This is a genomic window from Silvimonas sp., from assembly GCF_031291215.1.
Taxonomy (GTDB): domain Bacteria; phylum Pseudomonadota; class Gammaproteobacteria; order Burkholderiales; family Chitinibacteraceae; genus Silvimonas; species Silvimonas soli.
In genome coordinates this window covers 224,661-281,475 of the sequence record NZ_JARLJK010000144.1, presented here as the reverse complement: position 1 = coordinate 281,475, position 56,815 = coordinate 224,661, and the positions used below count along the sequence as shown (strand labels likewise).

Below are 56,815 nucleotides of genomic sequence, written 5' to 3'. Positions count from 1 at the left end.
TTCGCCCTTGCTGGCACCGGCCACCAAGCCAGCGATATCCACAAACTCCACAATCGCCGGAACGATCTTTTGCGGGTTGATGATGTCCGCCAGCTGCTGCAGGCGTGCATCCGGCACTTCGACGATACCGACGTTCGGCTCAATGGTGCAGAACGGGTAATTGGCCGCTTCGATCCCGGCTTTGGTCAGGGCGTTGAAGAGTGTGGATTTGCCGACGTTGGGCAAGCCCACAATGCCGCATTTGAGACTCATTGGATGATCCTTATTTTCAATTGGTGGACAACAGAAACGAGATGCATCCGGTGTTCTGTGTCGAGATATTCAGCGATGGCATATCCCAGGCAAGACGGCGCGGGATGTAGTTCCGGTGTATATCTACCGGAAACAGGCCAGAATTAGCCTCGATTGTACCACTGCATGGGCCGCCGCTCTGCTTGGCGACGGGCATCCCGCAAAATCACCAGGAACCGACACGAGGCGATACTTGTCGTTTGTTCATGAGGCCCACGGCGGTGTTTGTCTGACAGCCGAAACGGTCTTGCCCGGATAGTAGACGGCTGGTGCGTGGCGCACGCTGCTCGCACGGTGATCGGAGAACATGAATGTTATGGCAGAAACTGCTGGGGCTCTGGCACCTGGCGCAACGCGTCGTCTCCAAGACCATTGACGGCTTTTTTGACGATGAGCTGATGACGCGCGCGGCAGCGTTGGCGTTTTACTCAGCCTTGTCGTTCGCCCCGCTGCTGGTCTTGCTACTGTGGGTGGTGGCATCGCTCTCGCCGGATTATCAGACCCAATTGATTGATGGCTTGAATCGCATGGTTGGCCCGAAAGCCGCAGATGCCGTCCAGCTGGTAATTCGCAATGCCTCCAGCCGCCCCAGCGTGGGTAATCTGGCCGGGATCATCGGACTGACGATTACCCTGATTGCCGCTTCGGCGGTGTTTGCACAACTGCAAGGTGCAATCAATCGCGTGTGGGGTTTGCGCTCGCGGCCGGGTCAAGCGGTGATCGGGTGGCTGCGCTCACGCATGAACGCCGTGGGTCTGTTGTTGGCGGTAGCGTTTTTGCTGGTGATTTCTTTTTCGGCCAGTACGCTGATCGGCTTGTTTGTGCCCGGCCACACCGTGGCGTGGCAGGTGGTGGAGGCGAGTGTTTCGACCACTATTTTCGTGTTCGTGTTTGCCGCCATCTTCAAGGTCTTGCCCGATGCCATCATCGCCTGGCGCGATGCGCTGGCAGGTGCCGTGTTGACCGATCTGTTGTTCATCCTCGGCAAAATCGGCATCAGTCTTTACATACAAAACAGCGATGTCGGCGGTGCTTATGGACCAGCGGGCAGCGTGGTGGTGCTGCTGGTATGGGTCTATTACTCGGCCTTGATTCTGTTACTGGGTGCGGAGTTGACCGAAGCCGTGGCCGAAGCGCGCGGCGCCCCAATCCGGCCCACGGCTCATGCGGTGCGCATCCTCGTTAGAACCCAGGAAGATACGCCCGCATAAGCTTTCATCGCCCAGACTTAGTCTTTCTTGATTTTGACCGGGCGGCTCCAGCCCGGAATGGTCACTTGCCGTGCGCGGGCAATGGTCAACTCACCTTCCGGCGCATTCTTGCTGATCACCGAGCCAGCGCCGGTGGTTGCGCGATTGCCAATTGTCACAGGCGCAACCAGACAGTTGTTGGAGCCGATACGGACTTCGTCCCCGATCACCGTCACGAACTTGTTCACACCGTCGTAATTGCAGGTGATGGTACCCGCGCCCACATTCGTATCGCGGCCAATTTGAGCATCGCCAATATAAGACAGGTGGTTCACCTTCGAGCCAGTGCCGATCTGTGCGTTCTTGACCTCAACAAAGTTGCCGATATGCACGCCTTCGGCCAGCTTGGCACCCGGACGCAGTCGGGCATACGGGCCAATGAGCGAGCCTGCGCCCACTTCTGCGTTTTCCAGATGGCTGAACGGGTGAATCACCGCACCATCGGCAATCTGCACATTACGCAGTACGCAATTGGCGCCAATCTGCACGCCATCGCCCAATGTGACCGAGCCTTCAAATATGCAATTCACATCCACAAACACGTCTTTGCCATGCTTCAGTTCGCCGCGGATATCAATACGCGCCGGGTCAGCCAGCGTTACCCCGGCCACTAGCAATGCATGGGCCAGATTGGCTTGATGAATGCGCTCCAATTGCGCCAGCTGAACTTTGTTGTTGATGCCTTCGGCTTCCCAGGCATCGGCCGGTTGTGTCGTCACTACCGGTACGCCATCACGCACGGCCAAAGCGATCAAATCGGTCGCGTAGTACTCGCCCTGAGCATTGTCGTTCTTCAGTTCAGACAGCCACTGCGCCAGACGCCCCGTCGGCAGCGCCAGGATGCCGGTGTTGATTTCGCGAATCGCCGCTTGTTCGGGCGATGCGTCTTTTTGCTCGACGATGGCTTGAACTTCACCCGCCGCATTACGCACGATGCGGCCGTAACCAGTCGGGTTAACCAGCGTCACCGTCAGAATGCCCAGCTTGCCATCGGCACTGGCTGCCAGCAGGGCTTGCAATGTTTCAACGCGGGTGAGCGGAACGTCGCCGTACAGCATCAGCGTGATATCACTGCTCAGATGGGGCAAAGCCTGCGCCAACGCATGACCAGTGCCCAGTTGGTGCGCTTGATGAGCCCAAGCCAGATCAGCATCGACGCTCAATGCTGCCTGCACCTGATCACCACCGTGGCCATACACGACCACCGTTTTTGCGGGCTGCAGCGCGCGCGCCGTGTCCAGTACATGCCCCACCAGCGGTTTGCCGGCAATTCGGTGCAAAACCTTGGGCAGGGACGAGTACATGCGTTTGCCTTGGCCGGCAGCGAGGATTACAACATCAAGACGGGACATGGGTTTATCCTGGAAAACAATAGCCGCCATTTTACCGGTCAGCTGCAGCTGTGACATAGGAAACGCCGCAATTATCGACTCAAGCGCGCTGATCCGCTGGTAAATGCACTCACCACTCGTTCAATCGGCCATGCCAAAACTGCAAAACTACGGAAATAAAAAAAGCAGCCCGCAGGCTGCTTTTTCCGGATCGCACAATGGCGCGTCTTAGTGACCGCGTTTCTTGAGCTTCTCCACGACTGAGAGCATTGCCACCGCTTCCACCAGTTCGGCCTGCGCCATAGCGAAGTCCATCTGGGTCTTGCGGTTTTTAATTCCCTCTTCAGCCTTGGCCTTGGCTTCACGCGCCTTGGCTTCATCGATATCCGCACCACGGATGGCTGTATCAGCCAGCACAGTGATCGAATGCGGTTGCACTTCAAGCAGGCCGCCAGACACGTACAGGATGACATCCGGTTCGTGAGTGTTGGCCAGCTTGATGCGAATCGCACCTGGACGAATACGAGTCAGGAGAGGCGCATGGCGCGGGTAAATACCGACTTCGCCGCCTTCTGCCGGTGCTGTGAAAAATTCAGCAACACCAGAGAAAATCAGCGATTCGGCGCTTACCACGTCAACATGTATGGTCATCGCCATAGCCTACTCCCTTATTGCAAGGTCTTGGCTTTTTCGATCGCTTCCTCGATACCGCCAACCATGTAGAAGGCTTGTTCGGGGAGGTGGTCGTAATCACCGTTGAGAATGCCCTTGAAGCCCTTCAGGGTTTCCTTCAGTGGCACGTACTTGCCTGGTGAACCAGTAAAGACTTCGGCCACATGGAACGGCTGTGACAGGAAACGCTGGATTTTACGGGCACGAGCCACGGACAGCTTATCGTCCGGCGACAATTCATCCATACCCAGAATTGCGATGATGTCTTGCAATTCTTTGTACTTTTGCAAAGTCTGCTGCACGCCACGCGCCACGCTGTAGTGCTCGTCGCCAACAACTTGCGGGTCGAGCTGACGCGAAGTGGAGTCAAGCGGATCGACCGCAGGGTAGATACCCAGCGAAGCGATGTCACGCGACAACACAACGGTTGCGTCCAAGTGGGCGAAGGTGGTTGCAGGCGACGGATCGGTCAAGTCATCCGCTGGCACGTAAACGGCCTGGATGGAGGTGATCGAGCCAGCCTTGGTCGAGGTAATCCGTTCTTGCAGAGCACCCATTTCTTCTGCCAGCGTAGGCTGATAGCCCACAGCAGAAGGCATACGGCCCAGCAACGCGGAAACTTCAGTACCAGCCAGCGTGTAGCGGTAGATGTTGTCCACGAAGAACAGGATGTCACGACCTTCGTCACGGAAGTTTTCCGCAATGGTCAGACCAGTCAACGCTACGCGCAGGCGGTTGCCCGGCGGTTCGTTCATCTGGCCGTACACCATCGCCACTTTGTCCAGGACGTTGGAGTCTTTCATTTCGTGGTAGAAGTCGTTCCCTTCACGGGTACGTTCGCCCACACCGGCAAACACGGACAGACCCGAGTGTGCCTTGGCGATGTTGTTGATCAATTCCATCATGTTGACGGTCTTGCCCACACCAGCGCCGCCGAACAGACCAACCTTACCACCCTTGGCAAACGGGCAAATCAAGTCAATAACCTTGATACCGGTTTCCAGCAGATCGATAGACTGGTTCAGTTCGTCGAATTTCGGGGCGAGTTGGTGAATGGCGCGGCGGGCTTCGGTTTCAACCGGGCCTGCATCGTCAATCGGGTTACCCAACACGTCCATGATACGGCCCAGAGTAGCCTGACCCACCGGAACCGAAATCGGAGCGTGGGTGTTGGATACCAGAAGACCGCGCTTCAGACCATCGGTCGTACCCATGGCGATCGCACGCACAACGCCGTCGCCCAACTGTTGCTGGACTTCCAGCGTCAGTTCAGGTTCGGCCAGTTTGAGCGCGTCATACACCTTGGGCAGGTTGTCGCGCGGGAATTCCACGTCCACAACCGGACCAATGATTTGCACAATTTTGCCTTGGCTCATCGTAGGTTCCTAATAGCTTGCATCAATCGGTTAGCCGCCTGCATCAGACTGCTGCCGCACCAGAGACGATTTCCGAGAGTTCCTTGGTAATCGCAGCTTGACGCGTCTTGTTGTACAGCAGTTGCAGGTTGCCGATCACCTTGTCGGCGTTATCGGTTGCAGCCTTCATGGCCACCATGCGCGCAGCCATCTCGGATGAAATGTTTTCCGCCACGGCTTGATAAATCAACGCTTCCACGTAGCGATTCATCAGTTCGTCAATGACGGTCTTTGCATCCGGCTCGTACAGGTATTCCCAGTTGTAGCCGTGTTCCGGTTGCCCAAAGGCATCACCGGAAAGGGGCAACAGCTGTTCTACCGTCGGCTCTTGCTTCATGGTGTTGACGAATTTGGTATACACCAGCTGGACTTCGTCTACTTCGCCCGCGATAAACGCATCCACCATCACCTTGACCGGTCCGATCAAGGATTCGAGGTGAGGCGTATCGCCCAGAGCTACTGCAGAAGAAATCACCTTGGCGCCGTTGCGGGTCATAAAGCTGAAACCCTTGTTACCAATTGCGGTAACAGCAACTTCGACGCCTTGCTGGTGCAGTTCTTTCATCTTGGTGACGGACTGGCGCAGTACGTTGGTATTCAAACCACCGCACAGGCCTTTGTCCGACGTAACCACGATCAGGCCAACCCGTTTAACGCTTTCGCGCTTCTGGAGGTATGGATGCGGGTAGTCCACAAATGCTTGCGAAAGGTGAGCCGCTACGTTGCGGATCTTTTCGCCGTAAGGACGGGCCGAACGCATGCGTTCTTGCGCCTTGCGCATTTTGGATGTCGCGACCATTTCCATAGCGCGGGTGATCTTCTGCGTGTTTTTCACGCTTTTGATCTTCGTACGGATTTCTTTACCGCCTGCCATGATCCAGTTCCTTTTTCAGTACCGAATCAGTACGCGCTGCTGGCTTTGAACGCGGCCACGGCTTTCACCACTGTGGCTTCGTCTTCATCCGACAAGGCGCCCTTGGCATCAACGCGGGCCAGCAAATCAGCGTGGTTCGCTTTCAGATCAGCCAGGAAGGCCGATTCGAATGCGAGTGCGCGATTAACTGGAACATCGTCGTAGCTGCCCTTGGCAATCAGCAACAAGGTCACGGCCAGTTCGCCAACCTTGAGCGGGCTGTATTGAGCCTGCTTCATCAGTTCGGTCACCATCTTGCCGCGCTCAAGCTGCTTGCGGGTCGCTTCGTCCAGGTCGGAAGCAAACTGCGCGAACGCAGCCAGTTCACGATACTGAGCCAGCGCCAGACGTACACCACCGCCGAGCTTCTTGATCACCTTGGTCTGCGCTGCACCGCCAACGCGGGACACCGAGATACCGGCGTTCATCGCAGGACGGATACCGGCGTTGAACAAGTCGGTTTCCAGGAAGATCTGGCCATCGGTAATCGAAATCACGTTGGTCGGCACGAATGCAGACACGTCACCCGCTTGGGTTTCGATAATAGGCAGCGCAGTCAGCGAACCAGTCTTGCCCTTCACTTCGCCGCCGGTGAGTTTTTCAACTTCAACTGCATTGATACGCGAAGCGCGTTCGAGCAGACGGGAGTGCAGATAGAACACATCGCCCGGGTATGCTTCGCGGCCCGGAGGACGGCGCAGCAACAGGGAGATTTGACGGTAAGCAACGGCTTGCTTGGACAAGTCATCGTATACGATCAGGGCATCTTCGCCGCGATCGCGGAAGTACTCACCCATTGCGCAACCGGAGTAAGCAGCAATGTATTGCAGCGCAGCGGATTCAGATGCAGCGGCAGCCACCACAATGGTGTGAGCCAGCGCGCCGTGTTCTTCCAGCTTGCGCACTACGTTGGCAATCGACGAAGCCTTCTGGCCAATCGCAACGTAGATACATGTAACGCCAGTACCCTTCTGGTTGATGATCGCGTCCAGAGCAACGGCAGTCTTGCCGGTCTGACGGTCACCAATGATCAGCTCACGCTGGCCACGACCGATCGGCACCATGGTGTCGATGGCTTTCAGGCCAGTTTGCAGCGGCTGGTCAACCGATTGACGCGCAATAACGCCCGGCGCGATCTTTTCGATCGGGCTGGACAGCTTGGCGTTGATCGGGCCTTTGCCATCGATAGGTTGACCCAGCGAGTTGACCACACGGCCAACCAGTTCCGGACCTACCGGGACTTCAAGAATACGACCGGTACACTTGACTTCATCGCCTTCGGAGATGTGGGTGTATTCACCCATCACCACGGCACCAACGGAGTCACGCTCCAGGTTCAGTGCCAGACCGAAAGTGTTGCCCGGGAATTCCAGCATTTCGCCTTGCATTACATCGGACAAGCCGTGAACGCGGACGATACCGTCGGTGACCGACACAACCGTGCCGACGGTCGCAGTTTGTGCGCCTTCGGACAGGTTCTGGATCCGGGCCTTAATCAGTTCACTGATTTCAGACGGATTGAGTTGCATTAAAAATCTCCTAACTCTTCAGGCTCGTCGCCAGTTCAGAGAGCTTGCCGGCTATGGATGCGTCGATCACAACATCACCTACCGTCACTTTTACGCCGCCGATCAATTCGGGGTTGGTAGAGGTTGTAGCCGCCACCTTGCGTTTGAAGTGTTGGGCAAGCGAAGTCTTGAGTTCTTCGACCTGAGCGGCATTGAGCGGGAAAGCCGATTCGATTTGCGCTTCCACTTCGCCAGCTTCGGCAGCCTTGTACGACTCATACAAGTCGCGGATGGCGGGAAGCACAGTGAAACGGCCGTTTTCGATAATCAGCGTGACGAAGTTTTTCACTTCATCGCTCACGCCTGCGCCCAGCAGCTCGACCAGCAATTGCTGAACCTGAGCAGCGGAATATCTTGGGTCGGACGCGACTGTTTGCGCCAGCTTGTCATCGGCGATAACGCCGAGCTTTGCCAACACTTCGGACCATTGGTCCAGCTTGCCGCTTTCTTTACCAAGACGGAACACAGCCTCGGCGTACGGCCTTGCGACGGTGATGAGTTCTGCCATGACTGATTACAGTTCCGCTTTGATCGAATCCAACAGCGCGGCATGTTTGCCGGCGTCGATTTCGTGCTTCAGGATCTTGGTTGCACCTTCAAGGGCGAGGCTCGCCACTTGTTGACGCAACACACCCTTGGCCTGTTCGACTTGCTGTGTGATTTCGGCTTGGGCGCCCGCCAGCAGGCGATCGCTTTCCACCTTGGCCTTGTCTTTCGCCTCGTCGACGATTTGGTTGGCGCGTTTTTCAGCCTGGGCAATCAGCTCTGTAGCTTGTTGCTTGGCTTCACGCAGCTTTTCAGCAGAAGCTTTTTCGGCATTGGCCAGATCTTGCTTGGCACGATCTGCTGCCGACAAACCTTCAGCAATGCGCTGCGCGCGCTTTTCCATCATCCCGGTCAGCGGAGGCCACACGATTTTCATCGTGAACCACACCAGCAAGGCAAAAGTGATTACCTGGCCAATGAGGGAAGTATTGAATTCCACGTTGTAGCCCTCCAGTTTTTCGCGGTGACGTGACTAATTAACCAGCGAGTGCGGAGAGGAACGGGTTGGAGAAGGTGTACAGCAGAGCAACACCGACGCCGATCATGGAGATCGCATCCAGCAGACCGGCGATAATGAACAGCTTGGTTTGCAGAACCGGGATCATTTCCGGTTGGCGAGCCGAGGACTCGAGGAATTTGCCGCCCAGGATGGCGAAACCGATAGCGGTACCGAGTGCAGCCAGACCAATCATCAGTGCGGCAGCGATTGCAGTTGCGCTTTGAACGCTAGCGATTACTTCGGGTGCAGCCATTTTGTTGTATCTCCTGAAAAGGAAGTTGACAAGATAAGGGGGTAACTCGAACCGGGCAGCGCAATGCTACCCGGCGCGATACTTTAAAACCGCAGCGCCCAAACCGGACGCCAGCCGGCTTAGTGGTCTTCCACCGCCATCGACAGATAAACGATGGTGAGAACCATGAATACGTATGCTTGCAGCGTTACAACCAGCACGTGGAAGATAGCCCACGGTGTGCCCAGCACCCAGTTGATCCACCAAGGCAGCAGTGCGATCAGGATGAACAACAGTTCACCGGCGTACATGTTGCCGAACAACCGCAGTGCCAGCGAAATCGGCTTGGCGATCAGTTCAATCAACTGGAACAGGAAGTTGGGGATCAGCAGACAAACCTTGCCGACGGTACCTTCAGCATGGAACGGTGCGGTGAACAGTTCCTTGATCCAGCCGCCCAGACCCTTGGCCTTGATGGAGAAACCAATGATGTACAACAGCACAGAGATCGACATGGCGAATGTCTGGTTTACGTCGGCGGTAGGTACCACGCGCAGGTAAACATGGTGAGGATCAGCACCAAAGAAGGTGACGCCAATCCATTGCGCGATCATGGGGAACAGGTCAACCGGGAAGAAGTCCATGGCGTTCATCAGGAACACCCAGCAGAAAATAGTCAGCGCCAGTGGGCCGATGACCTTGCTCTTGCCATGGAAGGTATCTTTGATATGGGTGTCGACCATCTCGACGATCAGCTCGACAAAGTTTTGCAACTTGCCAGGCACACCGTCAGTTGCCTTGCGGGCAACCAGACCAAAAACGCCGACGAAGATGAAACCAAGAACCAGCGCCACCCAGAATGTATCCAGGTGGAAATTGGCCATTGTTCCTTCGGTGTGCAGACGGTTGTGCGTCAGATGGTGAAGGATATATTCGGTTGAGGTCTGTTCAGCCATGATTATTTCTTGTCTTTAAATTTGATCAAAAGCCCGAACCAGAAGGCCGAGGCCGCTGCAGCGTATCCGAAGATAAGCGCTGGCCAGACCACCTTCCGGTGAAAGACGAAAATCGCCCCAAAGGCCACCAGGGTAAACGCCATTTTTAGTGCTTCGCCCAGAAAGTGCAGTTTCATCAGCACTTCTGGCGGCCCATAAGGCAACTGGTAAGCCGTTTTAGCGTAAATGAGGGAACCCAAAACTGCGACAGTGCCACCCATGACACTTGCAATTCCTGCTTGCGAACCCCATAAAATAAAAACGAGCACCGCGACCGCTAGAGTAATCCAGGCCTTAAGCCGGATGATGCCCCGGATCTGTGCTTTGTTAACCATTTTGTTACGCCAGGCAAATATCCGGCGATTATACGGATGACGCTTGTTGCGCGTCAATTTTACACATTGAAGTTACTGGGTTTTTGACCCATGCCGGGTTTTCGGGCGCTCATCTCGCAAGAATTGCACCAATATTGTGCGTTAGCCTTGCAGGTCTGGTCAGGCCGGCGGAAAGTCCGTTTTGCAACTATTTCAATAGCGCCAGCAAACGGTCCAGGTCATCCAGACTAGTGTAGTCGATCATCAACTTGCCGTTGCCGCGTTTGCCATGCTTGATGGCAACCGTTGAGCCAAGACGGGATGAAACTTCTTCTTCCAGCCGGGTGATATCCGGATCAGCTTTCTTTTCTTCACGTGCCGGCACTTCTTGCAATAGACGCTGCACCAGCGCTTCAGTTTCACGCACCGACAAGCCTTTGAGTGCTACCGTGCGCGCCGTGTCGATTTGCTTAAGCGTTGGCAGCGCCAGCAATGCGCGCGCGTGGCCCATGTCGAACTGACCGGCCGCCAGCAAGTCGCGTACCGGTTCCGCCAGATTCAGCAAACGCAGCAGATTGGTTACGGTCACACGGGATTTACCCACCGCATGGGCAACGGCTTCATGCGTCATGCCAAACTCATCAATCAGCCGCGACAAGCCTTGGGCTTCTTCCAGCGCATTGAGGTCTTCGCGCTGGATATTTTCGATCAGCGCCATCGCCGCCACGGCTTCGTCCGGTACTTCGCGGACCAGCGCAGCAATTTCAGTCAGGCCCGCCAGTTGGCAAGCGCGCCAACGGCGTTCACCGGCGATGATCTCGTAACGATCTTCCGGGCCACCCGCAATCGGGCGCACCAGCACCGGCTGCATCAGGCCTTGCGAACGAATCGACTCGGCCAGTTCTTGCAACGCGGCTTCGTCCATCTGCGTACGCGGCTGATATTTGCCCGGTTGGAGACTGGTAACGGGCAATTGTTGAAGCGATTCGTTGGCCGCCTCATCGCCCATCAATGCGTCCAGGCCACGACCCAGGCCTTTGAATTTTTTGTTCATGTTCGGGTGATTCCGGCGAATGGGATTGGCATCAGCGATTGCATCTGCAATTTAAACAACCGGCTGTGCAGCATCGACCGGATTATGCCGTGCCAGCAACTCTTCGGCGAGTTGCAAATAGGCTTGCGCGCCTTTGGAGGTTTTGTCATAGGACAGAATCGGGCGGCCATAACTGGGCGCTTCTGCCAGACGTACGTTGCGTGGAATCACGGTGTGGTAAAGCTTGGAAGTGAAGTGCTTGACCAGTTGATCCGACACTTGCTGGGCGAGCGTGGAGCGCGGATCAAACATCGTCCGCAGCAAACCTTCGATCTCGATGCGGCGATTCAAACCTTGCTTCACCCGGCGCAAGGTGTTGACCAGGTCCGACAGACCTTCCAGCGCGTAGTACTCGCACTGCATGGGAATCATCACTGCGTCAGCAGCGACCAGGCCGTTCAGCGTCAGCAGGTTCAGCGCAGGCGGGCAATCCAGAATCACAAAATCGTAATTACCGGAAATACCGCCCAGCGCGGTTTTCAGGCGGGACTCGCGAGCTTGTGCCTCGACCAGTTCAACTTCGGCACCGGCCAGATCGCGATTGGCCGGCAACAGATCAAAACCACCGTTTTCGGATTTGACCAGTACATCGTTGATTTGCGCTTCGCCAATCAGCAGGTTGTAGACCGTGGCGTCGACCTTGCCCTTGTCGATGCCCGAACCCATCGTGGCATTGGCTTGCGGGTCCAGGTCGACCAGCATGACGCGTTTACCCAGATGGACCAGGCTGGCGGCCAGATTCACCGCCGTCGTGGTTTTACCCACTCCGCCTTTCTGGTTTGCGATCGCAAGCACACGCGTCATCAGACTTCACACCTCTTTGATTAGAACCAGACAGCGCTCGGCTTCGAGGCCGGGCACTTTCAATTGAGCAACCTCGGTCACCACGAGGTCTTTGGGCAACAGCGCAATTTCCTCATAAGGATACACGCCTTTGAGAGCGGCCCAGTAACCACCGCTCGCCAACAGGTGGCGCGTCAGTTTGACGAACTCGCCCAATTCAGCGAATGCGCGCGAGGTAATGACCTGGAAAGGCGCTTCCGGGTGATAGGCCTCGACCCGGTCGCTGACAATGGTAACGTTGGGCAATTGCAGCTCAAGCAGCGCCTGGCGCAAGAAGGTGGTTTTCTTGTGATTGGAATCGAGCAACACCAGTTGCCAATCCGGGCGGGCAATCGCCAGCGGAATGCCGGGGGTACCAAAGCCGGAACCCACATCCAGGATGCGGGCATTTTGCCCGGCGGGGAAAGCGGCCAGCGGCGCCAGCGAATCGAGCAAATGGTGCGGCACCATGCGCTCAGGCTCACGAATCGCCGTCAGGCTATAGGTTTTGTTCCATTTTTCCAGCAAGCCGACATAGTCGAGCAGTTTCTGTTTTTGCGCGTCGTCCAGCTGGATACCCAGCGTGGCCAGACCGGCGTTGAGCACGTCGTTCATGAGTGGTTTTCTTTTGTTTTCTGTCTAGGTTAGAAGTGGTCAGACTCAGGCAGCTTTGCCCGCAGTTTCAACCAACTGCTTTTTCTTTAAATGAACCAACAACAAAGCAACGGCGGCGGGCGTAATTCCGGAAATCCGCCCGGCCTGGCCCAGTGTTTCCGGGCGATGCTTGTTGAGCTTTTGCTGGGCTTCAATCGACAGACCCACCACCTGGGTGTAATCCAGTCCTTCCGGCAAACGGAAGTCATCCAGCGTATCGCGCTTGGCCACTTCATATTGTTGTCGTTCGATATAACCCTGGTACTTAACCTGGATTTCGACTTGTTCGGCCACCAGCGGATCAGTCACCGGTGCCTCGCCCTCTTTCGGTTGTGCCGCAGTCAGGGTCAACAGCGAAGCATACGTAACTTCCGGCCGACGCAGCAGATCAACCAGGGTGTATTCGCGCTCAATCGCCTTACCCAGAACCCGTTCGGATTCCGCCGCATCCAGAATGCGCGGATTCACCCACGTCGATTTCAGGCGGGCAAGTTCGGCTTCCACCGCATCGCGTTTGCGCGAGAACAGATCCCATTGCTCATCGCCCACCAGGCCGAGCTGGCGGCCGGTTTCGGTCAGACGCAGATCGGCATTGTCTTCACGCAATTGCAGGCGGTATTCAGCGCGGCTAGTGAACATACGGTACGGCTCAGTCACGCCTTGGGTGACAAGATCATCCACCAGCACGCCCAGATAAGCCTGGTCACGGCCTGGCAGCCATGCCTCCTGTTCGCGGACAAACAGCGCGGCGTTCAAGCCAGCAAACAGACCTTGTGCCGCCGCTTCTTCATAGCCGGTGGTGCCATTGATCTGGCCCGCAAAAAACAGACCGGTTATGGCTTTGGTCTCAAACGACGCTTTCAGGCCGCGCGGATCAAAATAGTCATATTCAATGGCGTAACCCGGACGCATGATGCGGGCGTTTTCCAGGCCCTTGATCGAACGCACGGCGGAAAGCTGGATATCAAATGGCAGGCTGGTCGAGATACCGTTCGGATAGAACTCGTTGGTATCCAGACCTTCCGGTTCCAGGAAAATCTGGTGGCTGTCTTTGTCGGCAAAGCGATTGATCTTGTCTTCAATCGACGGGCAATACCGCGGACCAACGCCTTCAATCTTGCCGGTGAACATCGGGCTGCGATCAAAACCGGAGCGGATGATGTCGTGCGTCTGCAGATTGGTATGCGCCACCCAGCACGGCAACTGATGCGGATGCATGCCCACGTTGCCGCGGACCGAGAACACCGGCTCGGGTGTATCGCCTGGCTGTTCTTCCAGCACGGAGAAATCAATGGTGCGGCCATCGATACGCGGCGGGGTGCCGGTTTTCAGACGACCAACTGGCAAATCCAGTTCACGTAAACGATGCGACAACGTGACCGATGCCGGATCACCAGCGCGGCCGCCGGTGTGGTTTTCCATACCGACATGGATCTTGCCGCCGAGGAAGGTCCCGGCCGTCAGCACGACGGCAGATGCCTCGAAACGGATACCGATCTGCGTCACCACGCCGGTAACGCGATCGCCATCCAGCGTCAGGTCATCCACCGCTTGCTGGAACAAATCCAGATTGGGCTGGTTTTCCAGCATGTGGCGGATGGCGGCCTTGTAACGCACGCGATCTGCCTGGGCGCGAGTAGCACGCACGGCCGGGCCTTTGGACGAATTGAGCGTGCGAAACTGAATGCCGCCCATATCGGTAGCCAGCGCCATGGCGCCGCCCAAGGCATCAACCTCACGCACCAGATGCCCTTTGCCAATGCCGCCAATCGACGGATTGCAGCTCATCTGGCCGAGGGTTTCAATATTGTGGGTCAGCAGCAGTGTCTTCTGCCCCATGCGCGCAGCCGCAAGCGCGGCTTCTGTGCCGGCATGGCCGCCGCCAACCACGATGACGTCATAACGAGTGGGATAAAGCATGGGGTCTGTGCTACCGCTTTGATTGCATAAGGGGCAATATTCTACGGCAAAACAGGCACTTGCGCCACGTGAGGTGCGCCCGCAGGGGAATCAGAACAGAGCGGGGTGAAAAGGCGGGCCAACTTGCACTGATGACCCTGCTTTTCACCCCGTTTTCAGGCAGGTATTACAGCACGCCGTAGGTATGGGCGGCTTCCAGCGCAGCGCCCACGATGCCGGCATCGTTTTGCAGCGTTGCAGCGGTCACTTCGAAGCGAATGCCGGTCATTTCCGGGATGAACTTCTCGTGCTTCTTGCTGATCCCGCCGCCGATAATCACCAGGTCTGGCGACAGCAGCAAATCAAGATGCTTGAGGTAGCCATTCAGGCGCGGATTGAAGTCTTTCCATTTCAGATCAAGATCATCCTTGACCTTGCCCGAACAATATTTCTCGGCAATGGTGTCTTTCGGGAAAATCAGGTGGCCAAACTCGGTATTGGTAATGAGCTTGCCGTCCACAATCAGCGCCGTGCCAATGCCGGTACCCAAGGTAATGACCAGCACCTTGCCAGCACGACCTTTGGCGGCACCGAAAGTCTGTTCTGCCAGACCGGCAGCGTCCGCATCGTTGAGCAGCTTGAGCGGTTGGCCCACGCCGTCAGCCAGGATTTGCTCTGCCGGGGCATTCAGCCAGGTCTGATCGACGTTGGCGGCAGACAGCGTGACGCCATTGCGCACAATCGCCGGGAAGGTACAGCCAATCGGGCCTTTCCACTGAAAATGCTCAACCATCTGCTTGACCACAGCAGCGACCGCTTCAGGTGTAGAGGGCTGGGGTGTATCAAAACGGGCGCGTTCGGCGGCCAGTTCGCCGGTTTCAACATTGACTGGGGCACCTTTAATGCCGGTACCGCCGATATCAATCCCCAAAACGATTTTGGGCCCCTGAGCTGCGTTGGCCATGATGACTCCGTTGCGTTGCTGCACTGAATAGAAAATTAGATGTCTCGGATTACGATCCGGACCTTACCTGCAAACCCGCCTGGCGGGTGCAAATCGATCTCAAAAATCATCCGGGAATTTAACTGTTGTGCAATCAAAGTCAAGCCAGGCAATAACCCTAGCCCGGACAACAGCTGTGTCATGTGGATAAAACGCGACGGCTTACCTGCCCGCCTGCAGCTCGTTTAACCGCTTTTTGTCTTCTTCAGCATGCTGGCGAATGGTAACGATACTGGCCTGTTTAACCCGGGTATCGTCATCGATATCGTTGATTTCTTTCTGAGTCGCCAAGACCTCACCCAGCATGTCGGCGGGCGGAGTTCTGCCGCGTTTCTGGATAGTTGCAACCTGAGTATTGAGCCGGTCCAGCTTGGCCTGACCGCTCTGGCGCCGCAGTGTGTTGGTTTGCAAGCTGGCTTGCACCGACTCGATCTGCCGGTCGCGCAAGATATCAATATCTTTGGGGCTGGAGAACGACTGCAACAAGGCGCGATCGCGCCGTTGTTGATCCAGTTGCTGGGCTTTTTCAGTTTGCAGCCGGGCTTTTTCTTCTGGCGTCAGTTGCGGCGCGGGTTCCTTGCGCACCATGCCTTGGGTATCCAGCACCGATACGCCCTTTTTGGCGCCCGCCACTGGCGGCTTGTCGCTGTATTGCACCTGACCGTTATCATCCACCCAACGATACAACGCGGCATGAACCTGAGCGGCGACCAGCAACAATGCCAGCACGACCGGCAAACCTGAATACTTCATCATTACCCTCAAAATATCCGGAATTGCCGGTCGGCGTTTTCGCTCAGTCCCGACGAATCCCGTATTGCTCGCGGTAGGCCGCCGCTTTTTTCAAGTTATCGGCCATGCCCGCAGTGTTTTCCAGATAGCTCATCAGGTCATCCAGCGTGGCAATTGGAATCACCGGAATGCCATATTGCTGCTCAACTTCTTGTACTGCAGACAACTCGCCTGTACCACGTTCCATCCGGTCAAGCGCAATCAACACACCGGCCGGCTCGGCGCCGTGTGCCCGGATCATCGCCACGGATTCGCGGACAGACGTACCCGCAGAGATCACGTCATCGATAATCAAGACGCGCCCTTTGAGCGGCGCCCCGACCAGCACGCCACCTTCGCCGTGATCTTTTGCTTCTTTACGATTGTAAGCAAAAGGGGTGTTCCGCCCGGCTTGTGCCAGTGCAACTGCGGTAGTTGCAGCCAGCACAATCCCCTTGTACGCCGGGCCGAACAACACGTCGAACTCGATACCGGCAGCAGCCGCTGCCTTTGCATAAAACTGAGCCAGTTGACCCAGCGCCGCGCCGTTGTAGAACAATCCGGCGTTAAAGAAGTACGGCGAGGGGCGTCCGGCTTTGGTGATAAACTCGCCAAAACACAGCACATTCTGTGCCACGGCAAATTCGATGAAATCCTGGCGGAAATCGGACATAGTGAAACTGCCTCCTGATAACGATAGAAAGCCCGCTGCGACTTAATCGAAGCGACTTTCAAGAATTGTGATGGGGCCATGATGGGGCCAAGGCAGCCAGCGTCGGTTTATGCCATCGTACTGCCGCTTTTCGTAACCCCGGTGACAAAAAACAGCATATTATGCCCGCCCCGTGCCGGCTCATGCGATTTGAAATCACTGAAAATCCAGATGAGGGACTCGCTTTGCGCATCATTTCTGCCAATCTGAACGGCATTCGCTCCGCCGCCAATAAAGGTTTCTTCGACTGGCTTCCCACCCAGAAAGCTGACGTGATCGGGTTGCAAGAGCTGAAAGCGCAAGATGCCGATTTGACCGATCTCATGCGTAATCCGGATGGCATGCATGGTTATTTTCATTGCGCCGAAAAGAAGGGCTATAGCGGCGTAGGCCTGTATTGCCGTCGCAAGCCGGACAACGTGGTCATCGGGCTGGGTATTGAGGATATTGACTCCGAAGGTCGTTATATCCAGGCGGACTTTGGCAATCTGTCGGTGGTCTCGGTCTATCTGCCGTCGGGTTCGAGTGGTGAAGAACGCCAGACCGTCAAATTTGCCTTCATGGAACGCTTCTGGCACCACCTGGCTGCGCTGGCGCAAAACGGACGCGACATTGTGCTGATTGGTGACTGGAATATCGCCCACCGCGAGCTTGATCTGAAAAACTGGAAAGGCAATCTGAAGAATTCAGGTTTTCTGCCAGAAGAACGGGCATGGATCGGCAAACTGTTTGCCGAGCAAGGTTGGGTCGATGCCTGGCGCACGCTCTATCCGGAACTGCCGGGTTACACCTGGTGGTCCAATCGCGGGCAGGCTTATGCCAAAGATGTGGGTTGGCGCATCGACTACCATATTGTTTCGCCATCGCTCTCGGGCAAGCTCAATTCGGCCAGCATCTACAAAGACATCAAATTTTCTGACCATGCGCCGTTGCTGGTCGATTATGACTATCCGTTGTAATGAGCAATGCGTTCAAAACAACAGGTTGCCAGTATGAGTGATGATATTTCCCCTCGCGCCAAGGCCATCCCTGCAGCAGTGGTCGGCGCGGGTTTTCTCGGTGTCGCGGCATGGGACTGGACCAGTCGGCATAGCTGTACCGACATCGCCAACGGGCTGTGCGAATTCTTTCTGCGCTTTGCCAACGCCTGGTTTGGCAATGGCAATGCCTGGCAAGCCTGGGCAGTGGGCGAAGGATTGATTGGCGTGATCTGCTTTGCCTACGCCATTGTGCAGTTGCGCAAAGGCTGATTCACCCGCAATTCGCCACATCGCCAATAAAAAAGCCAACCCTGACCGGTTGGCTTTTTTTTCGCTAGGCAGTCTGCGCGGGCTCGGTATTTTCCGGCACGGCCGTCGTCCACGGTGCGACCTTGAATAGCAGCAGCATGCCTGGAATCGCCAGCAGCGCGCAGACCAGGAAAAACTGCTGCCAGCCAAAATGCTCCACCAGCACGCCAGTAGCGGCGTTGAAGAACGTGCGCGGCACCGCGGCCAGACTGGTAAACAGCGCGTATTGCGTGGCCGTATAACGCGGATTGGTAGTGCGGGCGATAAAGGCAGTGAACGCCGCCGTACCGAGTCCGACACCCAGCGCCTCAAAACTGATGACCAACGCCAGCGCGTATTGGTTAGCGCCCATGCCGGCCAGCCAGGCAAACCCCAGAATCGACGTCAGCTGTACCACGCCAAATAACCACAACGCGCGATTGATGCCCAGTTTGATCATCCAGATGCCGCCCAACAACGCGCCGATGACACTGGGCCAGAGTCCGGCATTTTTGGCAATCAACCCGATCTGGCTTTTGGTAAAACCCAGATCAAGATAAAACGGCGTCGCCAGCGCGGTGGCCATGCTGTCGCCGAGTTTGTAGAAAAAGATAAATGCGAGGATCAGCAGCGCGCTTTGCCAGCCATGTCGTGTCATGAACTCATGAAATGGCTCAACCACGGCTTCACGCAAAGTGGCGGGCGCCCGCGCCAGAGCGGGTTCTTCGACGCAAAGCGTGAGAATGATGCCGGGCAACATGAACAAAGCCGTCACCATGAATACCTGTGACCAGCTCAAATGGTCCGCCAGAATTAGGGACAACGCGCCCGGGATCAGCCCGGCAATGCGGTAGGCGTTAACGAACACCGAGTTACCCAGGCCCAGTTCAACTTCACTGAGGATTTCCCGGCGGTAGGCATCGAGCACGATATCCTGGCTGGCACTGAAAAACGCCACGATGCACGCCAATGCCGCAATCGACCAGATGTCCGTAAGCGGGTTAAACACGCCCACACCGGCAATCACCAGCAGCAGCACGACCTGGGTGGCCAACATCCAGCCACGCCGCCGCCCCAGATGCGGCAGGGAAAAGCGGTCCATTAACGGCGACCAGATGAATTTCCAGGTGTAGGGGATCTGAATCAGCGCAAAGAAACCAATCGCCTTGAGATCGACATGCTCGCTTTTGAGCCACGCCGGGACCAGATTGATGAGGATATAGAGCGGCAAGCCCGAACTGAAACCGGAAAACAGGCAAATCGCCATGCGGCGAGTGAACAGCAGTTGTTTCCAGTCGGGAGCAGTCATGCGCAGTTGCGGGGGCGATGGTTAGGGGTGCGATACCTTACCGCAACCCTCCCCTGGACGCACGCGACATCACAATGTCGGCTCAGACTCTGGCGGCCAGCACGCCACCTTTACTTTTGATAAACAGCTTGAGCTTGTCGCTATAACCCGGTTGCACGGCGTCAACTACCGAAGGATGCGCCAACAAAGCTGTACTCCAGGCATGGACTTTGGGTGCGGCATCAAACCAGCCGGACTCGCCCAGACTTTCCAATACCGGGAAATACCGGAAAACCGGACCAAAAGCAGCGTCAACCAGCGAGATTGATTCACCGGCAAAGAACGGACCGTTACTCACCGCGGCTTCAAGCCGGGCAATTTTGCCGAGGACATCTTTGCGGGCGTTTTCCAGACCCTCAGTATTGGCCGCAGTATAAAAACTCCACAACGAACCCAATGTCGCTGAAGAAAACTCCATCCACGCCCGATGCTGGGCTTTGGTGAGCGGATCCAGCGGATGCAGTTGCGGGCCGTAAACCTCGTCCAGGTATTCAGCGATCACTGACGATTCAAACAGCGTGGCGTCGTCAACTTGCAAAACCGGGACTTTACCGGTGGGCGAAAGCTGCAAAAACCATTCTGGTTTGTTGGCCAGATCGATATAGGTGCGCTCGAACGGGATTCCCTTTTCCAGCAGCGTAATCACGGCACGTTGCACAAAGGGGCAGAGATCAAAACTGATGAGATGCAAGCGGGGTTGCGACATATGGGGCTCCGGGAAGGAGCAACCTGCTCGGGTCAGGTTGCATCCGCTCTAGTTGGAGCCCACACCGGCACTATGCAAGATGGGATGCGGCAAAAAGAAGTAGATCAGTCATCCGTGGGCATGAGAAACCATAAGATCAGATACAGGATCAGCCCGGGGAAGCCCGCTACGCAGATCGACAGCAGAATAAACACAATGCGCAGTTTGTCGGCGCTGATGTCCATGTAATCGCCCATACCGCCGATTACTCCGGCGATCCAGCGATTGTTGCTGCTACGGCGCAAGCGTTTTTCTTCCATATTCCGGCTCTCCTGAAAATAAAAACAGGCGTGATATACACGCCCGTTCTGGCTTGGTCAGATTGGTGCGTTCAACGCACTTTACCTGATTCCCTATGGATTAACGGCCACCTTTCTTCAGGTATTCATCCATATCTGTCTTGTAGTTGTCGGACTTGGTGCCAAACACAGCCTGCACACCATTACCCACCATCATGATGCCTGCCGCGCCCATGGATTTGAGCTTGGCCTGGTCAACCTTGGTTGGGTCAGCCACTGCAATACGCAGACGGGTGATACATGCATCCAGACCCTTGATGTTTTCAGTGCCGCCAAACGCAGTCACCAACTGGCCAGCAAAAGCAAAGCGCGGATCAGATTGCGCCAGTGCTGCGCTCACCGAATCAGTAGTCGCGGTGGTTGCAGTTACCGTTGCGGCCGCAGCAGCTGCTGCGGAACCAGCTGCCACAACAGCAACAGGTTCGTCATCTTCACGACCCGGGGTCTTGAGGTTGAGCTTGGTGATCGCAAAACGGAATACAAAGTAGTAAATCGCTGCGTAGATCGGGCCAAGAATCAGCACGTACGCCCAGTGTTGCGCTGCCGGGTTATTGGCAAAGGCGTTGAACAGCAAGAAGTCGATGCCACCTTGCGAGAAGGTGAAGCCCATGTGCATGCCCAGCGTGTTAGCCACGAACTGGGTCGAAGCAGCCAGCACCGCGTGGATACCGTACAGCACCGGAGCCACAAACAGGAACGAGAACTCGATTGGTTCGGTAATACCGGTCAGGAACGAGGTCAGGGCAGCGGAGATCATGATACCGCCAACCATGGCGCGCTTTTCCGGCTTGGCAGTGTGCCAGATCGCAAAAGCAGCAGCTGGCAGACCGAACATCTTGAACAGGAATGCGCCCGACAAGATACCGGCGGTGGTGTCGCCCGCGAAGAAGCGGTTGATGTCACCGTGAACCACTTTGCCTGCAGCATCGGTAAAGCTGCCGATTTCAAAGAAGAACGGCACGTTCCAGATGTGATGCAGACCGAATGGAATCAGCAGACGTTCCACGAAACCATAAACGGTTGCGGCGGTACGCGGATCGCTGGCAGCAGCCCAGTGCGAGAACACGTCAATGCCGTGCTGGATCGGTGGCCAGATCACTGCCAGGATCGCGCCAACAAAAATGGCAGCGATACCGGTCACAATCGGCACAAAGCGTTTACCGGCGAAGAAGCCCAGATATTGAGGCAGCTGGATGCGGTAATAGCGGTTGAACAAGGACGCAGCGACCGCGCCGATGATAATGCCGCCGAACACACCGGTTTCCATGGACTTCATGCCAAGGACGGTGGCCGGAGCAACACCGGTCACTTCAGTCATAACGCCCATTGTGGCGATCATCACCACAAAGCCAACCACGGCAGCGATTGCTGCTACGCCGTCGTTTTCAGCCAGCCCCAAAGCCACACCTACGGCAAAGATGATCGGCAAGTTGCCGAAAATCGCGCCGCCACTTTGCGCCATGATGTGGTTAATAATCGTGGGGATAAACGTAAAGTTGGAACTACCAATACCAAGCAGCAAACCAGCGACGGGAAGAACCGCAACTGGCAGCATCAGTGCCTTGCCGATCTTTTGCAGAACGGCGAATGCCTGTTTGAACATGATGGCTTTCCTTGCCCTATGGGCGATTGCTGCGGTCATGACCAAATGGCCATGATCGGCTCTCGCCACTGTTTATAAACGTGCTTTTATATTCCAGCGGGCATTCTGCTCTTGGCGGCAGGCTGAACCAAATACGGCGTCCTCTGTACATATCGGGATTTAAGTGCCGTTTGTGCACTATTCACAACAGAAAACCGGCTGTTTCAAGCCTGTTCCCTGTTGTTAGGTGCAACTTACTGCAAAACCGAATTAATCGACCAGGCCAGACAACCGAGCGCGGACTTCAGCAACGGTGCCCATTTGCAGAACTTCAGCCGCCAGTTTCTGACAGTCAGCCTTGTTCAATTTACGCACCATGGCCTTGATGGAAGGGATCGACGGTACGCTCACCGACAATTCATCCACACCGATGCCCAGCAATACCGGCACGGCCAGCGGGTCGGAAGCAATACCACCGCATACGCCTACCCACTTGCCATGGGCGTGGGCGCCTTTGACGGTCATGGCGATCAGCCGCAGCACGCCTGGATGCAAAGCATCGGCCTGTTTGGCCAGCTTCGGATGACCACGGTCCATCGCCAACGTGTATTGGGTCAGGTCATTGGTACCTATGGAGAAGAAATCGACTTCGCGGGCAAAGATTTCGGACATCACGGCGGTGGAAGGTACTTCCACCATGATCCCGACTTTGACATCGGCGGTGACTGCCAGCGCGGCTTTTTCTTCGTTCACGATCTTGCGGGCCTCACGCACTTCTTCCAGCGAGGCAATCATCGGGAACATGATGTGCAATTTGGAGAACGGCGCGGCACGCAAAATGGCGCGCAATTGGGTACGGAACATTTCTGGCGCGGCCAGGCACAAACGGATACCGCGAACGCCGAGGAACGGGTTCTCTTCAACCGGCATGGGCAGATATGGCAAGGGCTTGTCGCCCCCCACGTCCAGCGTACGGATCACCAAAGTGCGCTCGGTACCAAGGGCTTTGGCGATATCGCTGTAAATCTGCGTTTGTTCTTCTTCGTTCGGCGCGTCGGTACGCTCCAGGTACAGGAACTCGGAACGCAACAGGCCAACGCCTTCTCCGCCGAGTTCAATCGAGTGTTGCGCTTCTTCCAGACCACCGATGTTGGCGACGACTTCAATATGCACGCCATCAGTAGTCACCGCTGGCAGGTTGGCGGACGCCAGTTCTTCGTCACGTTTTTTCGCCAGCGTAGCTTGACGATTGCGAATCTCGAGCACTTCGCTTTCAGACGGATTTTTACGCAGCGCACCTTTGCTGCCATCCAGAATAACGCTGGTACCGTTAGCCAGTTGCAATACGGCTTCTTCGATACCGCAAATCGCCGGAATATTCAGTGACCGCGCCAGAATTGCCACGTGGCTGGTGGCACCACCGCCCGTTGTAGCAAAGCCCAGCACCTTGTTACGATCCAGACTGGCCGTATCTGAAGGTGTAAGTTCTTCGGCGATAAGAATGGCGTTTTCTGGCACTTCCAACGCCGCTTCTTTCACACCCGTCAACAGACGCAACACCCGGCGACCGATATCGCGGATGTCGTTGGCACGCCCAGCCAGCAATTCGTTTTTCAGCTTGGCCAGTTTGTCGGCATAGACGGTAAATGCTTGTTTCCAGGCAAATGGTGCGCTCTTGCCATTGGAGATTGCGGAAAGAGCCAGATCCAGCAAGTCCGGGTCGGCCAGCAATTCCTGGTGAGCAGAGAAAATTTCTGCTTTGGACGCATCGCTGATCTCGGCCTTGAGCCCTTCCAGCTGCTGGCGCGCTTCTTTCAGCGCATCTTCCAGACGACGACGTTCCAGTTGCGGATTGTCACCAGCCTCGCGGACCTCAATGACTTCCTGGCGGACCTGGAAGATCTGACCGACAGCCAGACCTGGCGAAGCCGACACGCCCAATAACACGTTCGGATCATCGGAATGCGCTTTGGGAGCAGGGCGCGGTACGGCAACTGGCTTGGGTGCAGCAGTTGGCGCGCCGGCGGAGCCACAGTCTTCGCCCGAACCCGAACGAATCAACTCGCTCAGTGCTTTGAGCGCTTCAGCAGCATCAACGCCAGTGGCCTTGATGCGGATTTCATCATTGTTCTGGACTTCCAGACCCATGATGCTGACCACGGATTTGGCGTTTGCTTCTTCCGTACCGCGCACCAGTTTGATATCGGATTTGAAAGTCTTGGCGGCATTGGCCAGCACAGCAGCCGGACGGGCATGCAAACCGGTCGGGTTTGGTACGCGGATCAAATCGGTTTCGTTCGCACTAGCAGGCGCAGTAGTGGCGGTTGCCGGAGCAGTGCCGGCAAAGGTGACCGTCAAAGCCACTGTTTTACCGGCGTGAGCAAAGCCGCGCGCCGGTTGCATATTGGTGACGATGTCGCCGTTGGCAATCACGATTTCGGTCATCGTGCTCTTGCCGCGGCTGCTAATCAGTTGATCATCAAATTCAATCAGCGGCTGCCCAACGCTGACTTCGTCGCCTTCTTTGACCAGCGGCTTGAAGCCTTCGCCCTTGAGCATGACCGTATCCAGGCCGATATGCAGCAAAACTTGCAGGCCTTCATGGGTGGTCAGGGTCAGCGCATGGAAGCTTGATGCCAGCTGCGTGATTTTGCCTGCCGCCGGAGCCAGCAAAACATTTGAGGTTGGATCGATTGAGACGCCATCCCCCACCATCTTTTGCGCGAATACTGGGTCCGGTACGGCCTCAAGCGGCACAAAAAGACCAGAAAGGGGGGCAATCAATTCCACGGTTTGATTCGATAACGTCATGGCAACCTCAAGGTTTTTCTAAGCTTTTTCCGATCTTCCGGATGCAGTAAAGCCGGCTTGCTTTGGCAAAACCGGCATTCAGCCCGCGTTCGGGTATCGACACTGCTTCGTAGTTTAGAGCTTCATACGCGAGAGATCAGTGAAATTTTTCCCATTGTCATGTTGGCTTTCTGTCATGGAAATCCAGGCTGACCGGAATATGACTTGGAAAAACCACCCCAACCGCCTACGCAGGAGGCCGATAGGTGTTGTTTTCAGTAATGATTTCATCTAGATGTAAATCCCACGGTTCCACGGGCAAAGCCTTTACCCGCTGGCATTCGTAAGCCAAACCAATCAGCCGGGGCTTTTTCCAGATTTTGCGTGAGCGGCGGAAATGGAAGGTTGTATCGTAGTAGCCGCCACCTTGGCCCAGCCGCGCCAGTCGCTGGTCAAACCCGACCAACGGCACGAATACCAGGGATAAATCACGTGCTACACAGGTTTGCGGGTGTATTGGCACCGGAATATTGAACTGATCGCGACGCCAACTGACGGTTTCGTCAAAGCGGACGAACCGCATTTGCCGGCCACGGCGGGGAATTTGCGGCAAAAATACCCGACATCCGGCCTGGATCGCCCGCAAAATCAGCGGCCAGGTAGATAGCTCGCTGCCCATTGGCGCATAAACGGCGATGCGCGAACCGCGGCGCAAATAACCGTTTTGCAGAGCTCGTTGCATGATTGCAAGACTGGCTTGGCATCGGGAGGCGATATCCAGAGCCGCGCGGCGCTGGCGCAGGGTGCGCCGGAGGGCGGCTTTATCCGGATTTGCAGACATGGATCACAGGGATCGGTGCGGATACTTGAAGAGGGGGGCTTCCCGCGAGTGCCGGTCGGTTCATATCCTGAACCCGGAGGTTCAAGGGGCCGCTGGCCGTGCGCCATCAGGTGCATTCAACGAGGAATGCTCACAACAGGCGCTTCGTGGCTGGCGACCGAAGGATAAGCTAGGTTCAAGGAAATTAGAACCGTAATCGAACACCGCAGGAAAGCAATCGTCGCAGGTAGAAGGGTTTGCGCTCACTATGCCTAGAACAGTTCTGTCTGTCCCTTGAGCACCGCATCCACCGTAGCGTTCATGTCCGAGATTCTACGCCGATACGCACCAATGTCAAAACCACCTGCTTTCACGTGGAGATATTCATGCGCAATGTTGAGTGCGGCCATGATCGCAATCTTTTCGATGCCAATCACTTTGCCGCTCTCACGGATCTCGTGCATTTTGCCGTTAAGCACCTCAACGGCCTGAAGCAATGTTTCTTCTTCGTCATCCGGGCAGGCTACGCGAAACTCGCGGCCCATGATTGACACATCAAGCTGCTTGATCTGGCTCATGCTTCATCCTCCGGCAAACGCTCAATCAACGCGCTGACCCGCAATTTTGTTTCATCGAGCTTGCTGACCAGTTGCTGATTCAGTTGCGCCGCAGCCAGAATTTCCTGGCGCAGTTGGTGGTTATCACTGCGCAAGGCCGTGACAATGCGCGCCAACATGTGGATTTTTTCTTCAAGAGTGGCGAGTTCGGCGTCCATGTCGACCCATCGCGGTTTTAATTCTGTGGGATTCTATGACATCTAAGGCAAGCTTGCTGGGCTGTAACGTATTGTTGTGCGGCAAACCACGCTGTTTACGACTTCAAAAGCCGTAAATTCGCATATTTCAGCGCCTGAGGGCATCGACGGCCGCACACAAAGTCTGCATGCCTTCAATCAGACGTGGCCCCGGCCGCACGAACTGATCACCCTCCAATCCAAGCAAATGACCATTTTTTACCGCCGGAATTTGCGGCCAGGCTCGCCACATTTTCAGTGTCTCGGTCGGGCCAGTGCTCAGGATCAAGTCCGGAGCGAACGCTAGCACCACTTCGATGCTGACTTGCGGCGCCTCAGTTTTGGCATCCGCATACGGCGTAATCGCACCGCAATCGGCCAGTGCCTGACCGAGAAAACTCTGCCTGGACAACGTTAGTAGCGGGTGTTCGCTTACCTGCAAAAAAACCTTGACCGGATTTGCCGACCGATAACGCTGACGCAAAGCCTGATAACGGCTCTCCTGCTGTCGCGCCAATTGGTCTGCCACCGCATCCTGGCCCAGCAACCGCCCAAGGCGGCGCAGACTGGACGCGACATCCAGTGGCGTTTGTGGCCGGCTGACAAATACCGGGATGTGCTGGCGAATCAACTGCGCAACTGACTGGCTTACCGCCTGGCTTTCCCAAACTACGACCAGATCCGGATGAACCGCCAGGACGGCCTCGATATTAAGACTCTGAAAATCGGCCACTTTCGGCAACTTTTTGACGCTGGCCGGGTAGTCACTGGCCGTATCCACCGCCACCAGCGCAGCGGGCCGCAACGCCGCAACCAGCTCCGTGGCATGTGGCGCCAGGGTAACCACCCGTTGTGCTGGTTGGGGTAAACGAATGATCTGACCGTTGTCGTCCTTTGCTTCCACACTGGCAAAACCGAAAACCGGCACGGCTAGCAGCAGCGCGAAACACCAAACCCGAATCACTCCTGTTCTTCCTCGTCTTCACCCTTACTGCCCGCATGGGTGTAGTCGGTTTGGCGGATTGGCTGTGGTGGAGCAATGAAATCCTCCGGTGTTTCCAGCGTGATCCGACCCAAGTTGCCCGAGCGAAACTCCGTCAAAATCAACTCAGCGGTTTTCTGTTCATCCAGCACGCCACCAGGCAGGATCGCTCCACGCTTGCGGCCAATTTTCTCGAAAATCTGCTCGAAACCGCCGTCAAGATCAGCCAACTTGAAGCGGGCCTTCAACAATTCCGGATAGCGCTCGATCCAGGTCTGCACACCAAACCACGCCACTTCGGTCTCGTGGAACGCATTACGACCTACCGACCCGGCCAATGCCAGTCGAAGACCGGATTCTTCCCGCTCGATCCGTGGCCACAGCAAACCAGGGGTGTCGTAAAGGATCACGCCATCCAGCGTTTCTACCCGCTGCTGCCGCTTGGTCACACCGGGCGTATCCGCCACCTTGGCGACCTTGCGATTCATCAGCGTGTTAATCAGCGTCGATTTGCCAACGTTGGGGATCCCCACGATCAGCGCCCGCAATGGTTTTTCCATCCCGGTGCGATGGGGTGCCAGTTCGCGACACAACTGCGCGATCTTCTTCACGTCGCCAGGCTTCTTGTCGTCACCCAGCAGCAACGACGCAGTGTTCGGTTGCGCCTTGAACCATTCCAGCCAGACTTTGTTCTGCACCGGATCAGCCAGATCCGCTTTGTTCAGAATTTTCAGCGCTGGCCGCTGCCGACTCTTGCGCAAGACTTCGAGCATGGGGTTGCTGCTGGACAGCGGCAGACGGGCATCGACGATCTCGATCACCATATCTACCTTGCCGATGGTTTCTTCCACCGCCTTGCGGGCAGCGTTCATGTGCCCGGGATACCACTGGATCGCCATCGGACGTCCCCTTCTGTGAAGCAAAAAAGCGTTGGATTATACCTTTGTTCACAAAGCACTAATGAAATCAATCACATGGCCTGTGGAAAAAAAAAGTGGACCAGGGGATAACTCGCCCCACCCGGCAACCGCCCGAAAGCACCCCCAAACTATCCACAGGTCATACGCGACTTGAATACAACCCTTGAACCGTAATAACATGCTGATCAGAAACAGAAAATAAGGTTATCCACAGAAAAGGTCGTTCCTTATTATCTATTCTTGTATCTTCTTATCCAATATTGTTGTTTAAGTGAAAACCTGTTCACCGAATGGTTTTTCCTTCAGCCCTAACGTTAAAGAATCACGATGAAACGTCTGTACTGGCTTGTTCCTGTAGTTGTAGCCTTGATCACAGCAGCGATTCTGCTAACCCAAGACACCAGAAAACCTGCACCTGACGTGGATTACACCACCTTGCAAGGCAAAACCTGTAACTTGGCATCCATGAAAGGAAAAGTGGTATTGGTCAATTTCTGGGCAACCACCTGTCCGGGATGCGTTGAAGAAATGTCCAACTTGGGTTCTCTACAAAACAAATTCGGCCCAAAAGGTTACGAAACCCTGTCTGTAGCCATGCAGTACGACCCGCAGCTGTATGTTCAAAATTTTGTCAGCCAGCAAAAGATGCCATTTATCATTACTCATGATCTGAGTGGAAATATAGCCAGAGCATTTGGCGATGTAAGCCTTACACCGACCAGTTTTTTGATTGATAAAAACGGAAAAATTGTAAAGCAGTATTTGGGCGCAATTAATAAGGAACAACTGGAAGTAACAATTGAAAAACTTCTATGAACTAGCGCGTTAATTTGAGTAGATAAAAAAGTGAGCCCTGATGAAGAGGGCTCTTTTTTTGCCCAGAAGTATTGTGATAACCGGTAACATAATCGGCTGAAAAATTGATTTGATTAAATCTATTTATTTAAAATGAAAAGATCGAACCAATACAGTTCGATCTGAAGTCCATTAAAAACTATATTGATAATTAATAGCGATCCAACGCTTTAACCTGACCACATCCTCTTCCTTGGCTGGCCATCCTCCTTGGCCAGCAACCCTTGTCATCGTGCGCACTGCTGCAAAATTCAGACAGTAAACACGCCGCTTGCGGCTTTTTTTGGGACATTCGTCAGTACTAGTTACCATATGCTGACAGCTTTACACTAATATCTGCGCATATTGAGAAAAATGATGGTCTTGCACACGCCATGAAAATGGCGTGTGTTGTCTAAGTTCCAGCCACACAAGTCTTACTAATACTTAAACATTAAGTAATTTACACGAAAACATGTGCTCTCTTGCTAGATAACGTGTTGGTAAATAAGCATTTAATCATAAGGTGTAACGCTTATGGTCTGGCAAAACGGACAAACTAAAAAGCACTCTGGTTTCACGTTGGTAGAACTGATGATCGTAGTTGCAATCGTCGGCATCCTTGCGGCCATTGCCATGCCGATGTATCGCGATTATGTGATCCGGTCCCACCTGGCAAATGCAGTTAACGGAATTGGTGCCACTCAGGCGCAGATGGAACAGTACTATCAGGACAATCGTACTTATGCGGATACCGGAAATTTCGTAGCACCCTGCAGCGGAACATACGGCGAATTTACTGTGAGTTGCACCGGAACACGCGACGCGACGCAATACACACTATCAATCACAGCAACTACTGGCCCGGCGACTGGCTTCACTTACACAGTTAATCAAGCGGATACCAAAACAACCACGTTTGGCCCTGCCTGGAGTAACGCCACCGTGCAGAATTGCTGGTCTACCAACAAGGGTGGGGCATGCTGACGCGTAGACCAAGCCGTGGCTTCAGTCTTATTGAACTGATGGTAACGCTGGCCATTGCCGGCATTCTGTTTGCTGCTGCGTTACCCCAATTTGGCGCCTGGATTCAAAATTCAAAAACCCGCACCGCGGCAGAAATCCTGCAAAACGCGTTACGTGGGGCTCGTATAAGCGCAACCCAGCAAAACCGTATCGTAGTTTTTTCGTTAGCTACGCAGAATCCCTCGGCAGCGAACCTACCAGCTGCTTCTTCATCCGGCACCAACTGGTATACCCAATTCATACCCTTGCTTAGCAACGATTCAGCAGGTTCACTGTACATACAAGGCGGCGCGCTGGGATCTTCGGCCGCAACTTCTGTCAGCGGCCCGCCCGCTATTTGTTTTAACGGCTCAGGAAGACTCGTAACCAACGCAGCCGCTGGCTGTAACGCTCCTGTTGGAACCACCAATCTCTATACCTACACGCTGAGCAGCGTTGCACTTAACGGTACCAGTTCAAACAGACCGCTGGATGTTCTGGTCTCAGTCAGTGGTGCAGTAAGAATGTGTGATCCTGCCAAGTTACTAAGCACAAACAACCCAGACGGTTGTTTTACTAGTTGAATGATATTGACCCCCTAAGGGGAGACAGCATGAAATCTGTGAACAGTCAGGCAGGCTTTCTGCTGATTGAAGTACTCATCGCCATACTGATTTTCTCAATCGGCCTTTTAGGCCTGGTTGCAGCCGTCACCGCTGCATCTCGCAATTCAACCGAATCAGAAGACCGTGGTCGGGCTGCACTTTGGGCAAATGAGATAGTTGCGCAAATGTGGACAACAAATTCCGTGACACTAAGCCCTACCACCATAAGCAACTGGCAAACCGCGCTATCGCTGTCAACAGCAACGAATACTTCCAATACCAATACCGGTTTGGGGCCGTTGCCAAACGGTCTAGGAACGGTAACCGCAGATGCCGCAAATGCAAAGGCTGTAATTAGTGTTACCTGGCAGGAACCCAAAGCCACCGCCACCAGCACATACACCACGACTGTTTATCTGCATTGATGCCAACCATGAACCCTAACCGAAAAGATACGTTTTCTTCAGTCAAAACCATGCGCGGTTTCAGCATGGTTGAGCTTATGGTTACTCTTGTAATTGGTTTGTTGGTATCACTCGCAATTTTCAGCGTGCTGAAAATCAGCGAGGGCCGCAAACGAACAATAACCTCGGTGAATGATATCGGGCAAACGGGCAACTACGCCATGTTTCAGATCGACAGCCTGGTGCGTTCTGCTGGTTCCGGGTTTTCCGGGTTACCTGATGCCACATTTGGCTGCACACTAAATGGCATGTTTAATGGTACCCCGGCTACTTCCATATTTGGTCAGACGCTGGCAAGCCCATTTGCCACATTACTAGCAAATATTGGTGGAGCATTCAGGTTATCGCCGGTAATCATTGCCAAAAACGCGTCATCAGCGGGTTCGGATGTATTAATTATAATGGGGGGGAACAGTGGAATGGCAGAATTCCCTGCTACGCTGTCTATTGCACCCACAAATACATCCGTTAGTGTAGGTTCAACGACAGGGTACGGTACGAACGACATTGTTTTGGTTACCGGTCAAACTAGTGGCAATGATAGAACCAATTGTTATCTTGAGCAGGTGAAAACCGTAAGTCCGACAGGTCTCGATTTCACTAACGGCAATTATTCAATGAATATCCCAATGTCCGATTCATCATTGTGGGATGGAGCAATGGTGGTTAATTTCGGGAATATTGCGAAAGGCAATGCACCAACAATGACTTTGCTTGGCGTGGGTGATAACAACACACTTTATAGCTATGATTTGCTGAAAACAAATACTCTTACCGCGGGAAATGTTGAGTTGGTCGCGGACGGTATTGCTGAAATGCACGCGGTCTATGGCGTTGATGATGGAAGTGGTGGCATTACTTGGGTTGACCCATCTGGAACATATTCGGCGGCGAACCTGTTGAACCCTCCGGCAAACACTTCGAGTCTATTGAGTAGCATAAAGGCCATACGCATCGGATTGCTCACGCAGTCTGCTTTGCCTGAAAAAACAGCTGTCTCTTCGGGGGCCACGGTTCAAATGTTTAGCGACCTGACACCTGCTGGAACTCCAGCGCCTTCCTATAGTAGAACGTTAAATGGCACCGAACAGAATTACCGGTTTCGCACTATTGAGTCGACTATACCGATTCGAAACGTGTTAAACCATATACAGCTGAATGGGGGAAAACCATGATTTATTCTGCGCCTCCTTTCCGTCAGCAAGGCGTTGTTTTGTTGGTAACATTGGTTGCATTGGTATTGTTACTCATTACCACGATTGCATTATTGCAATCGGCTAGAAATTCCAGTTTAGCTTCTGGCAATATTGGTTTTCGCCGTGATCTAACAAATCAAGCTGAACGCGGCGTAACCGCGGCAATTGGCATTATTAACCAACTAGGTACTAGTGGCGCCTGGACGGCTACGGATGCGACAAAAAATTACTCAGCGGTTATGTTGCCCTCATCTAAATATGGCATTCCAGACGAATTGCTGAATTCGACCTCGGCTTATACTGCAAATAATACGTTAACAGATAGCAGCAATGGCATTAGCGTCTCTTTTGTTATTGATCGGATGTGCAATACGGCGGGCACAGCATCACTTACAAATTGCATGTTGAAAACGCCGCAGATACCCGGTGGGAAATGGCTACCTACAACGGAGGCTCAACCGCCGCTTCCCAGTCAGGTTATTTATCGAATTTCAGTTCGAGCAGTTGGGCCAAAAAATACTCAACTTTTCATGCAATCGACAGTTCTTAAATAAGAGGAATTGCGACAATGAACAATAATAAAGAGTTCAGTGTGCATTCAACGACATCAAGTTGGCGCAAGACATGCGCATTAGTCACTTTGATGATGTACTCATTTTCGCCGTTGGCCGGGGCAGTGACAAATCTGGCAGACCAACCCATTTTCTCCACCATTGCGGTGCCTGGTAACGTGATGTTGACGTTGTCGGTGGAATACCCAACCCCCAACGCGTCGGCCTATACCAGTAACACATTTGGCGCCAGCGAAGGCTTGATCGGATATTTTGATCCGGGCAAATGTTATTCCTATCACTATGACAGCTCGGTAACGGTAAACAACCAAACCAATGGCAGTTATTTTTACCCAAGTGGTACGAAAACAAACGCGAGTTATCAGTGTAGCGGCAGCAATTTGTGGAGCGGCAAGCTCCTGAATTACATTTCAATGCAAGCGCTTGACCCATTTCGACAAGCATTGACCGGCGGTTTTCGCTACGTTGATACGACGACAAATACTATCCTGGAAAAAGCATGGTCCACGACCAGCGGGATGCAGGATCGTACAATTAGTAGCAGCGTCAGTAATTTGACCCCATTTGGCTGGAACAAATTTTATTCCCGCACGCAAAGCTTGGGTAATCTGGTCTGGTTCGCACCTTCTGGAAAAACGGCTATTGATGGCGCTTCCAGCAGCAACGTAATTGCTTATGATGGCTCCATGAGCATTGCCGATAATACCAGTGGTAACCCCAATAATAATGTTTACGCAATTGTGATGCGTGCCCAAGTCTGTGTGCAAAGCGCGGGCCTGGAAAGTAATTGTGTGCAGTATGGCTCCAATTACAAGCCCGAAGGTTTGATGCAGCAATATGCTTCCAAATTACGGTTTGGGGTGATTAGTTATCTGAATGATAATAACGTAAAACGTGATGGTGGCGTTTTGCGTACTCAAATGAAGTTTATTGGACCGACCAAACCACAACCGGGGCAGCCTGACGTTACCAATAGTCAGAATGAATGGGACGGCACAACTGGTGTTTTCGTGACCAACCCGAACCCCGCCGATGCGACTGCAACTGTGCCAAGTGGCGGTGGGACTATTCCTAATAGCGGTGCAATTAACTATCTGAATAAATTTGGTCAGTTAACACACACCTATAAAACATATGACCCGGCCAGTGAGCTGTATTACACGGCAATTCGGTATTTTAAAAACCAGGGGTATGTTCCTGAATATTCGAGTAGTTTTAATTCAACAATGGCCGATTCGTTCCCGGTCATTACAAACTGGCAAGACCCGATTCAATATAGCTGCCAGAAGAACTTCATTATTGGCATTGGTGATATTAATACTCACCGCGATTCTGATTTGCCAGGCAGTTCGTTGTATTCAGCTAATTATGCCGCGGGACAAGAGCCTGCAATGCCATCGACCGTTTCGTCAGATACAACAGTCAATGTGGCGACTGCGACCAACAAGGTTGGCAGTCTGGAAGGGTTGGGCAGTTCACTGGCGTCTACCTACATTAACAGCGGCCGTTACGACACGTACTATATTGCTGGTCTTGCATACGATTCGCATACCAAAGATATGCGGCCGAACGATTTCAAGAACCCGGACGGTACGAAATCCAATATCCAGACGGTTTCGACCTACTGGCTGGATGTTCAGGAAAACCAGACGTATACCTATCAGAATGAGTATTGGCTGGCCGCAAAATACGGTGGTTTTGTGGTGCCTAACGGTTATAACCCATACACCAATACCACCGCTTTGGCCCAATCGACGTGGAACACTTTGGGTGGCGTTGACCCTAACGGGAAAGCACAGCCGGACAATTATTATCTAGCTGGCCAAGCGGATAGAATGGTGGCGGGTTTGCAGGCGGCGTTCAAGGATATTTCCAGCAAAACCAAAGAAACAACGACCGGTTTTGCCGTGCCCGACCCAACAACGTTTGTAACTGGCAGCGCGGTTTATGCTGCGTCGTTTGATCCGGCAAGCTGGACTGGCGAACTTAAAGCATCATCATTGAATTCAGATGGTTCTTTCACGCAGCAGTGGTTGTTATCCACGAAGTTACAAAGCCAGGTATCTGGCACCGGCTGGAATACCGGGCGGATCATAGCAACGCGGAGTGGCGGCCAAGCGGTCCCATTTCGTACAGCGAACCTCTCGGCTACTGATCTGGCTGCACTCGATCCGGCGCCGTCACTATCTGCGCCCAATAATGTTTCCAGCGCTACCACGCAAGCGAATTACCTGAACTATTTGCGCGGCGATCAAAGCAACGAAGCGGCATCTTCAACCAGTGGCAGCACCAAAGCCTACCGAACGCGCGCCAATGTGCTTGGCGATATAGTGGGTTCGAAGCTGCAAGCGATTGGCGCGCCAGCTTATCCGTATGGCGATGGCTATAACGCCGGGTACGCTGCATTCAAATCGACATGGGCGTCCCGACCGACTGTTGTTTATTTCGGTTCCAACGATGGCATGCTGCATGCGGTTAATGGTTCGGTAACCGGTGCTACCGGGGGTAAAGAGTTGTTTGCCTATATCCCAGGCCCAGTTTTACAAGGACCAAGCGGTAGACCCCAGATTGACGGGCTTGCTGCCTTTGGTAACCCGTCATTCACTCACTACTACCGAGTTGATTCCACACCACTGATCGTCGATGTTGACCTGGCCAAGACCAGCGCAGCTGCCTCGGGCGCAACCACCAACTGGATTTCCTTACTGGTTGGTGGGTTGGGTAAGGGCGGTAAGGGTTATTACGCTCTTGACGTAACAAATCCGGCTGCGATTACTTCAGAAACAGCACTGGCCAGTGCTGCGAAGTGGGAGTTCACTGATCCTTCCATGGGTTTTAGCTTTGGCACACCTACCATTGTAAAAACCGCTAAATACGGCTGGGTTGTGATCCTGACGTCTGGTTACAACACGCCGGATGGCAAGGGTTATCTCTACATTGTGGATCCAGGTACAGGAGCACTGATCAAGAAGATTGCAGCGGTTGATGACAACGATGCATCAGCTGTTTCGGATGGGCTGACGCAAGCTTCTGCATATATAAAGAGTTATTCGGATGGTACGGCGGAGTCAGTGTATGCCGGGGACCTGAACGGCAATCTTTGGCGGTTTGACTTGACCGACTCAACGGGCAATTACCCGCATCCAACTCGTATTGCCAAGTTAACCGATGCGAGTGGCGTTGCACAGCCGATTACGACCGCACCTGGCATTGCCATCTACCCTGGTAGCTACCGGCGTTATATCTTGGTTGGTACCGGCAAGTTGTTGGCGCCTACTGATCTTAATTCAACACAGAAGCAAAGCTTTTATGCCATTGCAGATGGAAAATCGTCAGCGTTTTACACGGCATCTACCTTGCCAAGTGGTTATACGTTCCCGATTACCAGGTCACAATTGAATAACAATTCAAACGTATTGACAGGTATTGGCTCCGCGCCCACATCGCCACTGGGCTGGTATATGGACCTGGCAGTGACCACAAATTCGGCAGAACAGGTAAATGTGGCTCCCGTTTCTTATTACAATACGGTGTCTTTTGCGGCGAACTTGCCTAACGGCGACGTATGCACTCCCGCAGGTACAGCAAAAATCTATGACGTGGATATTGCTAACGGTACTACCCAATATATCGATTCGTCGAACAATCCGGTTGCCTACCAGCCCGTGGCCGGTCTGGTGGTTGATATCACCGTAGTTTCTACCAGTAGCTCTGGAACAACGGGCGGTGGAACCTCACCGACGCCAACACCGACGCCTACTGCTTCACCGGGAGGACCTACAACTTCGCCGACGCCCACGCCAACGTCGCCACCGGTCCCAAACACGTGCGTCGATCCAAGAAAGTACGGTCTTTCGAATGGTAACGTTGGCATTAGTGGCACGGTGAAATGTAACACCGGTGCGGAGGGTGTGTTGAACTGGCGAGAAGTATTTACCGATCAGTGAGCTTCGTTTGAAACTTGATCCAGCAAAGGGCAGATTTCTTTCTGCCCTTTGTTTTTCTCTTTTTTGTCACTCGTTTTTGCTGGTCGATGTAGCCTGGCAGGGTGGGTCCGCGCCTGTAGTGGTGGATAACCCAGTGTTCAGCGTTGTAATAAGGCAACAAGTGCAGGTGCGGGAGGCTATTGGCATTAGGCACTCCTCCGGTGAAATCATCAGTGCGATACCAGAAGCGGGGGGGGCTGAGGCAAATGGCGCTTTGGTAAATATTCAGCCGACCCAAAACGAGACTTCGGCAATCAAGAATGAATCGGCTCAAATTGCGGTACAGCCGCCGCTGCCTTTTATCGATTCAGGGACGCTGGACATCCATCCAGTACCACGTAGTGCGCCGAACTTGATCAGCGCCGCGCAAAGGGCGTTGCAGGGGAGTGGCAAGCCTATTCGTATTCGGGTTTACATACTGGAGTCGGGGATGGTCTATCGGGTGAGTATCTTGCAGCATGACGAACGCGATCAGGATGCGGCTGATTTGATTGCCGATGCGCTCAAGCGGACGGGTTTTGTACCCGGTCGCCTGAATGGTCATGATGTGGCCACCTATATGGAACTGGAATTCAAGACCGGCCCGAATATCTCCGGGCCCAGGTCTTGAGTTAACCATAACTAGTCACGGCCCCGCTGGCTGCCAACGGTGGTGTCTGTTAGCCTCGCCCAAGCACCCGTTGGGCAGCGGCAATAGTCTCAGCCAGATCTTCATCCGTATGCGCCGCCGAAACAAACCCCGCCTCAAACGCCGATGGCGCCAGGTACACACCTTCATCCATCATCGCATGGAAGAAAGCGTTGAAACGGTTGCGGTCTGAAGCCATGACTTCGGCAAAGGATTGCGGCGGAGTAGCGCTGAAGTACACGCCGAACATGCCACCAACGCTATGCGCACAGAAGGTTTCACCAGCGTCTTTTGCTACTTTGTTCAGGCCATCAACCAGTTTGCTGGTTTGTGCAGTGAGTTTTTCAAAGAAACCGGGTTGGCGGATCAGTTTCAACGTAGCTAGACCGGCGGCGACTGCGACCGGGTTGCCGGAGAGCGTGCCAGCTTGGTACACGGGGCCTAGTGGCGCCAGTTTGGCCATAATGTCAGCGCGACCACCGAAGGCGGCCAGGGGCATGCCGCCGCCGACGACTTTGCCCAATGTCACCAGATCCGGCGTTACGCCGTGCAGGCCTTGGGCGCAGCGCAGCCCTACGCGAAAACCGGTCATGACTTCGTCGTAAATGAGTACCGCGTCATCATCCTGCGTCAGCTGGCGCATGGCGGCGACGAATTCGGCGGATGGTTTAACCAGGTTCATGTTGCCGGCAAACGGCTCGACGATGATCGCGGCGATTTTGCCTTTGTTTTCGGCAAAGGCGGCTTCCAGCGCGGCGACGTCGTTATAGGGCAGGACGATGGTGTCGGCAGCCACGGCAGCGGGTACGCCGGCGGAGGAAGGGTTGCCGAAGGTCAGCAGGCCGGAGCCCGCTTTGACCAGCAGGCTGTCGGCATGGCCGTGATAGCAGCCTTCAAACTTGATCAGTTTGTCACGACCAGTGAAACCGCGGGCCAGGCGAATTGCGCTCATGGTGGCTTCTGTGCCGCTCGAGACTAGCCGTACCTGCCCCAGCGCTGGCAGCAGGTCACACAGCAAGTCGGCCAGTTCGATTTCGGCTGCGGTGGGGGCGCCAAAGCTCAGGCCATTTTGCGCGGCCTGGATCACGGCTTCGATCACTTGTGGATGGGCGTGGCCGAGAATGAGCGGGCCCCATGAGCCAACATAATCAATATAGCGTTTGCCATCAGCATCCCAGACATAGGCGCCTTCGCCGCGAGCGATGAAGGGAGGGGTGCCGCCGACAGAGCCAAAGGCGCGCACCGGGGAGTTAACGCCGCCGGGGATATGTTTGCAGGCGGCCTGGAACAATTCAGTATTGCGAGACATGCGTGAGACTCCAGTTCAACGTGGCCAGCGGCTGTATGGGGTGAGGGACAAGGCGCTGTTGTAATAGCGCGCGTCGCCCGATACTTCGGTGCCGAGCCAGTCAGGTTTTACAAATTCGGTATCTGCGGTGGGTAGTTCGATTTCGGCGACGATCAGCCCGGTGTTGTCACCCGCAAATTCGTCGATCTCCCACAAAAATCCGCCATTGCGAATTTCGTGGCGTGTTTTGTCCAGTACATTGGGGCACAGTTGCAGCAATTCGGCCGCATCACCCAGCGGAATCGGGTATTCGTATTCAGCGCGGGTGATACCTTCGTTTTTACCTTTAATGGTCAAAAATCCTTGCTCGCCTTTGATCCGTACCCGAACTGTGCGGGCTGGGTCGGCATTGAGATAACCCTGGGCAATTCGAGTGGCATTTTCTGCCTGGTTACGCCAGTCCTCGCTACTCAGCAAAAACTTTCTTTCGATTTCCTGCGCCATGGTGGCAATCCTTATATCCGATAATGACTAGCGGCAGACGGCGTTCAGAATGGTTTAACCGTGACAAGGATCACCACCGCCAGCAGTACCACCACGGGGATCTCGTTGAAGTAGCGATACCACACATGGCTGTGGCGATTGCGGCCAGCAGTGAAGTCATTAAACAGTTTGAAGCACCAGCCGTGGTAGATCACCAGCAACAGCACCAGCGCCAGTTTGGCGTGCATCCAGTGCCAGCCGGGGCCGGCGAAGAACTGGTAGTACGACCATGTCCACACGCCAAAGACGATGGCCAGCACGGCTAGCGGTGTCATAAAGCGCAACAACTTGCCTGCCATAAGCAGCAGGCGCTCTTTGGTAGTGGCATCGTCGGTCATGGCCAGATTGACGAAGATGCGCGGCAAATAAAACAGGCCGGCAAACCAGCTGATTACAAACAGGATATGAAAGGCTTTGACCCAAAGCATGGTGGACTTGTTTCCGGCAGAAAAAATGAAAAAACGGCGCTGGGTCAAAAAGCCAGCGCCGTTTGCATCGCCAAAGATCAGATTTCGACCATCTCAAAATCTTCTTTGCGTGCACCGCAATCGGGACAAGTCCAGTTGATCGGTACGTCTTCCCACTTGGTTCCAGGGGCGATGCCATCGTTGGCACAGCCTTCGGCTTCGTCATAAATGAAGCCACAAATCAGGCACATATATTTTTTCATGCGGTCCACTTTGTTGCTTGGTTTAGAATCAGAATTCTACCTGATTAAATAATAGCTGCCCGCCCATGATTGCTACACCTCCGCTAGTTCTTGTCTTTGGTGCAAACGACCCTTCAGGCGGCGCGGGCCTTGCCGCGGACATTCTGACACTGGCTTCTTTGGGCTGTCATCCCTTGCCGGTGGTGACTGCCTTGACCGTGCAAGACACCACCGGTGTGCAGGAGTTCCAGCCGGTTGAACCGGACTGGCTGCAGGACCAGGCCCGTTACATTCTGGAAGACATGCAGATCGATGCCATTAAAGTGGGCATGGTCGGCAGTATTGAAAATCTGGCGGTGATTGCCGAAATCGCGGCGGATTACCCGGATATTCCGCTGGTATTCGAGCCGGTGCTCAATTCGGGCCACGATGAGCCATCGGGCGAAGAATTGATCAACGCGATGCGCGAATTGCTGATGCCGCATACCTTGATCATTACTCCGAACAGCATCGAGGCCCGCCGTCTGGCTTCGGATGATCCGGACGAGCAGGAAGAGCTGGCGCTGGATGCCGCCGCCAGCCGCTTGCTCGATTGTGGCTGTGAATACGTGTTGATCACCGGCACGCACGAGAACACACCCAAAGTGAACAACACGCTGTTCTCCCGCGCCGGTCGTACGCGCAGCGATAGCTGGGATCGATTGCCGGGCAGTTACCACGGTGCAGGCTGTACGCTGGCATCAGCCATTGCCGGCGCGCTGGCGAGCGGCGCGGAATTGCCCGTGGCCGTGCGTGATGCTCAGGAATACACCTGGCAGGCTCTGAGTCGTGCTTTCCGGCCGGGAATGGGGCAGTTCATCCCGGACCGCTTGTTCTGGGCGCGGACCGGCGAAGAGGAAGAGGCCGCCAAGCCCGAAACGCCTGCTGCGTGAAGTGAGATGGTTTGCGGGATGTTTCACGTGGAACATCCTGCAAACCTGGTGCATTAAAAGCGGACGGGGCGCGTAGGCGCTTTGAGCAGGCGCTGCTAAAATAGCCGGCTGCACGCCCCCACACGTAAAGGACAAACCCCGATGTCCACTCCCTGCCTGCGACTGGAACGCGCAATCAACCGCATGGTGCGCGACCTTTCCGCTCCGCTTACGCTGGCCGATCTGGCCGACGCAGCTCACTATTCCCCTTGGTATCTGGTCCGTCGCTTTCAATCGCGTTATGCGACTACCCCGCAAGCGTTCTTGTGGCGGCTGCGACTGGAAACGGCGGCATCCATATTGCAGTGGATGCCAAAAATGCCGATTGGCAAAGTGGCGCTAACAGTGGGGTTCTCTTCAGCGGCCACCTTCAGCCGGGCGTTTCATCGTGAGTTCGGTTTTACGCCGAGTGAATGGCGCAAAGGCGCGCCGGCTGCAGATGCGTGGCGTGATCGCAATCTGGGCGAGCATTCATATAAACCGGGCGCGGCGATCGCTGGTACCTCGGCGGATTACCACTGGAGTTTTGCCGAAGTAAACGCACGGATCACCATCGAGCATTGGGATACCGAACGCGTGGTGTATATCCGCGAGGTGGGCGAGTACGGTTGCAATCTGGACTTGCTGTGGAAGCGCTTTCGTAAAACCTGCACCATGTACGGCATTGCTCCCGCACGCCGCTATGGCTTGATCTGGAGCGATCCGGCCACCACGCCATCGGGCCGCCGTCGTTACGATGCAGCGCAAATCATTAGTCCGCAAACCCGCATTCCGCGTGGGCTGGGTGATTACAAATTACAGGGCGGGCGCTGGGCGGTGTTTCGCCATCATGGTCCCAACGACGATATCGGCCCGCGCTGGCGTGATTTGATGCTGACATGGGTAGCCAACGCCAAGGTGGTGCTCGATCCGTCCCGGCCACGGGTGGAGCGTTACGAAGAAGACCAGTATCTGAGCGGGCATTACGAATTGTGCCTGCCGCTTATGCCTGAATAAGCCTATGACACTGCCGCAAGTTATCGTCCTGAATGGCACCAGTTCCTCCGGCAAAACGTCGATTGCCCATGTCCTGCAGGAGTTGCTGCCGGAGCAATATCTCAATTTTTCTATCGATAGTGTGCTTTACACATTGCCCGCTGCTGATCTGATACGCATGCAAAAAGGCGATGTCATCACCCGCAACGGGTACGACTGGCAAGCCTTGGTCCGTGGCTATCACTATTGCTTGCCTGGCCTGTTGCAGGCCGGACTCAAACTGGTGGTAGATAACGCCTGGTGCGACGTGAGTGAAAAGCTTGAGCTGTTGACCGAACTGGCTGGATATCAGGTGGCGCTGGTCGGGGTGCAATGTGAGCTGGATGAAGTCATCCGCCGGGAGAAGCAGCGAGCAGACCGCGCAGCAGGGCTGGCGGCTTGGGAATTCAATCGGGTGCATCAATACATGGATTACGATTTTACGCTTGATAGCGCAGTTGCTTCGCCGGAGGACTGCGCCGCGCAGTTAATCCAGCAATTGAATGGCGCCGAGCGGAACTGGTCGGGCGCGCGGACTACACTGGATGCGCTCAGCATGTTGAGTGCATGAACGGCGCTTAGTGGATGGATAGATGAAGCGCCCAGCTGGGACTACCGCAGCACGACCAAATATAAAACGGCCCAAACGGGCCGTTTTATATTTGTGCAAGATAAGTGAGTTCAAACCTGAAAGCACCAATGCCACGGCTCATACATATAGCCATATGGATTGTTTTGTGGAAAAGAGAGCGTGAATCCGAATCGTCCGGCATTCGCTGTTAACCACGCAAAAGCTGGTGTTTGGGAAAAGGCTTCCGTTAGCGACTGCGCATCCGACGTGGCGATATCGATGGCCCGCCCAGTATGGTGTTCGCTACATCCTGGCGGGGCTAGTCGCTGCAAGACCGCGTCAATGGACATGCCTTGGGCGAGCTTGTTATTGATCAACTCAGCTTGCCGCGCAATGCTGCGCCAAGCGGAAATCAGCAGCAGTGAGACGCCGTCACTCTCGGCGGCTGCCTGCATCTCCTGCCAGGCATTTGCCGCAGCAGGGGAGAGCAACATGGTTTTGCCCGACACTGCTGCGGGGATTTCCACCAATTCCAGCGCTTGTGCTTCGACATAAACAGGCAAGCCATGCGCTGCCACCCAGTCTGGGGGTATGCCCAGACTGGCCCAGAGCAATTGCAGATCGGATGACGGCGCAGTCATAGCGAGATCAGAATCCCGGGAATTTCAGCCCGGCGTTGATCGGCTTGCCTTTACGTGCGCGCTTGCCAATGTACGGCGCCATCTCATTCGCATCCAGCACCAGTTCAACAGCTTTTCCGCCGCGGCCAGTGCCAGTCAATTTAAGTGTGCTGCCATCAGAAACGGTAATCGCCGCCAGTGTATCTTTGTCGTCCAGCGCCATCGTGATCACGCCACGGCCGCCGCCCGTGAGTTGTTTGAACTCAGCCAGCGGGAACAGATGCAATTTACCGCCCTTGGACAAACACGCCACCAGCGATGTTTCACGTGGAACAAATGGCGTGACCTTGAGGATGGTTTCGCCAGCTTCCACAGTGATGAAGCTCTTGCCCGCTTTTTGTCGCGACAACAAATTCTCGAACTGGCAGGTGAAGCCATAACCCGCGGTATTGGCTATGACCAGCCAGTCCTGCGCTTTGGCGACCACCATCTGCGTGATGCGTGTTTGCGCGTTCAGGTCCACTAGCGTGGTGACTGGCATGCCATCGCCACGGCCGCCAGGCACGCTGGCGGCGGCGATGGTATACACGCGACCATCGGTACCGAACAATGCCACCTGGTCGACTGTACGGCACTCTATGGCGGCCAGCAGTGCGTCACCATCCTTGAAGGCCAGGTTCTGGATATCCAGGCCGTGACCTTGGCGGGCGCGAAGCCAGCCTTTCTCAGACAGAACCAATGTGGTGGGTTCGTCCACTACGGTGGCTTCCAGCACAGCTTTTTCTGCGGCCAGAATCAAAGTACGGCGTGGATCAGCAAACTTTTTGCGATCGGCTTCGATCTCTTTAATGATGAGCTTTTGCAGCGCGCCAGCATTGCCCAGCAAATGTTCTAGCTCTTCTTTCTCGATCTTCAAGGCCGCCAGTTCTTGCTCAATCTTGATGCCTTCGAGCCGCGCCAACTGGCGCAAACGGATTTCGAGAATGTCTTCGGCCTGGCGATCAGACAAATTGAAGGCTTCGATCAGCGCAGGCTTGGGCTCGTCGCTATGCCGGATGATGCGAATGACTTCGTCAATGTTCAGGAAGACAATCAAACGGCCTTCCAGAATATGCATGCGATCGTTCACCTGACCCAAACGGTGATTCAGTCGTCGAGTCACGGTTACAAAGCGGTAATCGACCCACTCGTTCAACAAGGCTTTGAGCGACTTTTGCTGCGGGCGACCATCGCGGCCAATGGTCACCAGATTCATCGACAGCGATGTTTCCAGCGACGTATGCGCCAGTAGCACATTCATCAGGTCATCCGGGTTCTGGCGCGATGACTTGGGCTCAAATACCAGGCGCACAGACTGTTCTTTGCCCGACTCGTCGCGCACCCGATCCAGCAATGACAGCACCAGCTGTTTGGTCTGCATCTGTTCTTGGGTGAGCGCTTTCTTGCCTTTCTTGATCTTCGGATTGGTGAGTTCTTCGATCTCTTCCAGCACTTTTTGCGACGACGTACCTTGCGGCAACTCGGTAACGATCATCTGCCACTGGCCGCGCGCGAGGTCTTCTTTCTCCCAGCGGGCCCGAATCTTGAGCGAGCCACGGCCGGTTTCATAGGCGGCCTGGATATCGCGCTGACCGGAAATAATCTGGCCGCCGCCAGGCAAATCCGGGCCCTGGATGTAATGCATCAAAGCGGCCACGTCGAGCGAGCGATCACGAATCAAGGCAATCGCTGCGTCGGCTACTTCGCCCAGATTGTGCGACGGAATCTCGGTGGCCATCCCCACGGCAATGCCGGAGGCGCCGTTCAACAGCAGCATCGGCAAGCGCGCGGGCAGCAATACCGGCTCTTCAAATGCACCATCGTAGTTGGGGATGAAATCGGTGGTGCCCTGGTTCAGTTCGGCCAAAAGCAGATCGGCAATGGGTGTCAAACGCGCTTCGGTGTAGCGCATCGCCGCAGCATCATCGCCATCGCGCGAGCCGAAATTACCCTGGCCATCAATCAGCGGATAACGCAGCGAGAAATCCTGGGCAATGCGCACCAATGCGTCATAGGCCGATTGGTCGCCGTGCGGGTGAAACTTGCCCAGTACCTCACCAACGATACGCGCTGACTTCACCGGCTTGGCGGTGCCGGTGAGACCCATCTCATGCATGGCATACAGTACGCGACGCTGCACCGGCTTCTGGCCATCTTCGACTTGCGGCAGGGCACGGCTTTTCACCACGCTCATTGCGTATTCGAGGTAACTCTTTTCAGCGTATAAGCCGAGTTGCACGGACTCGCCGTCGTCGGGCAGGGTAGCGGACACCTGCGCGGCAATATAGCGGCGGTTGCCGCCCTGATCCGCCTCAACTTGCACCTCTTCAACAGTGGTGGATTCGGTAAGCAGATCGTTTGGTTCTTCGATTTCGGACATGGCACCAGGATCAATGAAAACAAGTCAGTCGGCATTGTAGCCGCGAGATGGGCAAGCTGAACACGCCGCTACCGAATGTGTGTACGAAACACAGAATGTTCCACGTGGAACACAACACGAACAAATCAGCGTGATGGATCGGCATTTACAGATTCTTCCGATATTACCGCCGATAGTGCGCGATTAGGGTCGCGCTATTTGCTCGTGGATAGCCAGCGATGCCCTCCAAAATACGTTTGTCTCAAACCCTGTTAATGACGTTTGCTCTGCTGGCCGGAACCATCGTTCAGGCCGCATACCCGGGAAGTTCACCTGTCTTGTTGCAAGCCGGTGACGCCGCGCTAAGAGCAGATCTGGAGTGGCTGGCCAATCGGGGCGTACTGGACATATCAACTTCTACATGGCCGCTACCAGCAAGCATCGTGGTCGAGGCTGTCGCTCGCCGAAACATCCGCCTGGCCAGCCCACAAGATTATGCAACGCTTGAGCGCGTTGTTCGGGCGGTGGAAGCGGCTACGCAAAACTCGTGGGGTACGGAGCTAGACGTCAACACCAGCAAAATACGCGCTACTGGTTTTGAAAATACACCGCTGGCGCGAGAGGCGGCATCGGTCTATGGGCAAGGCAGTAACGATGTGGCTGCGGCTCATCTGGAAGTGAGGGGACTCAATTCTTCGCTTACTGACCGGCAGAGCCGTACCGATTTGCAAGGTAGCTACGCGGCGCTCAATGTGGCTGGCCAGATTTTGTATGTGGGGCAACTGGATCATTGGTGGGGGCCGGGCTGGTCCGATAGTCTGATCTGGTCCAATCACGCCTCAGCTATCGCTGGCGTCGGTTTGCGCAACGGCAGCGATGCACCGTTCCAGACGCGGTGGTTATCGTGGATAGGGCCGTGGGGCTACGAATTATTTTTGGGGCAGATTCAGCATGACGAGGTGATTGCCCATCCACAGGTTACGGGCATGCGGGTTTATGCACGACCATTGCGTGGATTGGAGTTGGGTGCCTCGCGCATGATCATGTGGGGCGGCGCCGGGCGGGCCAACGACGCGCGCGGCTTCTGGAAGGCGGTGAGCGGCAACTCCAATACCGCGACAGCACAGGACGACCCCAGCGATGAGCTAGCGGGCTTTGATCTGCGCTATACCTTGCCATTTATCGGCGGTAATCCAGTGACCTTGTATGGGCAAGCCATTGGCGAAGATGAAGCCGGCCATTTGCCATCGAAATATATGGTGTTGGCGGGCATCGGCATGGCGCAATCACTGGGCAGCCACCGCCTGCAATGGCACCTTGAAGCCACAGACAGTGAGACCGACCGTTTCTTTGGTCGCAAAGCAGGGCAATCCGGCCTGGCATATAACCATTGGACTTACCGCGATGGCTATTACCAGGACCAGTTGCCGATTGGGAGCTGGATGGGGGGCGATGGCAAATCGGTTTCGGCCAATCTGACCTGGACACCAACAGAATGGCGCTACCAGCAGCAATACACCTTCCGCTACCTGCACGCTCAAGTGAATCCCGGTGATCAGGCGATCAATCAGGCTTTCCCGCGTGCTGACACTTTGAACGGGTTGATTGGCGGCGTGAACTGGATGGTGCCGCGCACCCACATTCAGGCCAATGTCGGGGCGAGTGTGATCCGCAAACAAAGTAACGGTGCAACCCAGTTTGGCGGGCTGCTGCAATTACGTATTCCGCTGGATAAATACTAACGATGGCGCAGCACAGGCAGGCGGGCGCGCTTGACCAGCTCAGCGATGGCCAGTTCGGGGCTGTTGGCGACGATCACGCCGGTGGCCGCTTGCCACAGCATCAGATTCAACGGCACGCCAAAGTCTTCGATGGCGTTGTTGTCGTTATCCATCCAGCTATTTTGTTGTTTAAACGCGCTGGGAATGCGCTTGTACATGGGTGTGTCGGCGGTGACATCGGATAGCCATAGCCACACCGGTTTGCCCAAGGCGAAGGCGAAACCGACTTCAAACGCAGTGCCGGAATCGGGTTCGCTGGCACTGCGAAAAGCGCGCATGTCGGCGAACACCAAGTCGCTGCGGCTGATCATTGTACAGTTTTGCTGGAATATCCATTCGCGCTTGCTGCGCTCGTCCGGCAACGCTGGCAGGGCGTTATCCAGCGGAAATAGCCCGACCAGTCCGTGGATATCGCAAGCGGTTTTCAGGCGGGAGCCCCAGACCGCGGCATCCTGCCGGAAGACGCCTGGCCCGGCGAGATAAACGGAAATATCAGCAACCATAAATGGGTTAGCACTTGGCTCTCGAGTGAGCCAGCCGAAGATGAAGTTGCTATATTATGGCCGATTACAGGCCATGTCAGGGCCGCATTGCGCGGCCCCGGGCGCCTGGCGGTATCAGATGTCCGCTTCGACCTCGTTACCGCGCGCTTCCAGCCATGCTTTGCGACTGGACGCTTCGCTTTTGCCCATCAACATATGCATCAGATCACGCGTGTTCTGGCTGACATCATCCGGGATACCTACGCGCAACACGCGGCGGGTGTCCGGGTTCATGGTGGTTTCAAACAACTGGCTGGCATTCATTTCACCCAGACCTTTAAAGCGTGAAATACTCCAGGCGCCTTCGCGTACTTTCTCGGCACGAAGTTTGTCCAGAATCGCCGTCATTTCGCCTTCATCCAGCGCGTAGAACTTGCGTGGTGGCTTGTTCTTGCCGGAGCCAGCCACGTCCACCCGATACAGCGGCGGTTGTGCCACGTACACATGACCATTGGCGATCAGGCCCGGGAAATGGCGATAGAACAAGGTGAGCAACAGCACCTGAATGTGCGAGCCATCTACGTCCGCATCGGACATGATGATGATCTTGCCGTAACGCAGGCCGGACAGATCGGGTGTCTCGTTGATGGTGTGCGGGTCCACACCAATGGCCACCGCAATATCGTGGACTTCGTTGTTGGCGAAAATCTGGTCGCGATCCACTTCCCAAGTATTCAGCACCTTGCCGCGCAACGGCAAAATGGCCTGGAAGTCTTTCTCGCGCCCCAGCTTGGCCGAACCACCAGCCGAGTCGCCTTCGACCAGGAACAGCTCGCAACGGCCGGTTTCATCGCTGGCGCAATCGGTGAGCTTGCCGGGTAACACGGCAATGCCGCTGGACTTTTTCTTTTCGACTTTCTGCGCGTTCTTTTGCCGGGCTTGAGCCGCGCGGATACACAATTCCGCCAGCTTTTTACCCAGCTCAACATGCTCGTTCAGCCACAATTCGAACGGCGATTTGACCATGGTTGAAACCAGTTTCAGTCCATCCCGGCTGGTCAGTTTGTCTTTGGTCTGGCCCTGGAATTGCGGGTCCAGCACCTTGGCAGACAGTACAAATGAAGCGCGGCTAAACAAGTCTTCCGGCAGTAGTTTCACACCCTTGGGCGTGAGCGAATGAAACTCCATGAAGGTTTTCACGGCCTGGAATACACCGTCGCGCAGGCCTGATTCGTGCGTGCCACCGACCAGTGTGGGGATCAGGTTCACATACGACTCACGCGAAGTCGGGCCATCTTCGCTCCACGTCAGCGCCCACGCGCAGCCTTCGCCGGGCGAGAAAGTGTCGTCCGCGCCTTCGATGTATTTCTCACCGCGGAAAATCGGGATAACCAATTCATAGCCAGTAAGTTGCTCAGCCAGATAGCCTGGCAGGCCATCTGGATAATTCCATGATTTTTCAAGGAATTCGCCGTTGGCTTGTTCCAGTTTCAGGGTAACGATCAAACCGGGCAGCAACACCGCTTTGGATTTGAGCAGATGCTCCAGGTCACCTTGCGGAATGTTGGGCGCATCAAAATATTTTGGGTCCGGCGCTACAAACACGGCAGTGCCGGTGTCCTTTTTTGCACAAGTGCCAGCCACCGTGAGCGGCTCGACCACGTCACCATTGGCGAAAGCCAGTTTGTTCAATTGGCCGTCGCGTTTGACTTCAACTTCCAGCCGGGTAGAGAGCGCATTGGTGACCGAAACACCCACGCCATGCAAACCACCCGAAAACGCGTAAGCGCCGCCGTCTTTTTTGTCGAACTTGCCGCCCGCGTGCAGTTGGGTGAACACCACTTGCACGGTGGGAACGCCTTCTTCCGGATGAATCCCCACCGGAATCCCACGACCGTTATCCGCCACGCGCAAGGTCTGGTTGCGATACAGCACCACGTCGATCCGCGTGGCAAAGCCGCCCAGTGCCTCATCGGCCGCGTTATCGATCACTTCCTGGCAGATATGCAGCGGGTTGTCCGTGCGGGTGTACATGCCGGGACGGTGGCGTACCGGATCAAGGCCCTTGAGGACTTTTACAGCGGATTCATCATAGCGGGGTGTGGACATGGGGCGACCGGGTGTTCTGACAAGTTACGGGAAGATGCGGCGAAGTCTAGCAAACGCCGGTCCTGCGGCAAACCGCTGTGCTGCCGGTCACCATTGTTATGTGTACATTACCGTCGGGTTTAAAAGGAACGTTTACCGCGGCAGAAAGTCTTTCAGCGATACGAATTCATAAGACGGACTGGAAGATACCATGTACGCGCTTGCATCCATGATCGGCATTCCGGCGATCAAAAACGTAGTCGACGATTTTCTTTCGCTGTTGCGCCAGCATCCGCGTTTTGCCACGAGTATTAACCAGTTTGCTGATGAAGGGCCGCTGAAAGGTCGGCTGGTGCAGTTCTGGTACGCCGTACTGGATGGCGAAACCTGGCGGCTGTCCATGAGTCGTGGCGGCAACAGTGGCATGCAGTTTCCAGCTATTTTTGCTGAAGCGCATGGTGTGGTGTTCCAGTTGTTTCGCAAAGCCATTGCCCGTTGCGTGCCGGCTGATCTGGCGCAAGCCTGGCAGCGCCGACTGGATATTCTGGAGCAATCTTTTCCCCAGCCACGACCCGCGCCGGTGATCGTCGAAACCCCCACCAACCTGACCGTCTCCCGCTGCCGCCAGCTTAATTGATATGCCGCGCAACAGCTGGTTGTGTCCGTCGCTAGCCCAATCCACGCCGGTATTGGATCGCTTCAGCAACATGATCGGAACGGATTTGCTCGGTGCCAGTTAAATCAGCAATGGTGCGAGCGATTTTTAGCACCCGGTGAAAACTGCGGGCAGATAAATTAAGACGCTGCAGCGCGGTATGCAGCAGCGCGCGAGCTACTTCATCGGGCGTGCAAAAGCGGTCAATCTCGGCAGTTGTGAGGGCGGCATTGGATTTACCCTGTCGCTGGCGAGCCAGATTCCAGGCACGGATGACACGTTCGCGAATCACAACGGTGCTCTCGCCGTCGGGTGCGGCCATCAAGGTAGCTTCGTTTACTGCCGGGACTTCGACTGCCAGATCGATCCGATCCAGGAACGGCCCGGATAATCTGGCCTTGTAACGGTTGATCTGGTCGGGCGTGCAGCGGCAAGCGCGGGTGGGATGACCAAAATAACCGCATGGACAGGGATTCATCGCCGCTACTAGCTGAAACCGTGCCGGAAAGGTCACCGAGTGATTGGCACGGCTGATATGAACCTCCCCGCTCTCCAGTGGCTCGCGCAGAACCTCAAGAACCTTGCGATCAAACTCCGGTAATTCATCCATAAACAGAATGCCGTGATGTGCGAGTGAGATTTCGCCCGGCTGCGGGTTGGAGCCGCCTCCCACCAGCGCCACCGCCGATGCCGTGTGGTGCGGCGAACGATATGGTCTGATGCCAAACTGGCGCGGATCCATACCTGCGCGGGTGAGCGAACGCACGGCGGCGGCTTCCAGTGCGTCGTCGATATCCAGCGGTGGCAGCAGTCCCGGCAGTCGCTGCGCCAGCATCGATTTCCCGGTACCTGGCGGGCCCGCCATCAGCAAGCTGTGCTGGCCGGCAGCGGCAATTTCCAGCGCACGTTTGACTTGCTGCTGCCCACGCACGTCGCGCATGTCGGGATAGCTAACGCTGGCGCCGACCTCGGGTGGCCGACCTGCCTCTAGCGGCTGGTTTTGGCTGAAATGGCGACAAATGGCCAATAAGTGTGGCGCGGATAAGACGGTTGCACCGGGATAAAGCGCTCCCTCTGGCGCACTTTCAGCGGGCAGGATCAACTGGCGCCCGTCCTGGCTTGCGGCTTTGGCCAAGGCAATCGCGCCGCGCACCTGCCGTAATTCGGCTGAAAGGCCCAGTTCACCTGCAAATTCGTATTGCGCCAGTGTATCGCGCGGTAACTGACCGCTTGCCGCCAGAATCCCGACGGCAATCGGCAAATCGAAGTGACTAGAGGATTTGGGTAGGTCTGCGGGTGCTAAATTAACGGTAATGCGTCGTGCCGGGAACTCGAAACCGGCTACGGTGAGTGCCGCACGTACCCGTTCGCGGCTCTCTTTGACCTCCGCTTCGGGCAACCCCACAAGATTAAAAGCAGGCAACCCGTTAGCAAGATGAACCTCTACTGTAACCGGCCTGGCGTTGAGTCCATCCAGTGCCCGGGTGAAAATCAGCGCCAGCGACATAATCTATGGTTCGAATCCGCAATGTGGGTCCGCTATAGTGTATCCACTGCTTTTTGCCTGAACCTTGATCCGTCGTGAATCCAAACGTATCTATCGAGTCCGATCTGCTGCCTGACTTTCGCAATATGGGAGTCCTGCTGCGCATTCTGGTGTTTGTACACCTGGCGCTGTTCGTCTATACATTGATCGGGCTTGAACGCTGGCAAGCGTGGCCGCAGAATCTGGCCGCGGCGGTGTTGTGGCTGGAATTCTCGATGTTGCCGGCATTGTTGCTGCTGGGTTTGGCCAACCCGTTGCTGGCCAAACTGGAATATTCGCGCGGTGTTGCGGCGACCTGTGTGCTGGTCGCGGTGGCTGGCACCTTCGGGCACTGGTTATTGATGTTGGGCGTGCCCAACTGGAACGCGCTATTGGCAAATGCCGTGGTCGTGGTGGCCAGCGCACTGACGTTGCTGAAGTATTTTCATTTGCGCCAGCGAGCCTTGTCGCCGCGTTTGTCAGAGGCCAGGCTGGCTGCGTTGCAGGCGCGGATTCGCCCGCACTTTCTGTTTAATAGTTTGAATGCCGTGCTGGCGCTGATTCGTTACGAGCCAGCCAAAGCGGAACAAGTGCTGGAAGATCTGGCGGATTTGTTCCGCGTGGTCATGAAAGACAATCGCCAGCTCTCAAGGCTGGATCGCGAGGTCGAACTGGCCAAGCGATATCTGAATATCGAGATGGTGCGACTGGGTTCGCGCCTGAAAGTACAGTGGAATACCGAGAACATGCCAGGCGATGCCGCAGTGCCGCCTTTGATGTTGCAGCCACTTGTCGAAAACGCGGTCTATCATGGTGTTGAGCCCGCGCTGAATCCCGCACCAATTGAAGTACATGTTTTCCGTTTTCGCGACCAATTGCACCTGGACGTGAAGAATCCGCTGCCGCCGCCCGATGCTGTTCGCGAGCACGTTGGCAACGGGATGGCTCTCGAAAATATTCGTGAGCGATTACTATTGCATTTTGATGCTGAAGCTACGCTGACAACTCAGGCAGCGAGCGACTATTATCAAGTACACATTGTGGTGCCATACAGAGAGATCACCCATGACGACGCCGCTTCGCCTTTTTTTGGTGGATGACGAAATGCCTGCTCTGCGCAGGCTGGAAGATGTGTTGAACGATGTATCGGGCGAATGCCCCATCGAGATTGTTGGCACAGCCACCAATGGCGTATCCGCGCTGGCCCAATTGGCCGAGGCTGATGCAGACGCTGCCATTATCGATATACAGATGCCGCAAATGAGCGGCATTGAATTGGCGCGTGAGTTGCAGGGGTTGTCCCAGCCGCCCGCAATTATCTTCGCTACGGCCTTTGAAGAGTACGGCGTTGCGGCTTTTGAAGTACGCGCGATAGACTACTTGCTCAAACCGATCCGGCGCGAGCGTTTGCTCGATGCGCTGAACCGCGTGCTGGAATTGCGCCAGGCGCGCAGCCAGGCCGAACCGGCCTCGCATGCCCGCAGCCATTTCAGTGTGACCGAGCGCGGCCGTTTGCATCTGATTCCGGTAGCCGAAGCGCGTTATCTGAAGGCAGAGCAGAAATACATTACGTTGCGCACGCGTGAACGGGAGTATTTGCTGGAGGATTCACTGACCCGGCTGGAAGAAGAATTTGGCAGCCGCTTCGTGCGCATCCACCGCAATTGTCTGGTGGCGCGTGAATCGCTGGTCGGCTTTGAAAAGATGCCTTCCAATGGCGGTGAAACCCACTGGGTCGCCGTATTGAAAGACGTGCCGGAGCGTTTGGCCGTCAGCCGCCGCCAGCAGCATGTGATCAAGGAATTCAAGCGCAACGGTTGATCCGCGTTTGTAGTACCTGAAGCATCAGCAACGCCCAACAAAAACCCCGCAGCTGCAAACTGGCGGGGTTTTTTGTTGGGTACTCGAACTTGTCGTACGGTCAGGTTCCAGTGAGCCCCAAGGCCCACATCGCTGCCAGATTGATCAGGCAGATCAACTGGGCGGCGCTGCCCAGGTCCTTGGCACGCTTGGCCAGTTCGTGGCGTTCCAGCGAGGTGTGATCGACGGCGGCTTCAATGGCCGAGTTGAGCAATTCCACAATCACCGTCAGCAAGTGGCTGGCGATCACCACGGCTCGCGCCCAGGCGTGTAGTGGCACGATGAACGCCACCACAATCCCGACACAACCCAGCAACGCGACCTGGCGAAAAGCGGCCTCGTTTTTCCAGCCAGCGCTCAGCCCGTCGAGCGAGTAGCCCAGAGCATTGAAGACGCGTTGTACCCCGGTTTTTCCCTTGTACGGACTTTCAGGCACGATACTTCCTTATGGATGAGGAGGAATGTCGCTAAATTCGCTAAATACATCGGCATAGCAGCAGTAGTTAAACAGCAGCGACACCGGCAATAAAATGATGAGGCCCAGCATCATGGGCAAGCTGGCAATAACGGCCAGCACCATCAGGATCAAGCCGGCAACTGTCAGCGGCAGCCAGTTGCGCCAGAACGCCAGATAGCTGGTGCGCATGGCTTCAACGGCACGCATGTTGCGCAGAACGACCAACTGCGGTGCAAAAAAATAAATGCTGTTCATCACCAGCATGCCAAAGAAAAATAGCAGGATGAACACCAGGCTACCGGCACCCAGATCCGGGATTTCATGCGTGGTTTCGGCACTGCGAATGGCGGCGATCTGATCCGGTGAAATCAGCAAGGCTGATAGGCCGCCGAGGATCATCACGATAATCATGGTGCCGATGGCGTAAATCAGCCCGACACCCAACAGGCTGCGCGCATGCGTTTTCAGGCCGTTGAACAGATCCGGCACTGCGGGCGCGCGGTTGTTGACGCGGGATTCATTGGCGGCCCAGGCAATGCCAGCCAGCAACACCGGCGCGATCACCGGCGTAATCATGCCCAGCACCGGGATCAGCATTACGCCCATCAAAATCGTCAACGTAATTGCAGTCAGCAAGAGCCATTGCCACCAATGGCGGAAAAACAGCCGAAACGCGTCGGTGATCCAGAGCCAGCCGTGACTGGCTGGAACCCGCTTGGGCTCCACGCTGTTGTCGATGATGATGCCGGTGTAATCCATCTCGTAATTCCTTGATTGTCTGCCTCACGCTGCATCGTATTGACCAAACGGTGATGCTGACAAGTTGATCAGTATCGGCAAATGCTGTGAAAGCTGTGTGAAGCACAGAGCTATGTTGCCCGTTGTGGACCTGCATCGGTGTGATGCGTTCCCTTGCTGTCGCCGCTTGAGGATTTCAGCCGCTGCAAGCAAGGGAACACACGATAGCCGGTTTGGCTGCGATCTGGTGCAACCATCGCCATTTTTTATTACGTGGGCTGGCCGCAAAAACAAAAAGGGCACAGCGATATGCTGTGCCCTTGGGCAGAAAATGCTGAGAAAATGTTGCCGGGTCTTAGGCGGCAATACAGCGCAAGGCATGCCGCGCAATCATCAGTTCTTCGTTGGTTGGCACCACGTAAACGGCTACTTTGCTGTCCGCGCGGGAAATACGGCGTGGCTCGCCACTGCGCTTGGCATTGACGCTCTCATCAATATCCACACCCAGCCAGCGCAGCGCATTGCAGACGAGTGCGCGCAATTCGTCGTCGTTCTCGCCAATTCCGGCGGTGAACACCAGCGCATCCAGACCTTGAATGGACGCGGCCAGCGAACCCACTTGCTGCACGATGCGGTTGGCAAAGTATTCCACTGCCATGCGCGCACGCGGTTCTTTGCTGGCATGCAGCTCGCGCATATCACTGGAAACACCAGACAACCCCAACAGGCCCGATTCCTTGTACAGCAGGGTTTCGATTTCGGCGGTGGTCATTTTCAGATGCGTCATCAAATGCAGCACGATGGCCGGATCGAGACTGCCGGTACGGGTGCCCATCGGCAGGCCTTCCAATGCGGTGAAGCCCATGGTGGTCAGCACACACTTGCCCTGATCCAGAGCTGCCATCGAAGCGCCATTACCCAGATGGCAGACCACGGTGCGACCGTTGGCAGCGCGCTGGTCAATCTGCGGCAGAACGCTGGCAATGTATTCGTACGACAGGCCATGAAAGCCCCAGCGGCGGATACCCTCGCGTTCGGCCAGTTCTACCGGCAGTGCGTACAGCTGATTAATCTCAGGCTGGGTGCGATGGAAGGCGGTGTCAAAACATGCTACTTGCGGCACGTCCGGCAGCAGCGACGCCAGTGCCTTCATCGGGCCAATATTGGCGGGCGCATGCAGCGGTGCCAGCGAAATGGTTTTATCCAGTTCGGCCAACACTTGCGCGTCAATGCGTACCGGTTGAGTAAAGTTGAAACCGCCATGCACCACGCGATGGCCAATCACAGCCAGCTTGCGACCGTCGGTATGGCCATTAACCCAATCAAGCAGGTAGCGCAGGGCGTAGTCGTGGCTGCGC

Annotated in this window: 58 protein-coding genes and 1 other RNA gene (2 of these 59 only partly in view); 18 read left to right on the top strand and 41 right to left on the bottom strand. The window is 55.2% G+C overall.

All coding sequences use genetic code 11. The features are described 5' to 3' along the window. Positions 1-252, bottom strand: the 5' portion of a protein-coding gene (gene ychF, locus P4L78_RS20630; RefSeq protein ID WP_283147469.1) for a redox-regulated ATPase YchF. 840 nt of this gene lie to the left of the window's left edge; the window shows 252 of its 1,092 coding nt (coding positions 1-252); its start codon is at positions 250-252; its stop codon lies beyond the left edge, outside the window. Positions 253-602: 350 nt separating this feature from the next. On the opposite strand from ychF, the gene P4L78_RS20625 reads away from it, so the two are divergent. Then, a complete protein-coding gene (locus tag P4L78_RS20625; protein ID WP_309330385.1) occupies positions 603-1,502 on the top strand; it encodes a YihY/virulence factor BrkB family protein in 900 nt (299 codons plus the stop codon). A 17-nt stretch (positions 1,503-1,519) separates the two neighbouring features. Here P4L78_RS20625 and glmU read toward each other — a convergent pair whose 3' ends face one another. From glmU to pyrE, 17 genes are all read right to left on the bottom strand, one after another. Continuing rightward, positions 1,520-2,893, bottom strand: a complete 1,374-nt coding sequence (gene glmU / locus P4L78_RS20620) for a bifunctional UDP-N-acetylglucosamine diphosphorylase/glucosamine-1-phosphate N-acetyltransferase GlmU (RefSeq protein ID WP_283147467.1) — start codon at positions 2,891-2,893, stop codon at positions 1,520-1,522. A 207-nt stretch (positions 2,894-3,100) separates the two neighbouring features. Next, positions 3,101-3,529, bottom strand: coding sequence for a F0F1 ATP synthase subunit epsilon (locus P4L78_RS20615; protein WP_283147466.1), 429 nt, complete (start codon positions 3,527-3,529; stop codon positions 3,101-3,103). A gap of 11 nt (positions 3,530-3,540) precedes the next feature. Beyond that, positions 3,541-4,920, bottom strand: a complete 1,380-nt coding sequence (atpD, locus tag P4L78_RS20610) for a F0F1 ATP synthase subunit beta (protein WP_309330383.1) — start codon at positions 4,918-4,920, stop codon at positions 3,541-3,543. A 43-nt stretch (positions 4,921-4,963) separates the two neighbouring features. Beyond that, the gene (atpG, locus tag P4L78_RS20605) at positions 4,964-5,833 is read right to left on the bottom strand and encodes a F0F1 ATP synthase subunit gamma (RefSeq protein WP_309330381.1); all 870 of its coding nucleotides are present in this window, start codon (positions 5,831-5,833) and stop codon (positions 4,964-4,966) included. Between the two features lie 26 nt (positions 5,834-5,859). Continuing rightward, the gene (gene atpA, locus P4L78_RS20600) at positions 5,860-7,401 is read right to left on the bottom strand and encodes a F0F1 ATP synthase subunit alpha (RefSeq protein WP_283147463.1); all 1,542 of its coding nucleotides are present in this window, start codon (positions 7,399-7,401) and stop codon (positions 5,860-5,862) included. Between the two features lie 10 nt (positions 7,402-7,411). Beyond that, positions 7,412-7,948: a F0F1 ATP synthase subunit delta gene (locus tag P4L78_RS20595; protein ID WP_283147462.1), complete on the bottom strand. Its 537-nt coding sequence runs from the start codon at positions 7,946-7,948 to the stop codon at positions 7,412-7,414. Between the two features lie 6 nt (positions 7,949-7,954). Continuing rightward, on the bottom strand, positions 7,955-8,425 hold the full coding sequence (locus P4L78_RS20590; RefSeq protein WP_283147461.1) for a F0F1 ATP synthase subunit B: 471 nt from the start codon (positions 8,423-8,425) through the stop codon (positions 7,955-7,957). A 37-nt stretch (positions 8,426-8,462) separates the two neighbouring features. After that, positions 8,463-8,738, bottom strand: coding sequence for a F0F1 ATP synthase subunit C (atpE, locus tag P4L78_RS20585; RefSeq protein ID WP_053938443.1), 276 nt, complete (start codon positions 8,736-8,738; stop codon positions 8,463-8,465). Positions 8,739-8,857: 119 nt separating this feature from the next. Continuing rightward, a complete protein-coding gene (gene atpB, locus P4L78_RS20580) occupies positions 8,858-9,673 on the bottom strand; it encodes a F0F1 ATP synthase subunit A (RefSeq protein ID WP_405051581.1) in 816 nt (271 codons plus the stop codon). Positions 9,674-9,675: 2 nt separating this feature from the next. After that, entirely contained in the window at positions 9,676-10,047 is a 372-nt protein-coding gene (locus P4L78_RS20575) for an ATP synthase subunit I (RefSeq protein WP_283147460.1), read from the bottom strand. A 187-nt stretch (positions 10,048-10,234) separates the two neighbouring features. Further along, positions 10,235-11,080 carry a ParB/RepB/Spo0J family partition protein gene (locus P4L78_RS20570; RefSeq protein ID WP_309330378.1) on the bottom strand — a complete coding sequence of 282 codons (846 nt, stop codon included), beginning with the start codon at positions 11,078-11,080 and terminating at the stop codon, positions 10,235-10,237. 51 nt (positions 11,081-11,131) lie between these two features. Then, entirely contained in the window at positions 11,132-11,923 is a 792-nt protein-coding gene (locus P4L78_RS20565; protein ID WP_390901576.1) for an AAA family ATPase, read from the bottom strand. A gap of 6 nt (positions 11,924-11,929) precedes the next feature. Further along, positions 11,930-12,556: a 16S rRNA (guanine(527)-N(7))-methyltransferase RsmG gene (gene rsmG, locus P4L78_RS20560; protein WP_309330375.1), complete on the bottom strand. Its 627-nt coding sequence runs from the start codon at positions 12,554-12,556 to the stop codon at positions 11,930-11,932. Positions 12,557-12,601: 45 nt separating this feature from the next. Further along, positions 12,602-14,515 (bottom strand): tRNA uridine-5-carboxymethylaminomethyl(34) synthesis enzyme MnmG, encoded by a 1,914-nt coding sequence (gene mnmG, locus P4L78_RS20555; protein ID WP_309330373.1) that lies wholly within the window; start codon positions 14,513-14,515, stop codon positions 12,602-12,604. Between the two features lie 166 nt (positions 14,516-14,681). Further along, a complete protein-coding gene (gene ppgK / locus P4L78_RS20550; protein WP_283151385.1) occupies positions 14,682-15,458 on the bottom strand; it encodes a polyphosphate--glucose phosphotransferase in 777 nt (258 codons plus the stop codon). A 201-nt stretch (positions 15,459-15,659) separates the two neighbouring features. After that, positions 15,660-16,253, bottom strand: coding sequence for a DUF4124 domain-containing protein (locus tag P4L78_RS20545; protein WP_309330372.1), 594 nt, complete (start codon positions 16,251-16,253; stop codon positions 15,660-15,662). Between the two features lie 40 nt (positions 16,254-16,293). Beyond that, positions 16,294-16,941, bottom strand: coding sequence for an orotate phosphoribosyltransferase (gene pyrE / locus P4L78_RS20540; RefSeq protein ID WP_283151383.1), 648 nt, complete (start codon positions 16,939-16,941; stop codon positions 16,294-16,296). A gap of 182 nt (positions 16,942-17,123) precedes the next feature. Between pyrE and P4L78_RS20535 the strand changes: the two genes are divergently transcribed. Together P4L78_RS20535 and P4L78_RS20530 are read left to right on the top strand one after the other, a co-directional pair. Continuing rightward, entirely contained in the window at positions 17,124-17,939 is an 816-nt protein-coding gene (locus P4L78_RS20535; protein WP_309330370.1) for an exodeoxyribonuclease III, read from the top strand. Between the two features lie 33 nt (positions 17,940-17,972). Continuing rightward, positions 17,973-18,230 carry a hypothetical protein gene (locus P4L78_RS20530; protein ID WP_283151381.1) on the top strand — a complete coding sequence of 86 codons (258 nt, stop codon included), beginning with the start codon at positions 17,973-17,975 and terminating at the stop codon, positions 18,228-18,230. A 64-nt stretch (positions 18,231-18,294) separates the two neighbouring features. Here P4L78_RS20530 and P4L78_RS20525 read toward each other — a convergent pair whose 3' ends face one another. The 11 genes from P4L78_RS20525 to ylqF all read right to left on the bottom strand — a co-directional run bounded on the left by P4L78_RS20525 (position 18,295) and on the right by ylqF (position 28,506). After that, positions 18,295-19,557, bottom strand: a complete 1,263-nt coding sequence (locus P4L78_RS20525) for an AmpG family muropeptide MFS transporter (protein WP_309330368.1) — start codon at positions 19,555-19,557, stop codon at positions 18,295-18,297. 82 nt (positions 19,558-19,639) lie between these two features. After that, a complete protein-coding gene (locus tag P4L78_RS20520) occupies positions 19,640-20,302 on the bottom strand; it encodes a glutathione S-transferase family protein (RefSeq protein WP_309330366.1) in 663 nt (220 codons plus the stop codon). 104 nt (positions 20,303-20,406) lie between these two features. After that, positions 20,407-20,601, bottom strand: coding sequence for a PspC domain-containing protein (locus P4L78_RS20515; protein ID WP_283151378.1), 195 nt, complete (start codon positions 20,599-20,601; stop codon positions 20,407-20,409). A 100-nt stretch (positions 20,602-20,701) separates the two neighbouring features. Beyond that, complete coding sequence (locus P4L78_RS20510; protein WP_309330364.1) at positions 20,702-22,243, bottom strand: PTS transporter subunit EIIC; 1,542 nt, start codon at positions 22,241-22,243, stop codon at positions 20,702-20,704. Positions 22,244-22,492: 249 nt separating this feature from the next. After that, complete coding sequence (ptsP, locus tag P4L78_RS20505) at positions 22,493-25,033, bottom strand: phosphoenolpyruvate--protein phosphotransferase (RefSeq protein ID WP_283151376.1); 2,541 nt, start codon at positions 25,031-25,033, stop codon at positions 22,493-22,495. Positions 25,034-25,259: 226 nt separating this feature from the next. Further along, complete coding sequence (locus P4L78_RS20500; RefSeq protein WP_309330362.1) at positions 25,260-25,853, bottom strand: 5-formyltetrahydrofolate cyclo-ligase; 594 nt, start codon at positions 25,851-25,853, stop codon at positions 25,260-25,262. Positions 25,854-25,888: 35 nt separating this feature from the next. After that, positions 25,889-26,068, bottom strand: a non-coding RNA gene (ssrS, locus tag P4L78_RS20495) — 6S RNA. Positions 26,069-26,104: 36 nt separating this feature from the next. Next, positions 26,105-26,410 carry a cell division protein ZapA gene (locus tag P4L78_RS20490; RefSeq protein ID WP_283151374.1) on the bottom strand — a complete coding sequence of 102 codons (306 nt, stop codon included), beginning with the start codon at positions 26,408-26,410 and terminating at the stop codon, positions 26,105-26,107. Continuing rightward, positions 26,407-26,607 (bottom strand): hypothetical protein, encoded by a 201-nt coding sequence (locus P4L78_RS20485; protein WP_283151373.1) that lies wholly within the window; start codon positions 26,605-26,607, stop codon positions 26,407-26,409. The genes P4L78_RS20490 and P4L78_RS20485 overlap by 4 nt, the downstream gene beginning before the upstream one ends. 127 nt (positions 26,608-26,734) lie before the next feature. Further along, positions 26,735-27,589: a cobalamin-binding protein gene (locus P4L78_RS20480; protein WP_309330360.1), complete on the bottom strand. Its 855-nt coding sequence runs from the start codon at positions 27,587-27,589 to the stop codon at positions 26,735-26,737. Continuing rightward, positions 27,586-28,506 carry a ribosome biogenesis GTPase YlqF gene (gene ylqF, locus P4L78_RS20475; RefSeq protein ID WP_283151371.1) on the bottom strand — a complete coding sequence of 307 codons (921 nt, stop codon included), beginning with the start codon at positions 28,504-28,506 and terminating at the stop codon, positions 27,586-27,588. Before ylqF ends, P4L78_RS20480 begins: the two co-directional genes overlap by 4 nt. A 348-nt stretch (positions 28,507-28,854) precedes the next feature. Between ylqF and P4L78_RS20470 the strand changes: the two genes are divergently transcribed. The 8 genes from P4L78_RS20470 (at position 28,855) to P4L78_RS20435 (ending at position 37,799) form a co-directional block, all read left to right on the top strand. Continuing rightward, positions 28,855-29,343 (top strand): TlpA disulfide reductase family protein, encoded by a 489-nt coding sequence (locus tag P4L78_RS20470; protein WP_309330358.1) that lies wholly within the window; start codon positions 28,855-28,857, stop codon positions 29,341-29,343. Between the two features lie 555 nt (positions 29,344-29,898). Next, positions 29,899-30,348, top strand: coding sequence for a type IV pilin protein (locus P4L78_RS20465; RefSeq protein ID WP_309330355.1), 450 nt, complete (start codon positions 29,899-29,901; stop codon positions 30,346-30,348). Further along, on the top strand, positions 30,342-30,950 hold the full coding sequence (locus tag P4L78_RS20460; protein WP_309330353.1) for a prepilin-type N-terminal cleavage/methylation domain-containing protein: 609 nt from the start codon (positions 30,342-30,344) through the stop codon (positions 30,948-30,950). The genes P4L78_RS20465 and P4L78_RS20460 overlap by 7 nt, the downstream gene beginning before the upstream one ends. A 29-nt stretch (positions 30,951-30,979) precedes the next feature. Beyond that, positions 30,980-31,396, top strand: a complete 417-nt coding sequence (locus tag P4L78_RS20455; protein WP_309330352.1) for a prepilin-type N-terminal cleavage/methylation domain-containing protein — start codon at positions 30,980-30,982, stop codon at positions 31,394-31,396. Between the two features lie 8 nt (positions 31,397-31,404). After that, positions 31,405-32,610, top strand: coding sequence for a PilW family protein (locus P4L78_RS20450; RefSeq protein ID WP_309330350.1), 1,206 nt, complete (start codon positions 31,405-31,407; stop codon positions 32,608-32,610). Then, positions 32,607-33,185, top strand: a complete 579-nt coding sequence (locus tag P4L78_RS20445; protein ID WP_309330348.1) for a hypothetical protein — start codon at positions 32,607-32,609, stop codon at positions 33,183-33,185. The genes P4L78_RS20450 and P4L78_RS20445 overlap by 4 nt, the downstream gene beginning before the upstream one ends. Before the next feature lie 14 nt (positions 33,186-33,199). Further along, a complete protein-coding gene (locus tag P4L78_RS20440) occupies positions 33,200-37,150 on the top strand; it encodes a PilC/PilY family type IV pilus protein (protein WP_309330346.1) in 3,951 nt (1,316 codons plus the stop codon). A 7-nt stretch (positions 37,151-37,157) separates the two neighbouring features. Then, positions 37,158-37,799, top strand: a complete 642-nt coding sequence (locus tag P4L78_RS20435; RefSeq protein ID WP_309330345.1) for a hypothetical protein — start codon at positions 37,158-37,160, stop codon at positions 37,797-37,799. 49 nt (positions 37,800-37,848) lie between these two features. On the opposite strand, the gene hemL is transcribed toward P4L78_RS20435, so the two are convergent. The 4 genes from hemL to P4L78_RS20415 all read right to left on the bottom strand — a co-directional run bounded on the left by hemL (position 37,849) and on the right by P4L78_RS20415 (position 40,318). Further along, on the bottom strand, positions 37,849-39,126 hold the full coding sequence (gene hemL / locus P4L78_RS20430) for a glutamate-1-semialdehyde 2,1-aminomutase (protein WP_309330343.1): 1,278 nt from the start codon (positions 39,124-39,126) through the stop codon (positions 37,849-37,851). Between the two features lie 15 nt (positions 39,127-39,141). Continuing rightward, a complete protein-coding gene (locus P4L78_RS20425; protein WP_309330341.1) occupies positions 39,142-39,609 on the bottom strand; it encodes a CYTH domain-containing protein in 468 nt (155 codons plus the stop codon). A 44-nt stretch (positions 39,610-39,653) separates the two neighbouring features. Continuing rightward, entirely contained in the window at positions 39,654-40,076 is a 423-nt protein-coding gene (locus tag P4L78_RS20420) for a CopD family protein (protein ID WP_309330339.1), read from the bottom strand. A 77-nt stretch (positions 40,077-40,153) separates the two neighbouring features. Beyond that, positions 40,154-40,318: a rubredoxin gene (locus P4L78_RS20415; protein WP_283151359.1), complete on the bottom strand. Its 165-nt coding sequence runs from the start codon at positions 40,316-40,318 to the stop codon at positions 40,154-40,156. Positions 40,319-40,383: 65 nt separating this feature from the next. On the opposite strand from P4L78_RS20415, the gene P4L78_RS20410 reads away from it, so the two are divergent. From P4L78_RS20410 to P4L78_RS20400, 3 genes are all read left to right on the top strand, one after another. Further along, complete coding sequence (locus P4L78_RS20410) at positions 40,384-41,229, top strand: hydroxymethylpyrimidine/phosphomethylpyrimidine kinase (RefSeq protein ID WP_309330337.1); 846 nt, start codon at positions 40,384-40,386, stop codon at positions 41,227-41,229. Between the two features lie 141 nt (positions 41,230-41,370). Continuing rightward, positions 41,371-42,264: a helix-turn-helix domain-containing protein gene (locus P4L78_RS20405; RefSeq protein ID WP_309330335.1), complete on the top strand. Its 894-nt coding sequence runs from the start codon at positions 41,371-41,373 to the stop codon at positions 42,262-42,264. Between the two features lie 4 nt (positions 42,265-42,268). Then, positions 42,269-42,853, top strand: coding sequence for a phosphotransferase-like protein (locus P4L78_RS20400; RefSeq protein WP_309330332.1), 585 nt, complete (start codon positions 42,269-42,271; stop codon positions 42,851-42,853). A 110-nt stretch (positions 42,854-42,963) separates the two neighbouring features. On the opposite strand, the gene P4L78_RS20395 is transcribed toward P4L78_RS20400, so the two are convergent. Together P4L78_RS20395 and parC are read right to left on the bottom strand one after the other, a co-directional pair. Next, positions 42,964-43,494 (bottom strand): M15 family metallopeptidase, encoded by a 531-nt coding sequence (locus tag P4L78_RS20395; protein WP_309330330.1) that lies wholly within the window; start codon positions 43,492-43,494, stop codon positions 42,964-42,966. 7 nt (positions 43,495-43,501) lie between these two features. Next, a complete protein-coding gene (gene parC, locus P4L78_RS20390) occupies positions 43,502-45,892 on the bottom strand; it encodes a DNA topoisomerase IV subunit A (RefSeq protein WP_309330328.1) in 2,391 nt (796 codons plus the stop codon). A gap of 218 nt (positions 45,893-46,110) precedes the next feature. On the opposite strand from parC, the gene P4L78_RS20385 reads away from it, so the two are divergent. Further along, positions 46,111-47,613: a capsule assembly Wzi family protein gene (locus tag P4L78_RS20385; protein ID WP_309330326.1), complete on the top strand. Its 1,503-nt coding sequence runs from the start codon at positions 46,111-46,113 to the stop codon at positions 47,611-47,613. Here P4L78_RS20385 and P4L78_RS20380 read toward each other — a convergent pair. Beyond that, positions 47,610-48,155 (bottom strand): nucleoside 2-deoxyribosyltransferase, encoded by a 546-nt coding sequence (locus P4L78_RS20380; RefSeq protein ID WP_283151352.1) that lies wholly within the window; start codon positions 48,153-48,155, stop codon positions 47,610-47,612. The two genes, P4L78_RS20385 and P4L78_RS20380, sit on opposite strands and share 4 nt — an antisense overlap. Before the next feature lie 114 nt (positions 48,156-48,269). Then, positions 48,270-50,243, bottom strand: a complete 1,974-nt coding sequence (gene parE / locus P4L78_RS20375) for a DNA topoisomerase IV subunit B (protein ID WP_309330323.1) — start codon at positions 50,241-50,243, stop codon at positions 48,270-48,272. A 190-nt stretch (positions 50,244-50,433) separates the two neighbouring features. On the opposite strand from parE, the gene P4L78_RS20370 reads away from it, so the two are divergent. Continuing rightward, entirely contained in the window at positions 50,434-50,859 is a 426-nt protein-coding gene (locus P4L78_RS20370) for a hypothetical protein (RefSeq protein ID WP_283151350.1), read from the top strand. A 31-nt stretch (positions 50,860-50,890) separates the two neighbouring features. On the opposite strand, the gene P4L78_RS20365 is transcribed toward P4L78_RS20370, so the two are convergent. Continuing rightward, on the bottom strand, positions 50,891-52,384 hold the full coding sequence (locus P4L78_RS20365) for a YifB family Mg chelatase-like AAA ATPase (RefSeq protein WP_309330321.1): 1,494 nt from the start codon (positions 52,382-52,384) through the stop codon (positions 50,891-50,893). Positions 52,385-52,458: 74 nt separating this feature from the next. Between P4L78_RS20365 and P4L78_RS20360 the strand changes: the two genes are divergently transcribed. Together P4L78_RS20360 and P4L78_RS20355 are read left to right on the top strand one after the other, a co-directional pair. Beyond that, positions 52,459-53,502 (top strand): histidine kinase, encoded by a 1,044-nt coding sequence (locus P4L78_RS20360; protein WP_309330319.1) that lies wholly within the window; start codon positions 52,459-52,461, stop codon positions 53,500-53,502. 4 nt (positions 53,503-53,506) lie between these two features. Beyond that, entirely contained in the window at positions 53,507-54,223 is a 717-nt protein-coding gene (locus P4L78_RS20355; protein WP_283151335.1) for a LytTR family DNA-binding domain-containing protein, read from the top strand. A gap of 100 nt (positions 54,224-54,323) precedes the next feature. Here the strand turns inward: P4L78_RS20355 and P4L78_RS20350 are convergent, their stop codons facing one another. From P4L78_RS20350 to P4L78_RS20340, 3 genes are all read right to left on the bottom strand, one after another. Next, a complete protein-coding gene (locus P4L78_RS20350; protein WP_283151334.1) occupies positions 54,324-54,698 on the bottom strand; it encodes a diacylglycerol kinase in 375 nt (124 codons plus the stop codon). Between the two features lie 9 nt (positions 54,699-54,707). Continuing rightward, positions 54,708-55,478: a BPSS1780 family membrane protein gene (locus tag P4L78_RS20345; protein WP_283151333.1), complete on the bottom strand. Its 771-nt coding sequence runs from the start codon at positions 55,476-55,478 to the stop codon at positions 54,708-54,710. A 334-nt stretch (positions 55,479-55,812) separates the two neighbouring features. Next, positions 55,813-56,815, bottom strand: the 3' portion of a protein-coding gene (locus P4L78_RS20340) for an acetate kinase (protein WP_309330316.1). 191 nt of this gene lie beyond the right edge of the window; the window shows 1,003 of its 1,194 coding nt (coding positions 192-1,194); its start codon lies beyond the right edge, outside the window; it ends in the stop codon at positions 55,813-55,815.

Coding starts and splice junctions, on each gene's coding strand:
- P4L78_RS20625 (WP_309330385.1), top strand. CDS start 603: ATGTTATGGCAGAAACTGCTGGGGCTCTGGCACCTGGCGCAACGCGTC.
- glmU (WP_283147467.1), bottom strand. CDS start 2,893: ATGTCCCGTCTTGATGTTGTAATCCTCGCTGCCGGCCAAGGCAAACGC.
- P4L78_RS20615 (WP_283147466.1), bottom strand. CDS start 3,529: ATGGCGATGACCATACATGTTGACGTGGTAAGCGCCGAATCGCTGATT.
- atpD (WP_309330383.1), bottom strand. CDS start 4,920: ATGAGCCAAGGCAAAATTGTGCAAATCATTGGTCCGGTTGTGGACGTG.
- atpG (WP_309330381.1), bottom strand. CDS start 5,833: ATGGCAGGCGGTAAAGAAATCCGTACGAAGATCAAAAGCGTGAAAAAC.
- atpA (WP_283147463.1), bottom strand. CDS start 7,401: ATGCAACTCAATCCGTCTGAAATCAGTGAACTGATTAAGGCCCGGATC.
- P4L78_RS20595 (WP_283147462.1), bottom strand. CDS start 7,948: ATGGCAGAACTCATCACCGTCGCAAGGCCGTACGCCGAGGCTGTGTTC.
- atpE (WP_053938443.1), bottom strand. CDS start 8,738: ATGGCTGCACCCGAAGTAATCGCTAGCGTTCAAAGCGCAACTGCAATC.
- atpB (WP_405051581.1), bottom strand. CDS start 9,673: ATGGCTGAACAGACCTCAACCGAATATATCCTTCACCATCTGACGCAC.
- P4L78_RS20575 (WP_283147460.1), bottom strand. CDS start 10,047: ATGGTTAACAAAGCACAGATCCGGGGCATCATCCGGCTTAAGGCCTGG.
- P4L78_RS20570 (WP_309330378.1), bottom strand. CDS start 11,080: ATGAACAAAAAATTCAAAGGCCTGGGTCGTGGCCTGGACGCATTGATG.
- P4L78_RS20565 (WP_390901576.1), bottom strand. CDS start 11,923: ATGACGCGTGTGCTTGCGATCGCAAACCAGAAAGGCGGAGTGGGTAAA.
- rsmG (WP_309330375.1), bottom strand. CDS start 12,556: ATGAACGACGTGCTCAACGCCGGTCTGGCCACGCTGGGTATCCAGCTG.
- mnmG (WP_309330373.1), bottom strand. CDS start 14,515: ATGCTTTATCCCACTCGTTATGACGTCATCGTGGTTGGCGGCGGCCAT.
- ppgK (WP_283151385.1), bottom strand. CDS start 15,458: ATGGCCAACGCAGCTCAGGGGCCCAAAATCGTTTTGGGGATTGATATC.
- P4L78_RS20545 (WP_309330372.1), bottom strand. CDS start 16,253: ATGATGAAGTATTCAGGTTTGCCGGTCGTGCTGGCATTGTTGCTGGTC.
- pyrE (WP_283151383.1), bottom strand. CDS start 16,941: ATGTCCGATTTCCGCCAGGATTTCATCGAATTTGCCGTGGCACAGAAT.
- P4L78_RS20535 (WP_309330370.1), top strand. CDS start 17,124: ATGCGATTTGAAATCACTGAAAATCCAGATGAGGGACTCGCTTTGCGC.
- P4L78_RS20530 (WP_283151381.1), top strand. CDS start 17,973: ATGAGTGATGATATTTCCCCTCGCGCCAAGGCCATCCCTGCAGCAGTG.
- P4L78_RS20525 (WP_309330368.1), bottom strand. CDS start 19,557: ATGACTGCTCCCGACTGGAAACAACTGCTGTTCACTCGCCGCATGGCG.
- P4L78_RS20520 (WP_309330366.1), bottom strand. CDS start 20,302: ATGTCGCAACCCCGCTTGCATCTCATCAGTTTTGATCTCTGCCCCTTT.
- P4L78_RS20515 (WP_283151378.1), bottom strand. CDS start 20,601: ATGGAAGAAAAACGCTTGCGCCGTAGCAGCAACAATCGCTGGATCGCC.
- P4L78_RS20510 (WP_309330364.1), bottom strand. CDS start 22,243: ATGTTCAAACAGGCATTCGCCGTTCTGCAAAAGATCGGCAAGGCACTG.
- ptsP (WP_283151376.1), bottom strand. CDS start 25,033: ATGACGTTATCGAATCAAACCGTGGAATTGATTGCCCCCCTTTCTGGT.
- P4L78_RS20500 (WP_309330362.1), bottom strand. CDS start 25,853: ATGTCTGCAAATCCGGATAAAGCCGCCCTCCGGCGCACCCTGCGCCAG.
- P4L78_RS20490 (WP_283151374.1), bottom strand. CDS start 26,410: ATGAGCCAGATCAAGCAGCTTGATGTGTCAATCATGGGCCGCGAGTTT.
- P4L78_RS20485 (WP_283151373.1), bottom strand. CDS start 26,607: ATGGACGCCGAACTCGCCACTCTTGAAGAAAAAATCCACATGTTGGCG.
- ylqF (WP_283151371.1), bottom strand. CDS start 28,506: ATGGCGATCCAGTGGTATCCCGGGCACATGAACGCTGCCCGCAAGGCG.
- P4L78_RS20470 (WP_309330358.1), top strand. CDS start 28,855: ATGAAACGTCTGTACTGGCTTGTTCCTGTAGTTGTAGCCTTGATCACA.
- P4L78_RS20465 (WP_309330355.1), top strand. CDS start 29,899: ATGGTCTGGCAAAACGGACAAACTAAAAAGCACTCTGGTTTCACGTTG.
- P4L78_RS20460 (WP_309330353.1), top strand. CDS start 30,342: ATGCTGACGCGTAGACCAAGCCGTGGCTTCAGTCTTATTGAACTGATG.
- P4L78_RS20455 (WP_309330352.1), top strand. CDS start 30,980: ATGAAATCTGTGAACAGTCAGGCAGGCTTTCTGCTGATTGAAGTACTC.
- P4L78_RS20450 (WP_309330350.1), top strand. CDS start 31,405: ATGAACCCTAACCGAAAAGATACGTTTTCTTCAGTCAAAACCATGCGC.
- P4L78_RS20445 (WP_309330348.1), top strand. CDS start 32,607: ATGATTTATTCTGCGCCTCCTTTCCGTCAGCAAGGCGTTGTTTTGTTG.
- P4L78_RS20440 (WP_309330346.1), top strand. CDS start 33,200: ATGAACAATAATAAAGAGTTCAGTGTGCATTCAACGACATCAAGTTGG.
- hemL (WP_309330343.1), bottom strand. CDS start 39,126: ATGTCTCGCAATACTGAATTGTTCCAGGCCGCCTGCAAACATATCCCC.
- P4L78_RS20425 (WP_309330341.1), bottom strand. CDS start 39,609: ATGGCGCAGGAAATCGAAAGAAAGTTTTTGCTGAGTAGCGAGGACTGG.
- P4L78_RS20420 (WP_309330339.1), bottom strand. CDS start 40,076: ATGCTTTGGGTCAAAGCCTTTCATATCCTGTTTGTAATCAGCTGGTTT.
- P4L78_RS20415 (WP_283151359.1), bottom strand. CDS start 40,318: ATGAAAAAATATATGTGCCTGATTTGTGGCTTCATTTATGACGAAGCC.
- P4L78_RS20410 (WP_309330337.1), top strand. CDS start 40,384: ATGATTGCTACACCTCCGCTAGTTCTTGTCTTTGGTGCAAACGACCCT.
- P4L78_RS20405 (WP_309330335.1), top strand. CDS start 41,371: ATGTCCACTCCCTGCCTGCGACTGGAACGCGCAATCAACCGCATGGTG.
- P4L78_RS20400 (WP_309330332.1), top strand. CDS start 42,269: ATGACACTGCCGCAAGTTATCGTCCTGAATGGCACCAGTTCCTCCGGC.
- P4L78_RS20395 (WP_309330330.1), bottom strand. CDS start 43,494: ATGACTGCGCCGTCATCCGATCTGCAATTGCTCTGGGCCAGTCTGGGC.
- parC (WP_309330328.1), bottom strand. CDS start 45,892: ATGTCCGAAATCGAAGAACCAAACGATCTGCTTACCGAATCCACCACT.
- P4L78_RS20385 (WP_309330326.1), top strand. CDS start 46,111: ATGCCCTCCAAAATACGTTTGTCTCAAACCCTGTTAATGACGTTTGCT.
- P4L78_RS20380 (WP_283151352.1), bottom strand. CDS start 48,155: ATGGTTGCTGATATTTCCGTTTATCTCGCCGGGCCAGGCGTCTTCCGG.
- parE (WP_309330323.1), bottom strand. CDS start 50,243: ATGTCCACACCCCGCTATGATGAATCCGCTGTAAAAGTCCTCAAGGGC.
- P4L78_RS20370 (WP_283151350.1), top strand. CDS start 50,434: ATGTACGCGCTTGCATCCATGATCGGCATTCCGGCGATCAAAAACGTA.
- P4L78_RS20365 (WP_309330321.1), bottom strand. CDS start 52,384: ATGTCGCTGGCGCTGATTTTCACCCGGGCACTGGATGGACTCAACGCC.
- P4L78_RS20355 (WP_283151335.1), top strand. CDS start 53,507: ATGCCTGCTCTGCGCAGGCTGGAAGATGTGTTGAACGATGTATCGGGC.
- P4L78_RS20345 (WP_283151333.1), bottom strand. CDS start 55,478: ATGGATTACACCGGCATCATCATCGACAACAGCGTGGAGCCCAAGCGG.